The organism is Bradyrhizobium sp. (assembly GCF_016213215.1).
In the GTDB taxonomy this organism is placed as follows: Bacteria; Pseudomonadota; Alphaproteobacteria; order Rhizobiales; family Xanthobacteraceae; genus Bradyrhizobium.
Genome location: NZ_JACRAW010000041.1, coordinates 1 through 44,062, shown reverse-complemented (window position 1 = coordinate 44,062; position 44,062 = coordinate 1). Strand labels below are relative to the sequence as shown.

Genomic DNA, 44,062 nt, shown 5'->3' with positions numbered 1-44,062 from the left:
GTCTTGAGATGAGGGGTTCGCAACCTTCACTCAAAACAGGAGCATCCCCATGACCGACGAGGCAGTGAGCCCGCTGCGCCGGCGCATGATCGAAGACATGACGATCCGCAAGTTCGCGCCGAAGACCCAACATGACTACGTGCAAAGAATCAAGAACTTCGCTGCGTTCCTTGGGCGATCGCCGGATACAGCGAGTTTCGAAGACGTGCGCCGCTACCAGTTGCATCTGGCGGCCAGCGGCGTCGGCGTGCCGACCATCAACCAGACCGTCTCGACGTTGCGGTTCTTCTTCCGGGTCACGCTCAGGCGCCACGAGATCGTCGAGCATACCCACGTCATCCACGAGCCGCGCAGGCTGCCGGTGGTGCTGAGCGTCGAGGAAGTAGCGCGATTGCTCGATGCCGCATCCGGGCTCAAGTACAAGGCTGCACTGAGCGTAGCCTACGGCGCCGGCCTGCGCGCCACCGAGGTGGTCTCGCTCAAGGTCTGCGACATCGACAGCAAGCGCATGATCATCCGCGTCGAGCAGGGCAAGGGCGGCAAGGACCGTAACGTCATGCTGTCGCCAAGCCTGCTCGATCTGCTGCGGACCTGGTGGAAAGCGGCGCGCCCGCAAGGTTGGCTGTTCCCGGGCCGCGATCCGGCGCAGCCGATGACCACGCGCCAGCTCAACCGCGCCTGTCACGCCGCCGCCCAGATGGCGGAGATCAACAAGCGCGTCTCGCTGCACACCTTGCGGCACAGCTTTGCCACTCACCTGCTCGAGCAGAACATCGACGTCCGCGTCATCCAGGTGCTGCTCGGTCACGCCAAGCTCGACACCACGGCGCTCTATACCCGGGTCGCCACCAAGACGATCAGCCAGGTCATGAGCCCGCTGGAGCACATCGCGCTCAAGCTCAAGGAGATCCGGCCGCCCGGCTGACGCCAACGCGCGCGTGTCGCGCCCAGCCTTGGCGGTTGCGGATATCTTCCGCAGCCATGGCCGAGCATGGCGCAAAGCCAATGCCGGCCATGTCAGCCTCGACCAGATGAAGGTGATGTCGGCGATCGAGCGCTGCCGCACAGCGGCGCTCGGCGGCCATGTCGCGCGCTGCGAAGACTGCGCCTATACCACCATCGCCTACAACTCCTGCCGCAACCGGCACTGCCCGAAGTGCCAGGGCGCTGCCGCGAAGGAATGGCTTGCCGACCGCGAGGCCGACCTGTTGCCGGTGCCGTACTATCACGTCGTGTTCACGCTGCCTGCGGCCATCGCCGACATCGCCTACCAGAACAAGGCGGTGATCTACGATCTCCTGTTCAAGGTCTCGGCCGTGACCATGCTGACGATCGCCGCCGACCCGAAGCATTTGGGGGCCAGGATCGGCATCACTTCCGTGCTGCACACCTGGGGCTCGGCGCTCACCCATCACCCGCATGTGCACATGATCGTGCCGGGCGGCGGCATCTCGCCCGACGCCAGCGCTGGGTGTCCTGCCGGCCCGGCTTCTTCCTCCCCGTGCGCGTACTCTCCCGCCTGTTCCGCCGACTGTTCCTGGAGAAGCTCATCGCCGCGCACCAAGCCGGCCGCCTCAGCTTCTTCGGCGAGAACATCCATCTGGCCGATGCGCGATCCTTCGCGGCCTATCTCGCCCCGCTGCGCAAGGCCGAGTGGGTCGTCTACTCAAAGCGCCCGTTCGGCGGACCCGAAGCGGTGCTGGCCTATCTGTCGCGCTACACCCACCGCGTTGCGATCGCCAATAGTCGTCTGATCTCGGTCGATGATGCCGCTGTGACGTTCAAATGGAAGGATTACCGCGCCAAGCAGCGCGAACGGCAGAAGACCATGACACTCGCGGTTGACGAGTTCATCCGCCGCTTCCTCATCCACGTGCTGCCACGCGGCTTCCACCGCATCCGCCACTGCGGCCTGTTCGCCAAAAGCTCCTGCGCCGACAACATCGCCCGTGCGCGTGAGCTGCTCGCCGTTGCAAAACCAGAAGACCAGCCAACCGCTGCCGCCGTCGATCCCAGCAAGCCGAGCTGTCCATGCTGCGGCGGTCGCATGATCATCATCGAGGTGTTCGCGCGCAGTGCAACGCCGCGGCATCGGCCGACAGCTCCAACGATCGTCATCAGGCTCGACACCTCATGACCGCGCCGCAATCCCGCAAATCTGCCCATCGCGCTCGCTGGCTCTGGACCGGCCACGGCAGAGCGCGCCCAGCTATCCAGCTCTCGCCTCAAATCGTCCGACAACTCACAGCGTTTGACGCGACCCGCCGCTCACTCAGAAGCCGTTTCGCCGTCGGCCAACTTGCTGGATCGGATCGATCCCAATCAACCGGCTCGCCCGCGGCACTCAAATCCCCATAGCGACTGCGGCACGGCGTTACGTTCCCTTAAGCGCGGTTTCCTCCCTTGGAGGCTTTCGGACGCCGGCCGCCGAACACGCGGCGCCGTCCCTCAAGCGGCCGGCATCCGAAACCCTTCACAGAAGCGGACCTGACTGATCTAAAGTCCGACGGCTAGGCGCTTTGCCAGGATCCGCCGCCACCCGGTTACTCCTCTCCGGGCATAAGCTTGCGCCGTGGAATTTGGATTTCAGGTATTAGTCCCTCAAATACAGGCTTGCCATCCCCAATAAAATATTTGCATCCCGTAGAATGCTTGACGATGCGGTCCATGAATGGACCCTTCCTTCCTTAATCGCTCGCGCAAACGAGGTTGGGGGTACCAAGCGAGCGAACGGTCCTACGAATTTGGTCTTAGGTCTTTCCTTCAAGATGTGCGCTTCGCAGTCTTTGGCGATAGCAGCAGGAACTGAGCTTTGGGGCGGTGCACCCGTTTGGGAATTAGCAATACTAGCCGAGCTTCCTGTCAGCACAGCTGACAAGGCGACGGCAAAGCATATCCTACGCACGAATTTCCTCCCCTGCTCTAAGCGGCGGCACGATTACGACCTTTCGACTTGTAATTGCAAGCAGGTCCGGTTCGGGTCAAACGCGTCGTTGTGGCCGCTGGCCAAGCACTTCCGGTCTAACCCGACAGGCAAACAACGTTAGAGCTGGTCCGGTCTTCGCTATTGGGCCACAAGCGGAATTGCGAGAACCACAGCTGTTGGCGCAAACCGGACGGCCCAGGCGAATTTAGCCCCGAGCTTTAATATGATCTGCCAGTCTTTGCGCATCCTCGCCCACTCCCGACAACAGCGAAGACCGTACGGTCGACAACCATTGCAGGCCCACAAAGTAGAAACCGGGCAGGTCCGTTATGCCCATCCGATGGATCGGCCGGCTCCGCTGATCCAACACGAGTGGCGCATCGATCCATCCGAAGTCGTAGGCGTAACCTGTAGCCGAAATGATTGTGCTTATGCCTTCGGTCCTAAGATCGAGCCGCTTAGTGGCCGTGGCCAGATTTGGTGGATCAGGTAACATCTCGCGAGCTGAAGGCTCGTCCGGCGCGAGCATATTGTGGCAGTTGATGTGAGCGTCGACCATATCTAGGAACATCATCAGGGACATGTCCCCGTCCGCGATGTTCTTGGCAAGGTCCGGCGCAAACTCGAAGACCCGTCCGCTGACCGAGACGAGACGGCCCAGCAAGATGACGCCCATCGCCGCGAATTGGCGGAAGTCAATCGTGTTGCCCCCGAATGCGCCAGAAATCAGCGGCAGCGAGTTGTGCTCTCCGCGGTTTTCGGCCGGAACACGGTCGAGGCCCAAGGCGGACATCCACCAGATAAGATCGCGTCCCCTGTACCGCCGCGGCAACCTGCGATGCTTGCCGATTGAGAGGTAAACCGTTCGTCCTGCGTGCACGAGCTCTTCCGCAATCTGTGCGCCCGAGGCGCCCCCGCCGATGATCAGCACCGCGCCGGAAGGAAGCTGCGCCGGATTACGATAGCTGCTCGCATGGATTTGAAGAAGGTCGACTTTTTCCGGCAGGAAGGAGGGTTGCGATGGGCGCTGGTATGGACCCGTTGCGACGACGACATTCCTCGCCGCTATTTCTCCCTGGGAGGTTTTCGCGACAAATCCCGCCGACGCGTCCCGACAGCGCAGGCGCTGAACGTTCACGCCGCAGCGAATAGGTGGCATGACAAAACGCGCATAAGCCCCAATGAAATCCGCAATCTCGCGAGCCGAGGCGTAAGCGTGCGGCTCGGCAGACTGAAAAGGGAAGTTGGGAAGGGTGACCGACCAATTTGGAAACTGAAAGCGCAATCCGTCCCAGCGTTCGCTCCGCCAGCGCTCGGCTATTCTATGACGCTCCAGGACGAGGTGCTCGCATCCGCGCTCCTTGAGCATGTGGCTCATTGCAAGCCCAGCCTGGCCTCCTCCCACAACGAGCGTTTGTATCTGTTCAGTAGCCATGAACTGATTGAAAGCGTCGCATAGTCACAGGATGCGGTGACGCCAAAGTCTAGGCCAAAAGCCACAGTTCGCAACGATTTAAGTACGTTGCAGCGAGCTCCGTAACCGCTAAGTCAATGCGCCTTTCGGCAGGTGCTTCTGCAAGACATCGATCTGGCCCTTGGCATCCTCACCAGCCGCGTCGGTCTGCTTTGCCTGTTTAATGGTCGGCGACGATATGCCAGGCGAAATCATTGTTGTAATCAGCCTTTTGCTTGAATTTCGGTCCGTCCAGCGGGTCATTCCATGGACTTTGCTGCACATGCCCTTCCTCCTCGCAGCATGGCATTCGTTGCGATCACTTGTGCGACCACCATAGGAGGATGCCGCTGATCGCAATCGGGCCTAGGCCAGCAGCCAGCACGGCCCAGAAGGCCGGCTCATAGATGATGTCAGAACCCGCGATCATGGACGACAAGGATACCTTTGGTTGCAACTTCAGTCCATCACGCGATCCATCGCCGGATGCTTGCGGTTCTTACCTGGCCCAGTCTTTACGCCCGGCCACGCCGAGGGGCCGATTCCGGCTCCTTCACTATTCCAGTCCGCCCTGGCCGAGACTGCTTGCGCCGAGGATTCCGCTGGGAGCGGCGGTCTACATTTTTGCAGCACCGATGCTTCATGAAGGGGAGACTTCCATTCCTTCTGACGAGATCCAAGTGACTTGCCGGAGCGCGGCGGCGTTCGATTCCAGCCCTCGTCCTGTCAGCGTGAGGGAATGCATATGGTCTCAGCATCCTTCGGAGCCGTCGGGGGGAACCGTCGATCATGCAATACGTTTGTTTCTTTCACGATAAGGAGATTACTATGCTCAATGTTACCCTCGCCCTTTTCATTTTGCTGGCCGACACATCGTTGTTGTTGGCACAGGGTCATATGGGCACGCCACAAGAGCAGCAGGCCTGCAGACGAGACGCGCAGCGGTTTTGCCGACAGCAATTGGGTGATGATGGAGCTGTTCAGCGATGTTTGCAGCAGAATAGAACCAGGCTGAGCAAGAGCTGCCAGAAGGTATTTGAGAGTCACGGCATGTGAGGATTTTGGTTCTTGCTCTGTCTCTGACGGCGGCTCCAAGTGCTTTGCACGGGTTGCCAGAACTTGCAGCTTTCATCAATCCACCGGAGGAACACGGCGCATTTGCAGGAGGCATTGCCTCCTCTGAGAAACCATTCGGGCAGTAACGGCCACGGACTGTCTGAAGCAATCACGGACTTGTAAGGTTCGATCCTCAACTCGCGGCTTGCGCTCTCCAACAGCAGTAGCTCACTCGATAAAGATGCGTTCGACCAACCAGTAGGTGCCGATGACGGCTACCGCCAGTGAGGCGATGCGCGGGGTCAGCCGAGTGCCGCGACCACGTGCAAGCCACGTCAGCATCGGCAGGAACGCGGCGACGATAATTAGTTGCCCGATCTCGACTCCAACATTGAAGCCGACGAGCCCGCGCACCAGGGCCGCCCCATTCAAGCCGAGCTCGCCGAGAACCGAGGCAAACCCGAAGCCGTGCACTAGGCCGAAACCGAAGCTCCACATCCAACGCATGCGATCTGGATCGACCGCGAAGAGATTTTCCAGCGCGACCCAGACGATCGTCGCCGCAATCAGCGGCTCAATGATGCGGTCAGGTAACGTCACAATGCCTAGCGCCGAAATGGACAACGTCACGCTGTGAGCTAGCGTGAAGGCCGTGACGATGCGCACCACCGACCATGCGCCTCTCGCAGTGGCGAGCAGCGCCACGAGGAACAGCAGATGGTCATAGCCGGTCAGGATGTGCTTGATGCCGAGCTTGACGAAGTCAAACCAACCCGTCGCCAAGGTGCGATCGATGTCCACAGTAACGGACCTCGATTCCTCGCCGAAGATCACCTGGCGCTCGCCGCTCGGCGTACGGAGAGTGCCGATGGTCTGGTAGTGCTCGCCCAGAAAGGCGCGCCAGTCCTCAGTGATGGCGAGGCGGCCATGCGAAGCGTCGCAGCCGAAGTCGATCTCGACCGTCGCGCGCGTCTCGTTGGTGCCCGCACCACCAATGCGTACCCGTCCGGTCCGGCAGCGTCCGTCCTCGAGGTCGACCGTGACGCTCCTTCGCGCCGCCTCAGCCACCAACTCCGCCGCTGCGCGGTCGCCATTGGCGGCGGCAGTGAGGATCATCACCGAGGCGGCCGGCAGTTCAGGCAAGGCGACCGAGAGCGCGTAAAGCATGCGCCCGCCTGTGAATTCGATGCGCAATAGTCCGCTCGCGGTCACATGGGCAAGCGCGCCGCCGCAACCAATAAGCATTAGCCAGAGTGGGGCCCATCCCGCGAGCCTCGTTGTCACGGAGTTCCTCCCATCCGCTCCCATTCCTCGGCCACGAATGCGGGCAGAAGCGCGATCTCCCGACTGCCCTCCAGCCTCGCATAGTGCGACAGGCCTATCGGATTGGTGGTGCCGAATGAGATGGTGAACACGGAAGCGCCGGACCCGCTGACGATGATGCGGAGCCGGGGCGGTGCGAGGCCAAACTGCGCCGCGCCAGCTTGGTTGACTTCCGCCTCGGTCAAAACGCGGTCTGGCCCCGAATTGCGCAGGAGCCGAAGTGCGCTGTCCAGGCGCGTCTCGAAACCTGTGGTGGTTGCCCCTATCGTGGCGCGCCAGCCGTCCTGGGTGCGCATGAAGTGCCAATGGCCGTTCGAGGCTGTGACATCAACCTCGCGCACGTCCTCGACCGGGATCGTCATCAAACCCCTCGGCCTAAACGGCTCAAGCCCGGGACCGCCGCGACCGCCGGTAAACGCCAGCCCCGCGAGGAAGGCTGTGGCCCCGAGCGCGGCCGCTGCCCAGACCAGCCGGCTCATCGCCGCCACCACCACATCGCGCTGCCGGCGAATGCGATCAGCCCGGGGATCAACAAAACCGTGACGAAAAAGATGCCGCGCATCTGATCGCCGGTGAGCGACACCGTGGGCAGCACCTCGACCGGCGGTTTCATCGCTGGCGCCCGTTCCTCACGCGTCAGCCAAGAGATTCCGGCCAGCACGGCGTCGGAGTTGGCCAAATAGGGAAAGAAGGAATTGGAAGCAAAATCGGCGTCGCCCGCGACAATCAATCGGAAGGTCGTTGCCGATCCATTCAACCGTCCCTCGGCGGCGAGCTCGATGATCTGTGATGCGCGCGGGCCGGACTTGGCCTTTGTCTGATCCTCCAGACGATTTGCGATCACGTAGCTGTCGGCGCTGCTGACAGCCAGTGGCGTTGCTCTCACACCCGGCACCGGCACGACCTCTAACGGCCGCGCACCGGGATAGAACGACAGTGCCAGTCCCCGTGTGACAGGGTGGGAACCGTAGCGCGATACGGCGATCATCTGCTCATCGGTGAAATAGTGCTCAGTCGGATCGACGATCACGCCCTCGCGCACCGCAATTCCAGCGCCAGCAAGCAAGGCCGCGATGCTCTCGTCGAGGGCATAGTCCGGCTCGATCAGGAACATCGCAGAGCCACCGCGCTCCAGATAGCGGCGCATCGCGTCGGCTTCGCCGGGGCTGTACCGGGTCCGCGGATTTGCTTCGATCATCGCGGCGCAATCATCCGGTATCGGCTCGCCCGTAGCGAAGGAGATCTTGCGGGCGGTCAGGCCAAGCTTCTCGATGGCGCGCCTCAGGCGGCCAAGACCATGCTGTTCCATCAGCACCACACCGGTGCCGGAGGCGTGGTGGCTGTGGTTGTGGGCGCCTTCGAAATGCGTGTGAAACTCGAAATTGTCGATGTCGTATTCACCATGCCCCGACGCGAAGCAGATCACGACCTCGCGTATGCGTAGCAGCCGCAACACACCGAGCGCGATCTCGCGGTCGTCGGTGGTGATCACTTCGACGCGGCGCTCACCGAGCCGTAGCAGCGCCGAATTGTAGGTTCGCACGCCTTGGCTACTGGCCAGCGCTGGATTCTGGTCGGCGTCTATCAGCTGCACGCGAAAATTCCCGTTCTCCCGCTCGAGCTGCCGCAGCATGGCACCCAGCGCGCGAGCAGCCTGATTCTGCTTCTGGTAGAAATAAGCCACCTCGATGGGTTCGCTGAGCGTGCGCACGATCCCGCGCGCCTCTGCCGACGGGGTGAAGGCTTTTTCGTGGGTAAGGTCGAGATGAGCGTCGTGGCGGAACAGCGCCACATTGGCGAGGATCGTGACTGCCCCGGCGACGGCGAGGACGAGAGTGGCGGATGCAATGCGGCTGGCGAAGGCGAGCCGCACCGGCAACTTCAGCCCGGCCGCAAACAGTACCGCCAGAGCGAAGATCACTCCCGCAAACCAGCCGAGATTGACCCAGTCAAGCGATTGCAGCGGCTGAAGGAGGTGTTGAAGAAAAGTCGCGTCCTCGGCCGGCAGGTTTGTGGGACCTTGCTGGTCGCTCATCTCTGGGCAAGCCCCCAGGCGGTGAGGAAAAGCGCAAGCATGCTCGCGGTGACGAAATAACCGATGTCCGACAGGAACACCGAGCCGCTGACCATCGGTTTGAAATGGCCGATCAAGGAAAGGTTTATGGCAAAGCTGTCAAACGGCGGCGGCAGTAGATAGGATACTGAGTCGGCGAACCAGAGCATCAGGAACGCGCCGATCGACAACGCCGCGGCGACCACCTGGTTCTCGGTAATGCTCGACATCAATAGGCCGACCGCCACCAGCAGCGAGGCGTGGAGCGCCAGCGCAAGATAGCCTGCGTAGATCGGTCCCCAGTCCGGTTCGCCGTAGCGGTCGAGGATGAGAGCGTAGATAAGCGTCAGCGCGAAAATGCCGATCACGAGCGTCAACGTAGCGGCATACTTCGCCAGGACGACGGAAAGTTCCCGAATGGGCGCAGTGAGCAGCAGTTCCAGCGTTTCAGACCGCCGCTCCTCGGCGAACGTGCGCATGGTCAGCACGGGCACCAGCAGGATCGACAGGACGTACATTTGGTGAAAAATATACTGGAGGTTCGCGACCTTGGTAACGAACAGCGTCAGGCTGAACGTATAGCCGAGCACGAGAAGGAACACGGCTGCAACCGTGTAGCCGATCGGCGAAGTCAGGGTCGCGTTCAGCTCCTTAGCGAAGAGGATGCGCAGCGTTCTCATGTTAGCGACAAGAACCAGCTTTCGAGATCGGGGGTGTCGGCGATCGCCCGGATCCCCAGCAAGCGGCCGTTGAGCATAACCGCCACGCGGTCCGAAGTCTTCTCCACCTCGCTCAGGATATGCGAACTCATAAGCACGGTATGGCGCCCGGCAAGCGAGCGGATCAGCTCCCTCATTTCAATGATCTGCCGCGGATCAAGCCCGTTGGTCGGCTCGTCGAGGATAAGAATGTCTGGATCGTGGATCAACGCCTGGGCAAGTGCAGTCCGCTGGCGATAGCCGCGCGACAGGGCCCGGGTGGGTTTGTCGACGACGGCGCCCAACGCCAGCCGGTCGACCACACGCTCTACGGCGGCCGCGACAGCCCGCTCCGGCAGCCCGCGAAGCCGCGCCATGAATGCAAGGAACTCGCCCACCCGCATCTGCCGGTAGAGAGGCGCCGATTCCGGCACATAGCCGATCCGTTGTCTCACCGCGATCGATTCGCGCACTGTGTCTAGCCCCGCCACCGTGAGCCGCCCCGCGGAGGGCAGCAAATAGCCGGCGAGCAGCCGCATGAACGTGGTTTTGCCGGAGCCGTTCGGTCCCAACAAACCGAACACCTCACCGCGGCGAATGTCTAGCGTGAACCGGTCGAGCGCCATGACCGAGCCGTAGCGCTTGCTGACGCTGAGCGCCGAAATGGCTGGAGTATCCGTCGCTCGGGCCGGCGCATCGTCCCGCGGCGTCGCGTCAATCGACAAGAAGGTCATGCAGCGTCCCGAAATGCAGACAAGCTTGTTGCCGCGCGGCATTGGGCTCGCCTGGAGGTCTGGTGCGGGCCCTCCAACCGGAAAGCCTGCACCGGTTGAGATCTCAATCGTAGAATTCGGGCGCTTTCTTCGTTGCCTTGAAAATTTCCGGATCGTGTCCGTAGAAAATCTGCGCGTTATTGGCGTCGCGCACGAGCCGAATGCGTTGATAACTGCGGTAGGCATCGCCGGGATTCTGTGTGCCCGGGATCGGTGGGATTAGGTTCTTGTCGAGGTTCTCCTTGAGGTAGACCACATCGCTTGTGAGGATGACGGAGCCGGTCTTGGGTAGCTTGACTGTCACAAACTGGCTGCCAGGGGTGTGACCGGGACCCCGCATGATGCGCACCGAACCGTCATCGAACAGGTCCAAGTCGCCGTTAAGCCGGATGATGTTCATTTTCTTGGTGTCGGCGAAATCGCCCGGGATGTAATAGACGGAAAATCCGACATCCGGCCACCAGGCCGCCTTCAGTTCGTCTTCTTGGACGATAAGAGTCGAGTTGGGGAACTGGCCTACGTTTCCGCCGTGATCGAGATGCAGGTGACCGACCACCACGTATTTGATGTCGTCGGTCTTGAGGCCAATTTTGGCAAGCTGCGCCGGAATAGCGTCATCCTTAGTCATCTTAAGGCCGAAGCCCTTGGCCAGCGGCCCCCACCATCCCTCGGGATCGGTGATTGTTTTGTCGTTGTTTCCAGTATCGATGATGACGTTGCCTTTGGGATGCTTGAGCACGTAGAAGCTCACCGGTGCCCAGTCGATATTGCCTTGCCCGCCCATCTGTAGCGCCGCCTTCGGAAAGCCACCCAACGAACCGGATGTGAAGACGTAGAGTTTCGGCCCTTCTTGTGCGGGGGCCGGCGCGGCCAGTGCCGCAAGGCCGAGCGCGATAGCCAGACTCAAGGCAACATGCTTCGTCATAGCGTGTCCTCCTTTGCCGTCGTTTTACAGGCTGTCTATGCAGCCACAAGGCGTCGCCCCGACCCGGTCGAGGCCAGCCAACCGAGAATAGATTGAGCACTCCACCAAAAGCAAGTTGGGAATGCCATTTGAAAATAGGCCATCCTCGGTCAACGCCCTTCTTGCCGGCGTTTTCTTGGCCTTCGCCCAGATCCAATCTGCCTCTGCTGCGCCCGCAACTTGATCAACGGTTCTTCAACAAGATCAAGCAATGTCGCGGATTGCCCGCCCGCTACGAAAAACTCATTGCATGCCAATCCGCATTGGTTGCGTATTACTGAGTCCGCGACCTGGGATGAGCGTTGATGCGCTCGTTGCCCCAAGACCAAAACTGCAGAGTTAAATACGGAAGTGAAACTGCAAGGGCGAGGCGAATTGGATCGGAGCTTTGGATAGATCAGCTGCCCGACATAGCGCGGTCGATGAACAGGCTCCCGTTGGTGACGATCTGTTCGCCGGGCTTCAAATTGCCACTGACCTCGACGAGGTCGCCATTGATGAGACCGGTCTTGATCTGCCGCAGTTCGATCGACTTGTCCTCGTGCGCGACCCATACGCGGACCATGTCGCCTTCGTAGATCAGAGCCTGCTTCGGCACGCCGACCGACGGCTGATCGCCGGACGCATAGATCGTCACGGTGGCGAACATTTCCGGCTTCAGTTGGCCGCTGGTATTGTCCACGGTAGCGCGGACGAGCAGCCGTCGGGTGGTGGGATCGACGGCCGCCGCCACATAATTGATGTGCCCGGTTAGAGTACGGTCGGGCAATGCCAGTAGGCTGAAGGTCAGTTCTTGCCCGATCGACACTGCGGAGGCTTCGGTCTCCCGCACGAAGGCAGTAAGCCAGACGGTGGAGAGATCGCCGATCACAAACAGCGGATCGCCAGGACCGGAATTAACATATTGACCGAGTCCCACCTTCCGCTGCACCACAGTGCCTGCGATCGGCGCGAAGATCGTCGTTTCCGGGTTGATGCGGCCCTTTTCCTGGAAGGTCGATATTGCGTCATCGGTCAGGCCAAGGATGCGCAATTTGTTGTGCGCGGCTCCAAGCGCCGTTTGCGCCGAGCGCAGATCGTTCTGCGCCTGGATCAGGGTTGCCTGGCTCTGCTGATAGTCCTTCAGCGGAACGGCCTTGCCATCGAACAGATCCTTGGCACGCTTGTCTTGCTGTTGCGCCAGATTGAGCGCCGACTTGGCCTTGTTCAGAACGGTCATGGCCGCAATGAAGTCGTTCTGCGCCTGCACGTTGTCGGCGGCCTCAATCACGCATAGCGGCTGCCCTTGCGTGACGCTGTCGCCCGGCCGCGCCAGAAACTTGATGACCCGGCCGGCATAGGGCGAAAACACCGGTGTCGAGCGGTCCTCGTCGACTGCGATCTTGCCTTCGGTGACATGCTCGGCGTGGAAGGCTCGTTCGGTTACCGGCTGAATGGTCAGGCTGGCCCATTCGACCTGGGTCGGGGTGTAGCGCTGCAATCTCTTGCGGGATTGGCTCGACACCTCGGTATGATCGCTCGGCGCCTTTCCTGGATAAAGCAGTCCCGCAGCGGCAAACAAAATAGCTATCGAGGCCAGGCCAACGGCCAGCCGCTGACGGCTAATCTGCCGAAATCTGTCGACAACTTCCGTTAGCATTGACCTCGGGGGCTGGCGGCCGGCTCATCCCGAGCGCTTAGCCTTTACAGGAAACACTCGCAACTCATATTTTTAACTCCCATAAGTTGCTTTTGTCACCGGATATGTGTGTAGACGGCCCGCTGCCGCTACCGGCGGCTTGGTGCAGCGCACCAACAAAGCCACGTGAACTGCAGCTGGGATAAGCTCCCTTTCCGAGCTAGTGCTGCGATCGCCGAAGGGGAATTGATGCGTGGACCGGTGGGTGGTTGTAGCTGGTAAATTGGGCCTAGGAATCCGCATTGACCCTAGAAAAATAGTCAGGGAGGGGCACCTGTTCATGGTGGTTTCGATCGCTGCCACACTGTCATTTCGGCGTCTGTCGGCGGTGCTTTTCGCGCTGGTGCTGTCGACGTCTTTTGCGATCGCCGACGGCACAATGAAGGGAGACGATTTTGTCCGCGTCGTCGCCGACCAGATGCACCAGCTCGAGGTCGTTAAGGTTGAGCCCTATGCGTTCCTCGATCAGCGATCGGCGATCGGTCAGATCTCGTTCAATGAGGATGCCAGCACGAGCGTGCTGACGCCGTTCTCCGGCCGTGTTATCCGTCTGATTGCCAAAGTCGGTGATCAGGTCAAGAGCGGCGATCCGCTGCTGGAAATCGACAGCCCCGAGCAGGGGCCGCCGCAGAACGAATTCATTGCCGCCCAGACCGCCAGAAACAAGGCGCGCTCGCAGCTCAATCTGGCGCAGATCGTCGAGAAGCGCACCCGCGATCTATATGAGGGCAAGGCTGCTCCGTTCAAGGATTTGCAGCAGGCTGAGGCGCAGCTTGCCGCTGCGGAGAGCGACATGCGGTCGACTGACACCGCGTTCGAGGCGGCCCGCATCCGTCTGCGGATCCTTGGACGCACCGATGCGGAAATTTCGGAACTCGAGCAGCGCGGCACGATCGCTCGCATCACCGGGATCGCCGCGCCGATCGACGGCACCGTCATCTCGCGCAAGGTCGGCCCGGGCCAATATGTCAAAGCCGATTCCGGCGAGGCGCTGTATGTGATCGCCGACCTTTCGACGATGTGGCTGAAGGCCCAGATCTTCGAACAGGATATCGCGTCTGTGCGGGTTGGCCAGGAGATCGAGGCGAAGGTTGCGGCAGTGCCAAACCGTACGTTCAGGGCGCGTATCGCCAACATCAGCTCGGCTTCGGACCTGACCACGCGCCGAGTCGTGGTGCGCTCGGAGATCGGCAATCCGGACGGCGTGCTCAAGTCCGAGATGTTCGCGAGCTTCAAAATTGGGACCGCAGAACCTTCGACCACACCGGCGGTGCCGACCAACGCGGTGATCCGCGAAGGCGACGCTGCGACGGTGTGGGTCGAAACAGAGCCGATGCTGTTCAAGCGCCGCGTCGTCGACATCGGTATCCAGCAGGACGGGCTGACGCAGATTCGCAGCGGCCTCAATGTCGGCGAACTGGTCGTCGCGCGCGGCGCGATTTTCGTCGATAACGAGTGGCGTCAATGAGCTGGTCGGCCGGAGCCCTTCATGCTGCGTAGTCTGATTGCGTTCTGCCTCTCCCGGCGGCTGCTTGTACTGGTTGCGTTCGCAGCTTTTCTCGGACTCGGCTACACGGCTTTCCTGACGCTGAACATTGAAGCCTATCCCGATCCGGCGCCGCCGATTATCGAGATCATCGCTCAACAAGCGGGCCAGTCCCCCGAGGAAGTCGAGCGTTACATCACTATCCCGATCGAGGTCGCGGTCGCCAGCACGCCAAGTCTGAAGTTCATCCGCTCCAACACCGTCTATGGGCTCGGTTTCGTCCGCCTTCAGTTCGAATATGGCCGCGACTATCATTTCGTGCGTCAGCAGACCATCAACCGGCTGAAGGACGCGGTGCTGCCGGCCGGCGTGACGCCGGTGATCTCGCCAGCCGGAGGCATCAGCGAGATCTTTCGCTACGAGCTGGTGGGCCCCCCCGGCATGGACGTCATGCGGCTGAAGGCGCTGCAGGACTGGGTGGTCGAACGCAAACTGCGCATCGTGCCTGGGGTCGCGGACGTTGCCGTCCTCGGCGGAAAAACTAAGGAATTTCAGGTCGAGATCAATCTCGAGCGCATGATGGCCTATGGGCTCACGCTGCCGCAGATCATGACTGCGATTTCGGCGAGCAATTCCAATGTCGGCGGCCGCACCATCGCGATGGGCGAACAGTCGGTTAACGTCCGCAGCATCGGCGTCATCACCTCGATGGAGGATATCGGCAACATCGTGCTGACCCAGCAGGGCGGCGTGCCGGTGCTGGTTTCGGATGTAGCCAAGGTCCAGATCGGCTTCGCGCCCCGGCTCGGTTTGGCCGGTCGTGACGAGAAGACCGACGTCGTCACCGGCATCGTGCTGATGCAGAAGCTCGAACGCACCATGGATGTTGTCAAGCGCGTGCGGACGGCGGTCGAGCGGATTAACGCCGACGGATCACTGCCGCCGGGCGTCAAGATCGTGCCGTTCTACGATCGTGGCGACCTGGTCGCGATCACTGTGCAGACGGTGCTGCACAATCTGCTGTTCGGCATCGCCCTAATCTTCCTGATCCAGTGGGTGTTCCTCGGCGATCTGCGCTGCGCGCTGATCGTCGCGGCGACGATTCCGGTCGCGCTGTTCCTGGCCGTGATGATCACGGTGATGCGCGGGGAGTCTGCGAACCTGCTGTCGGTCGGCGCCATCGATCTCGGCATCATCGTCGACGGCACCGTGATCATGGTCGAGAACATATTCCGTCATATCGCCCATCACACGCCCGGGGTGTCCCAGGAGCGCCCGGCAAGGCTCAGCGACAAGCTCCACCGGGTCCTGACTGGTGCAGTCGAAGTCGACAAGGCGATCTTCTTTTCGGTCATCATCACGATCGCAGCCTTCCTCCCGCTTTTCACGATGCAGGGTGTGGAAGGGCAGATCTTCGGGCCGATGGCGCGGACCTATGCTTATGCACTGCTGGGGGCGGTCATCGCGACCTTCACCGTGACGCCGGTGCTGGCATCGATCCTGCTGCCGTCGCACGTGCAGGAAGTGGAAACCTTTGTGGTCCGTCATCTCCGCAGCGTCTACCAGGCCGTTCTGGTGCGCGCGGTTCGCAACTATCGCCCCTCGGCGGCCATCGCGTCGGTATTTCTGGTGCTGTGTCTCAGTCTCGGGCTGAGGCTCGGTACCGAATTCCTGCCCAAGCTGGAAGAGGGTAATCTCTGGATCCGAGCCGTAATGCCGCCGACCATCACGCTGGAGGCCGGGATGGATACGGTAACGAGGATCCGAGCTATCATTTCGAGCTATGCGCCGGTCCAAACCGTGTTTTCCGAGCAGGGACGCGGCGATGAAGGCACCGATCCCGACGGTTCGTTTCTTGCCGAGTTCTTTGTTCCGCTCAAGCCATTCGACAAATGGCCGGCGGGACTGACCAAGGAGCAGATGGTCAAGCATATGAGCGAGCGGCTCAACCGCGAATTCGTCGGCGTCGATTTCAATTTCTCGCAATACATCCAGGACAATATGGAGGAAGCCGTTTCCGGCGTGAAGGGCGAGAACTCGATCAAGATCTTCGGCAAGGACCTCAATGAGCTGGAACGGCTGTCCAAATCGGTGAAGACCGAACTCTCGGGCGTCCGCGGCGTCGCCGACCCCGCGAGTTTCAATCTGCTTGGCCAGCCCAACCTGATCGTACGGATCGATCGCGCCAAGGCCGCGCGCTACGGCTTCTCTACCGCGGACATCAATTCCGTGGTCCAGGCCGCCATCGGTGGTCAGGAAGTTTCCAAAGTGTATGAAGGCGAGATGATTTTCGCGCTGACCGTGCGTCTGGCGACGGAATTCCGCAAAGACGTCGAAGCCATTCGCGCCATCCCAGTAGCGTTGCCGAATTCGGATTCAAAGACGCCGACCGCGTATATCCGGCTCGGCGATCTCGGCGAGATCAAGCTCGTCAGCGGCGCGGCCTATATCTATCGCGAGAACAGCCAGCGCTTCATTCCGCTAAAATACAGCGTCCGCGATCGGGATCTTGGTTCGACCGTGGCCGAGGCCCAGGACCGGATCCAGAAGAATGTTCCGCTTCCCCAAGGCTATTCGATGGAGTGGTCGGGTGAGTACGGCGCTCTGCTGGATGCCAAGAAGCGGCTCGCGGTGATCGTACCATTGAGCCTGCTTCTGATCCTGATGCTGTTGTACAGCCTGTTCAATTCGATACGGGACAGCCTGCTGGCGCTGTCGGGTATTCCGTTCGCGGTGGCCGGCGGAATTCTCGGGCTCTACATCGGAGGCCTGAACTTCAGCGTATCGGCCGCGGTCGGGTTCATCTCGCTGTTCGGTGTCTCAGCTATGGATGGCATCCTGCTGATGTCCTATATCCGCCGCGACATCGACGAAGGCATGGGGACGGAAGATGCGATCATCCGCGCGTCCGAAACGCGGATGCGGCAGATCTTCATGACCGGACTGTCGGCTTGCATCGGACTGGTCCCGGCGGCCATCTCGACCGGAATCGGCTCGCAGGTGCAGCAGCCGCTGGCCTGCGTCATCGTCGGCGGCATGCTGCTGTCTCCGATCTGCAGCCTGCTGGTGATCCCTGTGTTGGCAAGGTTGTGGATGCCGGCAATCAAGAAGACCGGCATGGTCAGAGAGGTTGTGAATCACTAATTCTTCCGAACGTTTGCTTTCGCCCCGCTCCCACGCTCCCTGTTCCAATTTCAATAGATTGGCAAGAGGCCGAGAACGGAATCACCTAAAGAGCCAGCGCCGCTGCTACAACGAAGGTATACCTGAGCACACCTCGCATTTTCGCTTTGCGATCGCTGCAGGTACTCCGCATTAGGCCGTTGTTTTAGGGGCTACGCGAAAGGAACCGCACTGGATCATCAAGCGGTACGGAACTGAGGTAAAGCTCGGTCGCGTTCGGCAGCTTCGACACAAGCGTGTCGATAACAAGCAGCAAACGGAGGGACAAGCACCGGCCGGTCAGGCTGCGTGCCGATCCAATCGTCGCGCCGCCAGCGACTTGCCCAAGTAACTCCCGACGAAGTGATTGGCTCTTTGCTCGCCGATACCGCGCGAACCGGCCGACCTCCTCACGCCAGAGTAGGCAAGTCAGTCCTGGAACCTGTCCAGCGCGAGCACAGTTAAGACCTGTCAGTCTTTCTGTCAGAGGCCGACATGCTTGATGACTTGCTCGTGCTCGCTCAACCGGGCGCCGTATTAGCCACTGTACTGGTGCTACTACTCATGGCTTTGGGCGACGCCGCCATCGCGGTTGCCACCAAGGGTTGGCCGTTTTGATTGGCTGCCCCTTATCAAAGAATGCTCAAGCGGATCTTGCTCAAGGCGGGAGCCGTTGCCGCGCGCCATCACCTCCACCATGCCGCCCCTTTGTTTTGCTGCGGATCGGCGGCCAGCGGACGCGCCTGCCGAGGAACTCCGAGTTCAGTCCTCCCTGGTGCGGAATTCCGCTAGGAACCTTTGAACCGCCGTGATGTTCCGAACGAGAGCTGAACCTCACCGGTGTTTGGATGTATCATTGGCAACGATCTGGTCTCATGCTGGCTGGGAGTTTGCCACTCGCTGCATGCGCGGGATCGCAGTCTGCGCTCGATACTCATGCTTACCAATCCGAAGCGATACTGCAGATTTTCCTTGCCTTCCTCGCTGTGTCTGCTGTGGTTTGGCTCGCCGTCGTGACCGTTCTGGTCGTAGCGCTGTTGCGCCAAAAGCGAGCGCCCGGGCAACCGCTCGACCTGCATCAGCCCTTTGAAGACCGCGCAGGTCGCATCGTCCTCGGCCTTGGCGTCGCGACCACCGTGTTCGTGCTTGCGCTCTCGATTATCAGCTATGCCGGGCAACGCACCGTGTTCGCCAAGGGAGCCAACCCGCTGACCCTGAAGATCATCGGCCACCAATGGTGGTGGGAAGTCCGCTACGAGGCCGACAGTCCGCATCTCAGCTTCGTCACGGCCAACGAGATCCGTGTGCCAGTCGGCCGGTCCGTCAACGTAGAATTGGAATCGGCCGACGTGATCCACAGCTTCTGGGTGCCGAGCCTCACCGGCAAAATGGACCTCGTCACCGGTCAGCAGAACGCCATGGGCCTCACCTGGAGGGCATCGTGATCAGAGAAGAGTTTTACCAGACGCTGGCGTCCCCGTGGCTGTGGGGCATCCTCGCGGTGAGCGCCCTCACGCCGCTCGCGCTGACCAGCTATCACGTCCATATCCTGACGATCGCGCTCGTCTATGTTGCGCTCGCTTCAGCGTGGAATATCGTCGGCGGCATGGGTGGACAGATTTCGCTGGCGCACAGCCTGTTCATCGGGACCGGTGCTATGCTTTCCACTGCGCTGCTGGCGAAGCTCGGTATCAATATGTCGGGGGTCTGGTGATCTCGGCCATGATTTCGGGCATTCTTGGCGCGATAATCGCGTGGATTGATTTTCGCTTCCAGCTTGGCCATCTCTCGTTCGTGCTGATCACCCTGGCTTTCGCGGAGATGGCGGGCATTGTGGTCGAGGGCTGGGATTTTCTCGGCGGTGCCTCAGGCTTGTTGCTGCCGCGCGATACCGGCGACGTGCTGGCGTTTCAATTCGGCGGCGGCCGCGGCGCTTTCTGGGTCATGCTCGGACTTGCAACGTTCACGGTTCTGGTGAACGTCGCAATTCTCAACTCGCCGCTTGGTTACTATCTGCGTACGATCCGGGATAATGAGAAGGCCGCGCAGGCAATCGGCGTCAACGTTCTGCGTCACAAGGCGACCGCGATGGTCATCTCGGCAGTTCTCACGTCGATGATCGGGACCGCCTACGTGCGGTATTTGACGTTCGCCGATCCATATCTGCTGGCGTCGCCGGTTATCACGATCGAAATTGTGCTGTTCGCGACAGTCGGTGGACTCGGCCGCGCATACGGGCCCGCGCTTGGCGCGCTGCTTCTGGTGCCGCTCGGGGAAGTATTGCGTGGCAAACTGGGTGGTATGCTGCCAGGACTGCACTATTTCATTTACGGCGTGGTCGTGATCGTAGTCATTCTCGGCACGCCACGCGGCCTATTGCCACTATTCGAGGGTGTCTGGTCCGGCCGGCGAGCAAGTCGAAAGTGAAAGGCGTGAGCCGAGCACGCGAGCGTGGATGGAGGCTCTTCTATCTGAGAGCTACGAGAGAATGGCGCGGCAGACGCGGTTGACGTTTCATGCCATGGCCGATCGCGTTCGACGTGGCGCGGACGGGGCCGTCGGCCTGCTTAGAGGGCCGGACTGCTAGGCTTTCGATGCGAGTTGAGACTTTCAGCGGCAAACCAGCGGACGGCATGAAAGAAGCCTGATTGTCTCAGATCACAGGTCAAGATCGCCTGCTAGCAATCGCTGGGTAATCATCCGGGTCAATATTTCGTTTGTGCCGTCGGCTATGTTCACGATCCGAAGGTCCTGCCATGCATGAACGAGGCCAAGCTCATTGGTAAGCCCCATGCCGCCATGCGTTTGTATTGCGCGATCTACTGCGCGAAATCCGGCTTGGACCGAATACGCTTTAGCCATCGAAAGCTCTTTTAGCGCCTTGTCGCCGCGGTCGAGCAGCATCGCAGCATTAAGTCCCATCAGATGCGCAGCATGAAGTTCCGTCGCCGCCTCGGCCAATGGAAATGAAACCCCTTGGTATTCAGCGATCTTGGCGCCGAACGCCTCTCGTTGCTTCGAATAGTTGACCGCCATCTCCAGTGCCCATCGTCCCTGTCCGACTGCTCGCGCCGCATTGTAGATCCGGCCAAGAGATACCCCATAGAGTGCTATCTTGAATCCCTGGTCGAGTTCTCCTACCAGCTGCCAAGGCTGAACGTCGACGTCCTCGAGCACGAGCGCCCCCTCGTGACCACCGGCGTGGCCAAACAACCGAACGACGCTGTCTACACAGAATCCTGGCGCATCGGTCGGAACAAGAAATGCACTGATGCCCCCGGCCTTGCGCGCCGCCTTCTCAGCGTCGGTAATGGCGAAGACGATGCACCATTCCGCGGTGGGAGCATTCGTTGTCCAGAGCTTGCGGCCGGAGAGTTTCCAGCCAGTGGAAGATTTGACGGCGCGGGTCTTGATCATGCTCGCGTCCGAGCCGGCTCCCGGCTCAGAAAGACCGAAGCACATCGATGTTTCGCCAGTCATCATTCCCGCAAGACATCGCTCCCGGGCTTCAGCGGTGACCTGCGTCAGCAATCGGCTGGGACCAAATGCCCAATGCGCAATCACCCATGGAATGATGACGCCCCGTGCACCGAGCCGGCGATATATTGCCTCTCACGCCACGTAGTACGTGAGATGTCCGAGGTTGCCTCCGCCGATTTCGGCCGGTGCGCACATCGTATAAAAGCCCGCGTGAGCCGAAAGCATCCTGATGTCTCGAATCAGCTTTCGTACTTCAGACGAGTAGCGTCCGTTTTCATCATATAGACGCCGTTGGTCTTCGAGCAGCGCGCGGTTCCGTTCGATCCGCGGAACGACTTGCGCTTCAACGAAGCGCAACACGCCATCGCGTACATCCGCAACGTCCGAAGGCAGTTCAAACGCTACACCACCCATCCGCAATTTCCCCCGTGTCAACGATCCGTGCATCGCACGGCAGATGCGGGATTGTCAAAACATGAACTCGCCACCGTTGAGGTGGGATTCCTGACCGTTCACGAACTCTCCCGTGGTGCACAGATAGAGAACCGCTTCCGCGATATCGTCGACGCGGCCGAATCGCCGGACAGGGATTGTCTGCTTGACGGTCTCGTAGGTCTGAGAGCTGGTCACGATCGCCACCTATCCTTCCAGTGCACGCGTCATCTTTCCCTTTCTGGCCACGCTGTCTGGTTCTGTTCCGGCGGCTCATGCACGTTCTTGCACGTGGCTACATGCCGATCCTATCGGCGCGCTCCACGATGTCGTTGAGGATCCGGATCGAGGCATCGCCCTGGCGCGAGTCACCTCGCCGGGAGTGGGTGAGAACACCTCCTGTGCGATCTCCACCTGTGAGGGGTGGATCGCCCATTTGCCGACGCAGCCCAGGATCATCGCGCGCCGCGCTTCCTCGCGATAGCCGTTCGGATTTCTGATGTCGGCGTAGGGACCGTCAGTAGGGTCTATTCCGTTGGACTTGCACGCGATGATCAGCCGGTGCCGTTGGTAGTGCCAGATGTCACCCGGATAGCCGTCACTGGATCCGATCGACTGGATCTGCACGCCCTGGCTGGCCGAATAATCCCCATGCCGAAGATCAGCGCTTCGAGACGCGTGGTAGAGGCGGCGATGCGCTCTATGTTCATCATGCCCTCGACTTCCTCGATCAGGCATTCCAGCCCGATCTTCTTCGTGAGGCCGAGGTCCTTCTCGAGTTGCGTGAGCAGCTTGTCGGCAAAATCCTCAAGACCCGCCACCCCAACTTCCCAAGACAAACCCTGCGCCTTCCAACTAGAGCTGCGTACACTGGCGGGGGTCCTGCCGGCATGCCAGTAACGTTGAACTGGATACTGCTGTGGCGCCCAAGCACTCATTGGGAGAATTGCATCGGACTGTGATCGTGCGACGGATACCCATTTTCGGCCGGATAAGCCCAAGGGTGCAACTGGCAAGTCATTGATTATTCTTGACCCGTGGCTGCCTCTTAATCAGCGGGTCCCAGGTTCGAGCCCTGGTGCGCCCACCAAATCGATCAAGCACTTAGAGATACGCACCGCTTGAGAGAGCCGAACTAAAGCGGTTTTTCAAATGGTGGTTAGCGACCCAACGTCACGACGCCCCGGTATCGCATCTCCGGCCAGAAACGCGGCGTCTTCGGCGCCCTCAAGCGCGAGTTGCGACGCCACTCCGCCAGTTAGCCGCGAACGTGTGTTCAAGGAGATACACCGAAAAGCCTGCGGATCGCCGGCCACCATTCGCCGGTCATCGTAAACTCGAGTCCAACTCGCGCTCCGCAGGCGATCGCAACCATTGTTATCGGGGCAGAGATTGCAAGCGTGGAGAAGGCGGATAGTCCTTGGCCGATGGTGCATCCCATGGACATGATGCCGCCGGTACCCATCAGAACGCCCCCGACCATGTGACGCTTCAGTTCTCGGGCGTCATCGCATGCCTCCCAACGGAAGCCTCGCGCGGAAAGGGCGGCAATGAAAGAACCAAGCACGACGCCTGCAACCGAGCCGATGCCGAAATCGGCCCTGCTGCCCGAGAAGGTCGCAACGTAGAGAATGCTGTTCCCAAGTGGAGCGACAAAGCTCAGGGACGCGACTCGGTCAGGAGCAAAATCGTCGCGTCCGAGCCATCCCGTCGCAAACCAGCCGAAGGCAACGGCAACTCCGGCGGCGAGGCCACCGAGAAGCCAACGTGGTGAACGCATAAGCTGTCCATCAGCGAGCGACCAGGTGAGGAGGGCGATCGCAACAAAGCTGACCACGACTGCGCGTGCATGATTGCCGAACAGGGGCGCGAGCAACGAGTCGAGGTTCTGTGTGGTGCCTTCCGGCAAGGACAACGACAAAGGTTCGATCAGCGTAAGGCGCATCAGGCCGGTCAGACCGCGCATCGCTGCAAGCGCCGATATGCCCAGCACAAGATAGACGACGAAGGCACGGAGGTCGCCCCCACCGATCCGCACGAGCGTGCCAAACCCGCAAGTGCCGACCAGCGCCATTCCAAGGCCGAACATCAATCCCCCGATAACGGCGCCGCCCAGGCCAATCGAGGGAGACAGGTAGATCGAGGCAGACAGGTCGACCAGACCAAGAACCGCCATCAGCTGAGTGAGCAGCAGAGCGACAGTGGCAGCCAATGCAAAGGACCTGAGCCGCCGAGTGTTGGAAGCGTAGAAGGCCTCCTCCAGCATCGCGAGGGTGCAGAAGCGCCCCGCGCGTCCGGCCACTCCGAGCAGGCCTCCGGCGAGCAGGCCGGAAATGAAGCTAACCTGTGAAATTGTAAGCATTCCTCCAGACTTCCTGGGTTGGCTCCAGCCAGTGTGCGCCGGCACCGATCAGGAATCCAGAGCAATTCTTCTCAGCGCCGGCGACGCCGTACCGGCTCGCAATATACGTCGTATATCGCAGTGAGGATTTTGCGAACGTCGTCGCTGGCCAGGCTATAGTAGATTGCCCTGCCATCGCGCCGGGTTGTCACCAGGCCATCAAGGCGCAGGCGGGCGAGCTGTTGCGAAACGGTCGACTGCCGCTCTCCCAGGAATTGCTCGAGTTCCGTGACGGACTTTTCACCTTCGGCAAGGACACAAAGTAATAACAGGCGGGCCTCGTGCGAGAGCGCCTTCAGCATCTCGCTGGCTTCGCGCGCCTTCTCGATCATCTGTTCTAGTTCGGCCGAAGCCTGGATATCTTTCAATTGCGGTAGAGGCATTGATTCAAATCCGAAGATCAGAGTCAGGACCGACCTGATGGCCTCAGGATCCGATCCAGCAGTCCGAAAAAGAATGCATCTCCTGGATAGCCCCGGATACGTCCGATCTCGCGTCCCTGATCTACGACCACAAACGTTGGGGTGAAGACGCCGGGGTCGATGCCGGCGAGATCTGCGGGCAAGGGGCGGTCCAGATCGACGCGACGCAGCGGCGCGGTCCGACTTTCATCAGTCTTGGGGTAGATCAGCGCGATCTCCGCGTCGAAGCGAGCGCACCAGGTACAACCGGCACGCTCGAACATCACCAATTCGGCGGTCGAGCCTGCGTCAGAAGACAACAGCACCACGACCGTCGTTGCGGCGGTGAGCAGTGCGTTGGCGTAGCTCATCACTGGTTTGACCTCTGGACTTCCTTAGTCTCATATATCATGAAATTCGCATACGTGAAAGAGGGGGGCGGCAAACGATGAGCTTGGATGTTACGCTTGGAGCCGCATTGCTTGCTGGCCTTCTGTCGTTTCTCTCTCCCTGTATCCTGCCGCTGGTACCTCCTTTCCTGTGCTACATGGCCGGCATTTCGGTCACGGATCTCTCCGCCGAGGAATCCGGTCCGCGGTGGCGCGTCATGATGTCGGCTCTGTGTTTCGTGGCCGGCTTTTCTCTGGTTTTCGTTGCACTCGGATCGAGCGCCTCGGTGCTAGGCCGATTCATCTCTGCGCACCTTTCGGTTCTTGGCATGCTGGCAGGGGCTCTCATCTTAGTGATGGGTCTGCATTTCCTGGGAGTGTTACGGATTCCGCTGCTGTACCGGAGCGCCACCCTGGAAATGAGAAGCCGGCCTGCGAGCTTTGCGGGTTCATTCGTGATGGGGCTCGCCTTTGCCTTCGGATGGACACCCTGTGCGGGCCCGATCCTCGCCGCCGTTCTGATGATGGCAGGCTCTGAGGATACGGCGGGCCAGGGAGCACTGCTGCTCCTGGCCTATTCAGCGGGGACGGGCATACCGTTCCTGATCGCGGCGGCGTTCACCGGCCACTTCATGGCGGCGCTCGGACGTGCACGCCGGCACCTTGGAACGGTCGAAAAGGCGATGGGGGTGTTTCTCGTTGCAACCGGGGTTGTGTTTCTGACCGGGGCGATGCCGTTGTTGTCGGAGTGGCTGCTCGAGCGCTTCCCAGCCCTGACCAGGATCGGCTGATCTAGCCGAATCGGAAGTCGAGAAGCTGGGCATACGATTGCAGCTCGATCAGGTAGCGGTGGACGAGCGGACGTTCGGCAGCGATTGCAGCACGGGCGATTTCGCCCGAACTTGCGATCGCGCCATCGATTATGCGGCGGAATTCAGCCTGAGTTGAGGTCTCGGGGCTTGCCCAATCATTGCAGCGTTTCAGGCGATCGCGAAACACGCTCGCGGCAGCAACCGTTTCATCAGCGTGTTGGGCCGCGCCTTCGCTGAAACGACCGGCCGCCACACGCAAGGCCTCGATGGCTGGGGCGATCTCCGCAATGCAATCGCTGAGGTCATATAATCCAGAGCTGCGCCGAAGCTTGTGGAAGTCTAGGCGCACGGCCCGCAGTTCACTGCCCGCGGTTACGCCATCTCCGGCGCCAAGCGCGCGATCGGCGGCGGCGAGGCGCTCGCGGCCGGCGGCAAGGAATGTGTCAAACGCCGCCGCCTGATACGGAACTGGAGGCGCACCGGAGAATTTCCGCTGCAATTCGCTCCAGGCCGTCGCGGCTTCGCTTATCTCCATCTCAGCGAGCGCAACGTTGCCGGTCTTTGCATAACTGACTGCCGATCGAAGATTACCCATAATTGGCTTGATGGCGCTCGCAAAATCCGCGGGTGTGTTGCTCTCTGCGGCAACACCAACGCTCGCGGCGCCAAACCAAATGATCAAGCTGATGATGCGCCGCAACATCGGAAGTCCTTGTCACATTCACTTTTGTGAATATCATGGACGAAACGAACAGACTTGCAAGCGGGGGGAATGCGTCATTTTCTGACATCGAAAGGCGGACTTACCCGTCGCAGATTCATGGCGATGTCGCCTGCGCTGTTTGTCCTGCTGGATCGGCCTGCGGCACGCGCCGAGGCGGTACTTGGCGACGATGGACTTTATCACCAGCCCTGGTTTTTGCAGAGCTTTCTCGATCTGCGGGAAGATCTCGAAAACGCAGCATCGAATCGCAAGCGGCTCGCGCTCATGTGGGAGTTGCGCGGCTGTCCGTACTGTCGCGAAACTCACCTCGTGAACTTCGCTGATGAAGCGATCACACGTTATATTCGAGACAATTTTGAAGTGCTGCAACTCAACCTGATCGGCTCGCGAAGGGTCGTCGACTTCGACCGACAGGAGATGACCGAAAAGGATTTGGCGCAGAAATACGGTATTCGTTTCACACCCACTTTTCAGTTCTTTCCCGTCTCGATCGATGGTGTTGAATCGAAGGAGCCGATGGCTCGTGAGGTTGCGCGTGCGCCGGGATACCTGAAGCCGCAGCATTTCCTGGCTATGTTTCGGTTCGTGCGCGAGGAAGGCTACAAGCGCGGAACTTTCCGCGAATTCCTAGAGAGCTCTAAAGGCTAGTCATGAGAATCGGAGCTGCTCATTGAATCCGCTTGACTACGCCAATCACATGCAAATATCATGATACGTGAATTTGATGGACAGGCAGAGTCCGTCACACAAGAAACGAACGCGAGGGATGCCTCGCAAGGGATGGAAACATGCGCCGCCTCAGCTCGGCTGCTTTGGTATTCTTGCTGTCCGCGACCTGCGCTTCGGCGCAGCAACCGATCGGCTTGGAAGTCGTCGACGGAGCCCTTCCCAAGTCATTGACGGGCGCGCCGGGTAATCCTGATGTCGGCAAAAAGGTTTTTCTCACGCGCACGCTCGGGAATTGCCTCGCCTGCCATCAGGTGACCAGCCTGAAATCAGCGGAATTTCATGGCGAGTTCGGCCCCTCGCTGGACGGGGTTGCCGGCCGCTACAGCGAGGCGCAGCTGCGTCTCATCGTCGCCGACCCTAAGCGCATCTTTGCGGAAACCGTGATGCCCGCCTTCTACAAGAACGACAGGCTCAATCGCGTGCGTCCGCAATTCGCCGGCAAGACGATCCTTTCGGCGGCGCAGGTCGAGGACATCGTCGCCTTTCTCGGAACTTTGAAGTGACGCTCAGGAGGAATTGAGATGACAGCCATCAATCGAAGGCAAGCGTTCGCGCTCGGGGGCGGCTTCGTCGCGCTGACGATGATGCCAATGGCTGCGCATGCCCAAGTGAGCAATGACGCGGCGCAGTCGATCGCCAAGTTTACCGGTGGCAAGGAGCCGACGAAAGGCAGGATCGCGCTCGACTTGCCGGAGATCGCCGAGAACGGCAACACGGTCCCGCTGGTGCTCAACGTCGAGAGTCCGATGACGGCTGACTCCTACGTCAAGGAAGTAATGATCGTGGCCGACGGCAATCCGAACTCAGGTGTTGCGACGCTCATGTTTACGCCGCTATCCGGCAAGGCGGAGGCATCGATCCGCATTCGCCTTGCGGCAACCCAGAATGTCATCGCGATCGCCAGGATGAGCGATGGGTCGCTGTTTACGGAACGAAAGACCGTGAAAGTCACGATCGGCGGCTGCGGCGGCTGAGGCAGGGAGAGAAGGATCATGGCAGAAAAACCGCGTATCAAGCTTCCGAAGGAAGCCGCAAAGGGTGAGATCATCCAGATCAAGACCCTCGTATCGCACGTGATGGAGTCGGGCCAGCGCAAGGACGCGCAGGGAAAGCCCATTCCGCGCAAGATTATCAACGGCTTCACCTGCGAGCTCAACGGCAAGCCCGTATTTGCCTGCACATTGGAGCCGGCAATCTCGGCCAATCCTTACATCCAATTTAACGCCAGGATCGAGGAGGCAGGCACGTTCAAGTTCGCCTGGACCGACGACGACGGCTCGGTGATCACGGCCGAGGAGAAAATCGCCCTTAAGGCCTGAGCCGGCCAAAGCGTCAAAGGAGAGCGCGAATGCAGTATCGCTATGTTGGCCTGGTTGCCGCCGCCCTCGCCGCAGTCGCGCTCGGGGGAGTGTGCGCATCGGCACAGGAAGCCGAGCGTAAGGGCATTCCCGCGCCCCGCGGTCACGTCTTCAAGACGATCATTTCCGGCTACGAATTCCGCACCAAGGAAACCCGTGCGCTGCAGGACGATGATCTGGAAAATCCTGGTTTCCTCGCCGTCGAGCGCGCCGCTGATGTTTGGAAGAAGGCCGAGGGCAATGAAGGCAAGTCGTGCATGAGCTGCCACGGCGAGGCGGAAAAGAGCATGAATGGTGTCGGCGCGGCCATGCCGAAATGGGACGACAAGCTCAACAAGCCGGTCAATCTGGAACAGCGAATCAACATTTGCCGCACCGAGAAGATGAAGGCTGAGCCTTGGGCATTCAGGTCCCAGCCGTTGACCGATATGACCGCCTTCGTGCGGTATCAGTCGCGCGGCATGCCGGTCAGCGTGAAGACGGACGGGCCGATTTTGCAATGGTTCGAGCGCGGCAAGCAGATCTACTATACCCGGTACGGCCAGCTCGATCTCGCCTGCGAATCCTGCCACGAGCGGAACAACGGCAAATTTATGCGCGCCGATTTCCTGAGCCAGGGGCAGACCAACGGGTTTCCCACCTATCGGCTCCGTGACCAGCGGCTGGTCCCGCTGCATGAGCGCTTCGAGGGCTGCATGTTCGACGTCCGTGCCGAACCGTTCAAGCCATTGTCGGATGAATTTCTCGCGCTCGAGCTCTACGTGGCCTGGCGCGGCATCGGATTGCCGGTGGAGACCCCTGCGGTCCGCAACTAAACGGCTTTTTTCGATCAGGTAGGAAACGGAACGCATGATTTCGCGCCGCGAATTCATTCAGGTTGCCGCTGCTACGGCTGCGCTTGCCACCGGAACGGGTATTGGCGGGTTGGGCAGGGCAGTAGCCCAGCAGCGGTTGACCCAGAGGGAGCTGCTGGCTTTCGAGGCGGTCGGCAACGTTACCATCGTGCATGTCACGGACATTCATGGTCAGCTGATGCCGCTCCACTTCCGCGAGCCGTCGATCAATCTCGGCGTGGGCGAAGCCAAGGGATTGCCGCCGCATATCACGGGCAAAGATTTCCTCGCGCGTTTCGGCATTCCTCCCGGCTCGTCTGCTGCATACGCGCTCACCTCGGACGATTTCGAAGCGCTGGCCAAGACCTATGGCAAGATCGGCGGTCTGGATCGGGCCGCCACCGTCATCAAGGCCATCCGCGCGGAGCGCGGCGACAAGGTGCTTCTGCTCGACGGCGGCGATACCTGGCAGGGCTCGTGGTCGTCGCTCAAGACGCGTGGCCAGGACATGATCGACTGCATGGCTCTGCTGAAGCCCGATGCGATGACTGGTCACTGGGAGTTCACGTACGGGACCGACCGCGTCAAGCAGGCGATCGAGGGACTCGGTTTCCCCTTCCTCGGGCTCAACATCCGCGACACGGAGTGGAATGAAGCCGCTTTCGAAGCATCGACCACGCTCGAACGCGGTGGCGTGAAGATCGCGGTGCTCGGGCAGGCGTTTCCGTACACGCCGGTCGCCAATCCGCGGTGGATGATTCCGAATTGGTCGTTCGGGGTGCGCGAAGAAGACGTCCAGGCGCAGGTCGACAAGGCGCGCAAGGGTGGCGCGCAGCTCGTGGTGCTGCTTTCGCACAATGGATTCGATGTCGACCGCAAGCTGGCCGGTCACGTCAAGGGGATCGACGTCATCCTGACCGGGCACACCCATGACGCCCTGCCGGAGGCGGTCAAGGTCGGCAAAACGCTGCTGATCGCGTCGGGATCTTCCGGAAAATTCGTATCCCGGCTCGATCTCGACGTTCGGGACGGTGAGGTTAAGGCCTTCCGTTACAAGCTCATTCCATTGTTCTCGGAAGTCATCACACCCGACGCGGAGATGGCCGGGAAGATTGCGGAGGTGCGAAAGCCGTTCGCGAGCGACCTTTCCAAGGTCCTCGGCAAGACCGAATCGCTGCTTTATCGGCGCGGTAATTTCAACGGAACCTTCGACGACCTGATCTGCCAGGCGCTGCTGCAGGAGCGCGATGCGGAGATCGCACTATCGCCGGGCTTTCGTTGGGGCACGAGCGTGCTGCCGGGTGAGGACATCACCTTTGAAGATGTCACCAACGCCACCGCGATCACGTATCCGGCCGTCTACCGCATCGGGATGACGGGTGCCCGGCTCAAGGAGATCATCGAGGACGTGGCCGATAATCTCTTCAACGTTGACCCCTATTATCAGCAGGGCGGCGACATGGTGCGGATCGGCGGACTCTCCTATGCCATCGACGTGGCAAGGCCCCAGGGCCAGCGCATCTCCGACATGCGGCTGGTCAAGAGGGGCGCGCCAATCGATCCTTCCAAGGAATATCAGGTTACGGGCTGGGCCAGCGTCAACGAAGGAACCGAGGGGCCGCCGATCTGGGAGGTCATCTCGAACTATCTGATGCGTCAGAAGACGGTTCGTCTCGAACCCAACAGAGCGGTAAAAGTTACCGGAGCGTGAGATCGATGTCGAAGACGGATAATCCACAGCACTCCAGACGCAGTCTCCTCGCTGCTGGCGCCGGCGCTGCTGCGACGCTCCTTGCATCTCGTGCAGGCGCGGGTGGAAATCCCGCGAACCAGCCCCCGAACGTTCCGGAATGGACGCGTGTTCTCGGCGATGGCGTTGCCGTGCGGCCCTACGGCAAGCCGTCGAAATTCGAAAAGGATGTCATCCGGCGCGACGTCGAATGGCTGACGGCATCGCGCGAGTCCTCGGTCAGCTTCACGCCGCTGCATGAGCTCGAAGGCATTATTACTCCGAACGGCCTGTGCTTCGAGCGGCATCATGGCGGTATTGCGGAGATCGATCCGGCCGATCACCGCCTGATGATCCACGGTTTGGTCGATCGTCCGTTGATCCTGACATTAGAGGAATTGAAACGTTATCCACGCGTCAACCGCATCCATTTCATGGAGTGCGCTGCCAATTCGGGCATGGAGTGGCGGGGCGCCCAGCTCAACGGCTGCCAGTTCACTCATGGCATGATCCACTGCGTTCAGTATACGGGGGTGTCGTTGCGGACGCTGCTCGAAGAGGCGGGCGTCAAGAGCAGCGGAAAATGGTTGTTGGTCGAAGGTGCGGATGCTGCTGCGATGGACCGGAGCCTGCCGATCGAGAAGGCGCTCGATGACTGCATCATTGCATATAAGATGAATGGCGAAGCGCTATACCCCGAGCAGGGTTACCCGATGCGGCTTGTGGTGCCCGGATGGCAGGGTAACCTCTGGGTCAAATGGTTGCGACGGATCAAGGTGGGCGATCGGCCCTGGCACACCCGAGAGGAGACATCTAAGTACACCGACCTGCTGCCGAACGGGAAGGCCCGCCGCTTCAGTTGGGTGATGGACGCCAAGTCGGTGATCACCAGCCCGAGCCCGCAAGCGCCGATCAAGCATGGCAAGGGGTTCACCATCATTTCCGGTCTGGCATGGAGCGGCAACGGCAAACTCAAGCGTGTCGATGTGTCCCTGGACGGCGGACGCAACTGGCGTCCCGCCCGGCTTGACGGTCCCATCCTCGACAAGGCCCTCACGCGTTTCTACTACGAGTTCGACTGGAACGGTGAGCCGCTGTTGCTGCAATCGCGGGTGCAGGACGAAACCGGATACGTGCAGCCAAGCAAGGCCGAACTGCGCAAGATCCGCGGCGTCAATTCAATCTACCACAACAATGGGATCCAGACCTGGCACGTGCAGGCCAATGGTGAGGTTGAGAATGTCGAAGTTGCCTAGGCTGCTTTCCTTGGTCATGCTCGGATTGGCGATCGGTACGCCGGCGCTGGCGCAGAGTAAGGCGGATGCGAAGGTCGGGCCGAAGTACAACATCGGGCGCGCGCCTACTCCGGAGGAGATCCGCGGCTGGGACATCGACGTGAGGCCTGACGGGCAGGGCCTGCCGGAAGGGAAGGGTACTGTCGCGGAGGGCGAAAAGCTGTTCATGGACAATTGCTCCAGCTGCCACGGCGAATTCGGCGAGGGCAATGGCCGTTGGCCGGTCTTGGCGGGCGGCAAGGGATCCCTGACGAGCGACAACCCGGTCAAGACGGTGGGCTCTTACTGGCCATATGCCACGACCGTCTTCGACTATATTCGTCATGCCATGCCGTATGGCAATGCCGAGTCGTTGTCGGCAAACGAATACTATGCGTTGGTGGCCTACGTTCTCTATCTCAACGATATCATCAGCGACCAGAATTTCGAGCTCAACAACAAGAATCTCGCCGCGACCAAAATGCCAAACGAGCAGGGCTTTATCATGGATGACCGCTCGACCGCAGAAAGGTCGTTCTGGCAGACAAATCCGTGCATGAAGGATTGCCTGGGGCCGGTGAAGATCACCAGCCGCGCAATGGCCATCGACGTGACGCCGGACGATTCCAAAGGCGGCAAGTCACGAGGCGTCGAGTGAGCCGAGCAGAACCGAGCCGCCGCGCGTTATTCGTTGCTCTGTCCTCAATTTTGCTCGCGACCATCCTGGCGAGCCCTGTCGGGGCTGCAGACCCGCACCGGCTCGCTCTTCAGATCAGCGACGACGATCCGGCGAAAATGCGCGCGGTGCTGGATATCGCCGCCAACGTGTCCCGCTACTATTCGGGTCGCGGGGAAGAAGTCGATATCGTGGTCGTTGCCTTCAACGGCGGCCTGGATCTGCTGCTTGAGGATCGCTCACCGGTCAGGGAGCGAATGGCGAACTTTGCAAAAGCGATGCCCAATGTGAGCTTTGTCGCCTGCGGCAATACGCTGGATGCGCTCACGGCCAAGGAGGGCAGGCGGCCTCCGTTGATGGCAAAGGCCAGGGTTGTGGAGGCAGGCGTAGCCGCGCTGCTTGAGTTCTCTGAGAAGAAGTGGACGATTGTTCGACCCTGACAGGGATATCTGAATGCGTTGTTTGATCGGACTGACCGTGCTGTTGCTGTCCCTGTTGCCCGTTGGGGCCGCAGAGCAGGAACGCGAGCTGTCGATCGGCGCTCATGCGGTGCTGGCGACGCTGCGCACGCCGGTATCGATGGGGCCCGACACGCCGCTCATCGTGATCACCCACGGCACGCTCGCTCACAAGGACATGGAGACCATACAGGGCCTGGCCAAGGCTTTGGCCGAGCGAGGCATAGGCTCGCTGTCGCACACCTTGTCTCTGGGGCTGGACCGTCGCAAAGGCATGTACGATTGTGCCGTAAGACACGACCACCTGGCGGACGATGCCATTGCTGAAATCGAAGCCTGGGTTGCGGCAGCTAAGAGTCTGTCCCCTCGCGTCTACGTTCTCGGCCATTCGCGGGGAGCCAACCAGGTCGCGCGCTACTTGAAAGCTCGTCCGGATGCGCCGGTTCGGGCGGCCATGATGCTGGCGCCGGCGACGGCATCTGTCGAGGCTGCTTTGCGTGCATCCTACCTCTCGACCTATGGGGCGCCGCTCGATCCGCTGCTCAAGGAGGCTATCGCCAATATTGCGGCAGGGCGCGGCGGAGAGTGGATGTCGGTTCCTGGCTTCATTTACTGCCGCAACTCCGTTGTAACGGCACGCGCCTTCGCCTCATTTTATACCACCGATGCGCGCCAGGACACGGCTGGGCTGGTTGCCGGACTGAAATTGCCCGTTCTGGTGCTCGCAGCCGCGAAGGATACGACCGTGCCTGATGTGGCAGCTTCCTTCGCTCCTCTGGCGCGGAGTGAGAAGGTGCGCCTCGAGACGATCGAGGGGGCAGATCATTTCTTTCTGGATCTCGCGGCAGATGATGTTGCCGATCGCATCGCCGAGTTCATCAAGCAAGTTCCTTAGGAGCAAGTATGGAGCGTCGATCGATACTGCGCGCCGGACTTTCAGGGCTCCTCGGCTTCTTCGCGATTCGGCAGACGGCTGCCGCCGCCCCCCCGAAGCGCCAGCGCGTGGCCTATCACCTCGCCGACCTCGATCGCGTCGTATTCGCGCTCGGTAACATCCAGAACCATGTCGATGGCGTCGGCGGACCTGGGCAGGCCGATATCCGTCTAGTGGTTCATGGACCGGCGTTGCGAGGTTTTCATGCTTTGGCCGCTCAACCCCATATTGTCGCGGCTACGGAACGGCTGACGCAAGCCGGTGTCGCGTTCGAGGCTTGTGCGAACACAATGAAGGCGCAAGGCGTCAAGCTCGAAGATCTCACGTCGGGCTTCATCGCAGCCGAGAAAGGCGGCGTCGTTCGGCTGGCGGAACTGCAACAACAGGGGTACGCCTATTTACGCCCCTGACGTGAACATTAGAGACAGGCCGTGCTGACGCAACTCGTCGATCTCTTGAGTGAAGACCTGATCTCTTGGGTCGGCGGCTTGCTGGTGGGCGGATTGTTCGGGTTCTTTGCCCAGCGCAGCCGTTTTTGCCTCCGCGCTGCCGCGGTCGAATTCTCGCGGCGGGAGGGTGGGGCGCGCCTTGCGGTCTGGCTCCTGACATTTGCAGCCGCTCTGCTCGGCACGCAGGTCTGCGTCGCGCTGGGCTGGCTCGACGTATCGGAGGCACGGCAGCTCGCTCAGCAAGGCAGCATTTCCGGAGCTGTGATAGGCGGCGTGATGTTCGGCTGCGGCATGATCCTGTCACGTGGCTGCGCCAGCCGGCTGCTCGTGCTTTCGGCCAATGGCAATTTGAGGGCTTTGCTATCAGGACTAGTGTTCGCCGTGACGGCGCAAGCCGCCTATCGCGGCTCGTTGTCTCCAGCACGGGAATGGCTGGCCAATCTCTGGCTCGTCGATGGCGGACCGTCGCGCGATATCATGAGCCTCGTTGGCGGTGGGACATCGGAGAAGCTCGCATTCGGGGCGGTCTGGCTGCTGGCCGGATTTGTATTTGCGTTTCGGAGTCGGGTTTCGCCGGTGCTTCTTTGGTCCGCGCTGGCCACCGGCGTGACTGTCGTGGCCGGCTGGATATTCACCTATGAACTGGCGCGGGCTTCCTTCGCGCCGGTGACCCTGAAGAGTCTTACATTCAGCGGCCCTTCCGCAGAGGTGCTGATGGCGGTGCTCAATAGCCCGCAGGTACGGCTCGATTTTGATCTCGGTATCGTGCCGGGGGTCTTTCTCGGATCATTTTTGGCCGCCGCAGGAGCGCGCGAGCTGCGCCTGGAAGGATTTTCCGACGGACTTGGCATGCGCCGCTACCTGGTCGGGGCCGTGCTGATGGGCTTCGGCGCCATGCTCGCCGGCGGCTGCGCCGTAGGCGCTGGAATCACCGGCGCGTCGGTGTTTGCGCTGACGGCCTGGATCGTGTTGGGCGGCATGTGGCTCGGTGCCGGACTGACCGATCTGCTCGTCGACCGCGGGTTCACGCCTCTGTCACGCCGGGCAATCGACACGAGCACAAAGCGTGCTTGAGCAAGCGAACAGGACCTAACATACGTCCGCGCTGCCTCTGTCCAAGATTGGTGCGAGCAGAACCGCACGGGTCCGTTGCTCGAACAGCAAGCCAGTTTGACATCGATACAGGACGGTGCTCCCGTCCCGACGTGCCGCGGGAGGAGAAGGACATTCGCCACCCGACGGCCGAATTATGCGAGCGAAAGGAAAAAGCTCGCGACCGGCTTGACCGGGCGATCCCGATCATATTCACTTATGCGAATTTAATAAACTAATGTCAGGGAGGCGCCAGCGCCGGCGCTCGTCCGCAAGTAGCGAGGCGCGCACGGTGGGAGCGGCATCTTCGCATGGACGGACCCAGTACACTTACGATCCTTGGTGGCGTCGTCGTCGGTCTTACATTCGGCGCTGTCGTGCAACGCACCAACTTCTGCACGATGGGAGCGATATCGGATCTGGTGCTTATGGGCGACGGGCGTCGCTTCCGCGCCTGGTGCCTGGCAATTGCAGTCGCGGTGATTGGCACGCAGGCCCTTCACTTCGGCGGGATCATTGACGTCGACAAGTCGATCTACCTCACGACCAATCTGGGTTGGGTGGGCGCCATTGTGGGTGGCGCGATCTTCGGCCTCGGCATGACGCTGGCGGGCGGTTGTGGCGGCAAGACGCTGGTAAGGCTTGGCAGTGGCAATCTGAAGTCGCTCGTGGTTGCCCTCGTGCTTGGCGTCTTCGCGTATATGACGCTGCGCGGTCTGATTGCAGTGCTGCGGGTGCGACTTGAAGCGGCCACGAACATCGATCTCAAGGCGCATGGTCTCACGAGCCAGAATGTCGGCGAACTGGCGGGGGCCGCCTTCGGCCTGCCGTCAGGGCCGGCGCGCGTGCTCGCGGCGACCGCACTTGCTCTGGGGCTGCTGGTGTTCTGCTTACACAACGCCGAATTCCGGCGTAGCGGCCGCGATCTACTGGCTGGCCTTCTTGTTGGTCTCACCGTGGTTGCGGGCTGGATCGTGACGGGCGTCCTGGGCGCCGATGAGTTCGAGCCCGCACCGCTTGCCTCGATCACCTTCGTCGCGCCAGTTGGCGAAAGCCTGCAATACCTCATGACGTTTACCGGCTCTACCCTTACCTTCGGCATTGCCGTCGTTGCAGGTGTCGTTGCAGGTAGCTTCACGACGGCATTGGCGACGGGAACGTTCCGGGTCGAAAGCTTTGTGGATCGCGGCGATCTGATCCGGCATCTCGTCGGTTCAGCGCTGATGGGCGCCGGCGGAGTCATGGCCCTCGGCTGCACCGTTGGACAAGGCATTACGGGCGTGTCGGCGCTCGCGTTTGGGAGCCTGACCGCGTGGGTTTCCATTCTCGGCGGGGGTTATTTAGGTATCAAACTCCTTGAGCAGGAATCCCTAGGCGGCGCGATCCGAGCCATATTCGCGCGCAGCTAAGGCGCGCGTCGACCGAGCTAGCCGGCGATGACTTGATGAAATCATACGCCTCTTAATCAGCGGCTCTGTCGGATGCCGGGTTGTCTGACAATATCATGCAGCTGCTGTTGAGGAGCGTTTGAATGGCTTCAGTTCAGCGCCTGGGCAAATACCTTGATGATCCCTACAGCAGCCGTACGGTCACTTTGGCTGTGCCGCTGTTGTTTGGATAGAAGGTATCGTAAACCCAAGGTAAGCCAATTACCGCATCATTCACGTACAGAAAGAGTTCACCGCCACGGTCAGCTTTGAAAGTCGCCCTGTAAACCTGAGGTGTCGTATTTGGGACGGGTACCGGATCAAGAAAGTATTCGTCGACGCCGGTTTCGCCGACGCGCGCGATAACGCGGTACCAGGGCCGGAATAGGATACGGCGCAGTAGAATTCCGGAATAGAACTTCCATCGATCGGAGCGAGGAACAGTCGATGTGCGGTACCCGAATGGGGTCGCCGACCGTCCGTCGTCCTCCCATGGTTCGGTCATGGTGATGGCGATTTCATACCTAAACCCGGCGCGTACAGTCAGGCCCGTCGGCGCGCAAATCGCAGACGTCGCAAAATCCTTGCCGTCCTGGGCGATGCCTTTGTCGGCCGCGACAAGCTCCTTCTGAGGTGTGCCTGTGCAGAAGGCTCCCATTGAGTCGGCCACGTTAAACAAGAAGTGGCTTAGCATGTTGCGCCGAGCCAAACCATGCCGAACGCCGAAAAAGCGGAAGGACGTGCCGCTTTCCGGCTCTGATGATGAATTGATAGGCGGCGTTGGTTCGAAATGCGTAGATGGACTCATGCACGACGCCCGACAGCGGCACTGGTCCCGCCCGGTCGTGCCAAATCACGCGCATTGCATCGTTGATGCGCGCGCTCAGCGAGCTGCCGATCCACATCAACATTATCACGGCGATAATGCCGCCCGCGAACCATTCAGGATTGGCGGCATACCAGTCGGTCCACCAATGAAGAGATCTCGGGAGGAACGAGTCGACCAACCGCACGAACTCGGAAACCATCCTGAAGTAGGAATCGTATTCGTGCTCCTGGTGTCGGTCATGGACGAGCGGGAAGGCAGCTAGATGGAGTGACGCGGCGAGGGTTACAAATACGCTATCCGTCGCAGCCAGACGAAATTCCAGAGCTTCTCTTGAGCGGCAAACCGGGCCTTCGCTCCCGCCGGTGTCTCAAATGTTCTTGGACCGAGCGGCGTCAGTTTTCCGTCGATGCGCCAGACCGAGTGATAGCCCTTTGCACGGTAAGCCCTATAAGCCTTCACAGCGCCGTCATGCAATTCTCCTTCCGTATTGGCGACGACCAAGCCTTGCTCGAGAATAAGCGCAGCCAGGACACGGACAGTGAACGCGCCACGGCTAAGTCGCAACTTGAACCGAGTGTCGGCATCGGTGTTTGCGCTTCTGCGATCTAAACTTGCTCGGCAACATTAGAAGAGTAGTTGAAACGACGACGTTTGGCGGACTATCAAAGGCGCCGCTAATAGGCAGTGCAACGAAGCACTATGATCGTGCGACGAATGCCCTTTTTCGGCCGGACAAGCCCAGTGGTGCGACCGACAAGTCATTGATTGTTCTTAACCCGTGGCTGTCTCTTAATCAGCGGGTCCCAGGTTCGAGCCCTGGTGCGCCCACCAAATGAATCAACGACTTAGGCCTCCACAGTCTGTCATTCCGACAAGCGGTCAGCGGCTATTCCGACAAACTGACTGCTTTTGTTCGCTCATCGCGGCGCTTCTTGGTCCCCGAGATCAGCTGCTTACGCGTCCGCTTTGTATAAGTTGGCAATTGACGGGTCGACCGATGACGACCTGCGGCGCGTAGCTCAGCGTCTGTGAGATCGCTGTCGGCGCCTTCGGTGAAGCCTCCGTGGCGGAACGAGGTGAATGAGAGCTCGCTTCGAATCGTAGCGCCTGCGACTATCTTCTTCACGACGCTTCGCAGGTAGCGTAGATCCTTGCGCTCCGTGATCCACGGCAGCGGCGTAGTCGATTTGCGGTGCTCATGGTCGCGCCGCTCAGGACGGATGTTTACGTGAACGCTGGCCCGCCGGAACGATAGGCTTTGCTCTGCGACACCGTCGATCATTGCCGTGTGAGAAAGGCGGCGCCGGGTCTGTCCACTGTACGCGCTCGATCGGGTGACCTGGCAGGATGCTTGACCTTTCAACGGCCCATGAAGTTAGCGTGCTGGTTAGCTCGTCGAGCAGTTCCAGGGACCGCGAGTTTCTGTTCAAGCTGACGTGTTCCTCGCGCATCATGGAACTGGGCAGATCATTATTAGTTGGGCTGGATCAAATGCAATGGAGATAACCCGTGCGGCTAGTAACAATCGTTGCCTGTGTCGCTGCGTGTTCCTGCGGGGGATCGGCGATCGCCCAAACGGATCAACGCAAAGAGAATCCGGCCACTGTCGGCACGGGGCGAAGCGCTCCCGAGGAGAAAGGTCAGTTGCAGCCGCAAGGCTGGACCGGGCCGATCGAGACACGATCGGGTGGCGCGCCCCCCGAGAGTCCCCAAGGACAGAGCCCTCCCGGCATGCAACCCGCGCCGGATGGATCGACCAAGATCGTTGTCGAGCCGAACAAATAGCGCGCTTGTCCCGGCGGCCAATTCAAACACAATGAGATGCTGTCCTTGTCCGGCAGTCCTCACTCGTTGATGAGTTTCATCGTACGCCTCGCACTGCTTTCGTTCATTGCCTTGCCGCTTGCCTTCGCACAGGTGGCTCGCGCCCAGTTGATGGGGCATGGTGGACCGGTGCGGGCGATCGCTGTTTCAGCCGACGGAAAGATCCTTCTCTCTGGTGGCTTCGATGCCGCTGCCATTCGATGGTCACTCGCGAGCGAATCGGCCGAGCAAGTGTTCCGCTTTCACTCCGATGCGGTTAACGCGGTTGGTCTGCTTCCCGATGGGAGGATGGTCACGGCCGGTGCGGACGCGCGCATTGCGATCTGGACGTCGGGTCGGCAGCAGCCGGACCGGGTGCTGGAGGGACATCAGGCGCCGATTGCCGGGATCGCGATCTCGCCCGATGGCTCGATGATCGCCTCTGCATCCTGGGACCACACCGTCCGGCTCTGGTCGTTACGCAACGGTTGGCAGCGGGTGCTGGAAGGCCACTCGCAAAACGTGAACGGGGTTGGTTTCGCGCGCGATGGACGATCGCTCGTCAGCGTGGGCTATGACCTCGCATTGCGGATCTGGCATTTGCCCGATGGTGCACCCGACACCATCACCCTGCCGGTGCCGCTAAATGCGCTTGTCATCGCGGGCGATGGCGAGATCATCGCGGGAGCCGCAGACGGCAGCCTGCGCCTTTCAAGCCCTGAGGGCAGGAAGGTGGGCGAAGTTGTGGCCAGTGCGACGCCTATCGTGGCTCTGGCCATTTCCAATGACGGTGCGTTGATCGCCGCCGCCGCCGTGGGTGGTACTGTCACCATCATCGATCGCAAGGCGCGCACTGTGTTGCGAACGTTGGTCGGACCCGGGTTGCCGGTCTGGTCCGTTGCTTTCCTGCCCGACAACAAGACCTTGCTGACCGGTGGCGCCGACGGAAAAATCCGGCGCTGGGACGCGGGCACCGGCAATCCGATCGGCTCCAATCTGCTCGGCACGCCGGCCGATCCGCTGGCGGCCTATGCGGGTGATCGCGGCGCAGATGTATTTCGTGCGTGCGTTGCCTGTCACACGCTGTCGGCAACGGAGATACAGCGCGCGGGTCCGACGCTTGCGGGATTGTACGGCCGGAAAATCGCGTCGCTGCCCGGCTACCGTTTTTCCGATGCACTCAAGACGATGGATATCGTCTGGACGCCCCAGACGGTCGCAAAACTGTTCGAGATCGGTCCAAATGCTTACACCCCCGGCACGAAGATGCCGGAGCAACGCATCGGCTCGGCGGAAGATCGCCGCGCACTTACGGAGTTTCTGGGGCGCGCTACCGCGAAGTAGTCTCCAGAACGCGTTCGATTGCTCGGCCTTTCGCCACCGCTTTGCAGGCAACCCGCCTCGACCGGCGAGGGCAACATTCAATTCTTGTCTCGCTGCCGCAAATAGTCGTCCGTCGTGCGCGGCGGGGCACGCTCGGGAGCGCCGGCGATCGGATCGAAGTGCCGCTCGCTCATGGTGATGACGCGGCAGTCCGCGCACATGCGTAAGGCCTCCAGCCGCTGATCGCCGGCCGGATACATCCAGTGCCGGCCTTCCAGCTTCGCCGCGATCCGGTCGATCGTGCTCTTAACGCCAAAGGGCTGGCCGCAACGGACGCAAAGCGCGGGCTCTTCTTCCTTGATCACCTGCGCGGGCGCCCTGGCCGCGCGGAAATCGATCTGCGGTTTGAGCGTGATCACTTTTTCGGGACACGTGCTGGCGCACAATCCGCATTGCACGCAGGCATCCTCGACGAATTTGAGGACGGGACGTTCCGGATCGTCACGAAGCGCGCCAGTGGGGCAGACCGAGACGCAGGACAGGCACAACGTACACCCGTCGGTGTTGACACTGATGGTGCCAAATGGCGCATCATCCGGAAGTGGAATCACATCGGTTGGGCTTGGCGCCCGGCGATGCAATTCGCTCAAGGCAAATCGCAGCAGATCGCGCCGCTTGCCGACCGTCCGGAATGTCGCGGGCGGGCTCACTGTCACGAGGGGTTCGATGACTCCGAGCTCTCCGATGAGCACGTCGGGGTCGTCCGTCTCGATCGTTGCGACGCGAGAACCTGAGAATCCCAAGCCGGAGAGAATGGCGTCGGCCATTCCGAGTGTCTGGAAGAGACCGGCGAGATCGTGCAGGGGTCTTGCCCGCAGGAGAAAACGAACATTCGCAGCGCCGTAAGCGAAGGCCGCCACAATCGCTTCCAGCCCGACTTGCGTCACCTCGTTGACGGCGAAGGGAACCACATTCGCCGGTAAACCGTCGCTATGACGCGCCAATGCGTCGATCAGCGGTGTGCCATGTTGGGTGTCATGAAACAGCACGATCGGACGGGTCCCGCCAGCGTCGTGATAGGCGAGGAGCATGGCGCGGAGCTTGTGCAGCTGCGTGTCCGCAGGCGGCAACGAATAGGAGGCCGCGCCGGTGGGGCAGGCGGCGGCGCATTGGCCGCATCCGGCACAGACCTCCGCGTTGACGCTGACATGATCGCCGGCCGGCGTAATCGCCCCCGTGGGGCACAAATCCAGACAACGATGGCAGCCGGTCAGCTTCGAACGCGAATGGGCGCAGAGGTCCGGAGTGAAGTTGACATATTTCGGCTTGTCAAACCTTCCTACGAGATCGCGCGCCTTCAGCACCGCGCGCAGCATCGCGGCCGGATCGCCGGGATCAGCGCGCACATAGCCGTCCCGAAGATCGTGCGCCGGAAACAGCGGGGGCCCGCCCGACAGATCCAGCACGAGATCGCAGCGCGACATTGCGCCGCTACGCGAGGTCTCGAACACAAAGTGATCGCGCGACGAAGGGCGCGGAGGGGCGTAGTCGTCGATCGTGAGCTCGAAGGCGCCAAAATGTCCCTTGGCGTTGCGGATGGTCCCCTTCACGACCGGAAAAGCTGTGGCTGCCGGCGGTGTAACGTCGCCGGGAGTTTTCAGCATTACCGTGACATCGAGGTGATCGGCCAGGAGCCGGCCTGCCTCGATCGCAGCCTCATCGCGTCCGTAAATGAGAATTACGCCGTCGCTGGTCAAACTGACAAACGGGTATGCCGGCGCAGGCACGCCAGCTGCCGCAAGCAGCGCCGCCATTTTTGGACCTGCTTGTGCGCCTTCGCTCGACCAACCCGCCGTCTCGCGCACGTTCACGTATTCGATCGGTTCGGAACGCTCGCCGGCCTCATCCGCAAACAGGGCAGCCTGCTGCGTGCAGGCAACCGTCAGTGCGCGCTCCGCCTTTGCGGCGCTGCGAAATTGATCGAGCTCGGCACCGCAGAGCTGGCGGAAGTCGGCGATTTCGCTGTTGGGGCATCCAAGCCGGATCGAGGCCACATCAAGCCGCATCGTGTCTTCGCACGAGCAGATCAGGATGGTCTTGGTTGGCTGCGCCAGATGACCTCTCCACACGACGGCGCGGGATGCGGACTCGCTCCGCTCCTTCGCCTAGTATAAATATATACATTCTCAATCGGGAAAAAAGGAAACTGGAGGACAAACTGGGCCCGGCCGCAACCACTGTTTCCTCGGTGGAACCGATCAACCTGCCGCCGCCGTTTACGTTGATGCGGTTGCGCGAGAGCGGCGACGCGTTTGCCCACGCATGCCGCATCGCACCGAAGAGTGGCGCTGGCACGCTGGTCTACGTCGGGCGGTTCGACCTCGCGGAGTTCGCCGTGGTGCTCGAGCCGGGCGAGCCACTCCGAAGCGCCCGGCGTGCCTTCTACGCAGGGATGGTTGCGCTAACCGACGCCTTGCGCGCCTATGCGCCGCCGTCCAAGCAGGTCGCGATCAATTGGCCAGATGCAGTCAGAGTCGACGGCGGACTGGTCGGAGGCGGCCGGCTCGGCTGGCCTTCATCGGCAAGCGAGGACGAGCCGCCCCCATGGCTCGTATTTGGCGCCATGATCCGGACAGTCGCGATGACTGACCATGAACCGGGTGTTCATCCGCTCGCTTCCGCGCTGGACCAGGAGGGGTTTGGCGAGGCGGGTGCCATCCAGGTGACGGAAAGCTTTGCCAGGCACCTCATGCGGGCAATCGACGGCTGGCAGATCGACGGCTTTGACAGCGTCGCGCGCGAATATCTGGCCAGGCTGTCACGTGAACGTCAGACCCTGCAACAGATCGGCGACAATGGCGATCTGCTCTCGCGCCGGGTCGGAACCGAGGAGATCAGCCGACGTAAGTTGGTCGAAGCCCTGGCTGTGCCGTCCTG

General features: G+C 60.8%; 46 protein-coding genes, 1 tRNA gene and 1 pseudogene. 26 read left to right on the top strand and 22 right to left on the bottom strand.

Going from position 1 to position 44,062, the window contains the following annotated elements; translation table 11 throughout:
- Positions 1–49: 49 nt before the first annotated feature.
- Both HY852_RS08400 and HY852_RS08395 read left to right on the top strand, forming a co-directional pair.
- Entirely contained in the window at positions 50–925 is an 876-nt protein-coding gene (locus tag HY852_RS08400) for a site-specific integrase (protein ID WP_291603972.1), read from the top strand.
- Between the two features lie 13 nt (positions 926–938).
- Positions 939–2,137: pseudogene (locus tag HY852_RS08395) on the top strand (IS91 family transposase).
- A gap of 994 nt (positions 2,138–3,131) precedes the next feature.
- On the opposite strand, the gene HY852_RS08390 reads toward HY852_RS08395, so the two are convergent.
- Positions 3,132–4,361, bottom strand: coding sequence for an NAD(P)-binding domain-containing protein (locus HY852_RS08390; RefSeq protein WP_291603971.1), 1,230 nt, complete (start codon positions 4,359–4,361; stop codon positions 3,132–3,134).
- Positions 4,362–4,469: 108 nt separating this feature from the next.
- Positions 4,470–4,664, bottom strand: a complete 195-nt coding sequence (locus HY852_RS08385) for a hypothetical protein (RefSeq protein WP_291603970.1) — start codon at positions 4,662–4,664, stop codon at positions 4,470–4,472.
- 543 nt (positions 4,665–5,207) lie between these two features.
- On the opposite strand from HY852_RS08385, the gene HY852_RS08380 reads away from it, so the two are divergent.
- A complete protein-coding gene (locus HY852_RS08380; protein ID WP_291603969.1) occupies positions 5,208–5,435 on the top strand; it encodes a cysteine rich repeat-containing protein in 228 nt (75 codons plus the stop codon).
- Positions 5,436–5,663: 228 nt separating this feature from the next.
- Here HY852_RS08380 and HY852_RS08375 read toward each other — a convergent pair whose 3' ends face one another.
- The 7 genes from HY852_RS08375 to HY852_RS08345 form a co-directional block, all read right to left on the bottom strand.
- Positions 5,664–6,719 carry a HupE/UreJ family protein gene (locus HY852_RS08375; RefSeq protein ID WP_291603968.1) on the bottom strand — a complete coding sequence of 352 codons (1,056 nt, stop codon included), beginning with the start codon at positions 6,717–6,719 and terminating at the stop codon, positions 5,664–5,666.
- Positions 6,716–7,120 carry a DUF4340 domain-containing protein gene (locus HY852_RS08370; protein WP_291603967.1) on the bottom strand — a complete coding sequence of 135 codons (405 nt, stop codon included), beginning with the start codon at positions 7,118–7,120 and terminating at the stop codon, positions 6,716–6,718. Before HY852_RS08370 ends, HY852_RS08375 begins: the two co-directional genes overlap by 4 nt.
- 113 nt (positions 7,121–7,233) lie before the next feature.
- Positions 7,234–8,550, bottom strand: a complete 1,317-nt coding sequence (locus HY852_RS08365; protein ID WP_291603966.1) for a Gldg family protein — start codon at positions 8,548–8,550, stop codon at positions 7,234–7,236.
- 239 nt (positions 8,551–8,789) lie between these two features.
- Positions 8,790–9,491, bottom strand: a complete 702-nt coding sequence (locus HY852_RS08360) for an ABC transporter permease subunit (RefSeq protein WP_291603965.1) — start codon at positions 9,489–9,491, stop codon at positions 8,790–8,792.
- Positions 9,488–10,285, bottom strand: coding sequence for an ABC transporter ATP-binding protein (locus HY852_RS08355; protein ID WP_291603964.1), 798 nt, complete (start codon positions 10,283–10,285; stop codon positions 9,488–9,490). Before HY852_RS08355 ends, HY852_RS08360 begins: the two co-directional genes overlap by 4 nt.
- A 61-nt stretch (positions 10,286–10,346) precedes the next feature.
- The gene (locus HY852_RS08350) at positions 10,347–11,207 is read right to left on the bottom strand and encodes an N-acyl homoserine lactonase family protein (protein WP_291603963.1); all 861 of its coding nucleotides are present in this window, start codon (positions 11,205–11,207) and stop codon (positions 10,347–10,349) included.
- Between the two features lie 436 nt (positions 11,208–11,643).
- Complete coding sequence (locus HY852_RS08345) at positions 11,644–12,885, bottom strand: efflux RND transporter periplasmic adaptor subunit (protein ID WP_291603962.1); 1,242 nt, start codon at positions 12,883–12,885, stop codon at positions 11,644–11,646.
- 319 nt (positions 12,886–13,204) lie between these two features.
- On the opposite strand from HY852_RS08345, the gene HY852_RS08340 reads away from it, so the two are divergent.
- The 6 genes from HY852_RS08340 to HY852_RS08315 all read left to right on the top strand — a co-directional run bounded on the left by HY852_RS08340 (position 13,205) and on the right by HY852_RS08315 (position 19,999).
- Positions 13,205–14,392: an efflux RND transporter periplasmic adaptor subunit gene (locus HY852_RS08340; protein ID WP_291603961.1), complete on the top strand. Its 1,188-nt coding sequence runs from the start codon at positions 13,205–13,207 to the stop codon at positions 14,390–14,392.
- Positions 14,393–14,413: 21 nt separating this feature from the next.
- On the top strand, positions 14,414–17,554 hold the full coding sequence (locus HY852_RS08335; protein ID WP_291603960.1) for a CusA/CzcA family heavy metal efflux RND transporter: 3,141 nt from the start codon (positions 14,414–14,416) through the stop codon (positions 17,552–17,554).
- Between the two features lie 513 nt (positions 17,555–18,067).
- The gene (locus HY852_RS08330) at positions 18,068–18,190 is read left to right on the top strand and encodes a hypothetical protein (protein WP_291603959.1); all 123 of its coding nucleotides are present in this window, start codon (positions 18,068–18,070) and stop codon (positions 18,188–18,190) included.
- Positions 18,191–18,585: 395 nt separating this feature from the next.
- Entirely contained in the window at positions 18,586–19,017 is a 432-nt protein-coding gene (locus HY852_RS08325; protein ID WP_291603958.1) for a hypothetical protein, read from the top strand.
- Positions 19,014–19,286: a hypothetical protein gene (locus HY852_RS08320; protein WP_291603957.1), complete on the top strand. Its 273-nt coding sequence runs from the start codon at positions 19,014–19,016 to the stop codon at positions 19,284–19,286. The genes HY852_RS08325 and HY852_RS08320 overlap by 4 nt, the downstream gene beginning before the upstream one ends.
- Positions 19,283–19,999: a branched-chain amino acid ABC transporter permease gene (locus HY852_RS08315; protein WP_291603956.1), complete on the top strand. Its 717-nt coding sequence runs from the start codon at positions 19,283–19,285 to the stop codon at positions 19,997–19,999. Before HY852_RS08320 ends, HY852_RS08315 begins: the two co-directional genes overlap by 4 nt.
- A gap of 231 nt (positions 20,000–20,230) precedes the next feature.
- Here the strand turns inward: HY852_RS08315 and HY852_RS08310 are convergent, their stop codons facing one another.
- The 4 genes from HY852_RS08310 to HY852_RS08295 form a co-directional block, all read right to left on the bottom strand.
- On the bottom strand, positions 20,231–21,034 hold the full coding sequence (locus HY852_RS08310) for an acyl-CoA dehydrogenase (RefSeq protein ID WP_291603978.1): 804 nt from the start codon (positions 21,032–21,034) through the stop codon (positions 20,231–20,233).
- Between the two features lie 150 nt (positions 21,035–21,184).
- On the bottom strand, positions 21,185–21,466 hold the full coding sequence (locus HY852_RS08305; protein WP_291603954.1) for a hypothetical protein: 282 nt from the start codon (positions 21,464–21,466) through the stop codon (positions 21,185–21,187).
- Between the two features lie 54 nt (positions 21,467–21,520).
- Positions 21,521–21,682 (bottom strand): SDR family oxidoreductase, encoded by a 162-nt coding sequence (locus HY852_RS08300; RefSeq protein ID WP_291603953.1) that lies wholly within the window; start codon positions 21,680–21,682, stop codon positions 21,521–21,523.
- Positions 21,683–22,038: 356 nt separating this feature from the next.
- Entirely contained in the window at positions 22,039–22,305 is a 267-nt protein-coding gene (locus tag HY852_RS08295) for a hypothetical protein (RefSeq protein ID WP_291603952.1), read from the bottom strand.
- A gap of 180 nt (positions 22,306–22,485) precedes the next feature.
- Here HY852_RS08295 and HY852_RS08290 point away from each other — a divergent pair.
- Positions 22,486–22,574 (top strand) — tRNA-Lys (locus HY852_RS08290).
- A 186-nt stretch (positions 22,575–22,760) separates the two neighbouring features.
- Here the strand turns inward: HY852_RS08290 and HY852_RS08285 are convergent.
- The 3 genes from HY852_RS08285 to HY852_RS08275 all read right to left on the bottom strand — a co-directional run bounded on the left by HY852_RS08285 (position 22,761) and on the right by HY852_RS08275 (position 24,657).
- Positions 22,761–23,846, bottom strand: coding sequence for a YeeE/YedE family protein (locus tag HY852_RS08285; RefSeq protein ID WP_291603951.1), 1,086 nt, complete (start codon positions 23,844–23,846; stop codon positions 22,761–22,763).
- Between the two features lie 71 nt (positions 23,847–23,917).
- Positions 23,918–24,268, bottom strand: coding sequence for a helix-turn-helix transcriptional regulator (locus HY852_RS08280; RefSeq protein ID WP_291603950.1), 351 nt, complete (start codon positions 24,266–24,268; stop codon positions 23,918–23,920).
- Positions 24,269–24,291: 23 nt separating this feature from the next.
- A complete protein-coding gene (locus HY852_RS08275) occupies positions 24,292–24,657 on the bottom strand; it encodes a thioredoxin (protein ID WP_291603949.1) in 366 nt (121 codons plus the stop codon).
- Between the two features lie 77 nt (positions 24,658–24,734).
- Here HY852_RS08275 and HY852_RS08270 point away from each other — a divergent pair, with 77 nt between their 5' ends.
- Entirely contained in the window at positions 24,735–25,466 is a 732-nt protein-coding gene (locus HY852_RS08270) for a cytochrome c biogenesis protein CcdA (RefSeq protein ID WP_291603948.1), read from the top strand.
- Between the two features lies 1 nt (position 25,467).
- On the opposite strand, the gene HY852_RS08265 is transcribed toward HY852_RS08270, so the two are convergent.
- Entirely contained in the window at positions 25,468–26,190 is a 723-nt protein-coding gene (locus tag HY852_RS08265; RefSeq protein WP_291603946.1) for a hypothetical protein, read from the bottom strand.
- Between the two features lie 123 nt (positions 26,191–26,313).
- Here HY852_RS08265 and HY852_RS08260 point away from each other — a divergent pair, with 123 nt between their 5' ends.
- The 13 genes from HY852_RS08260 to HY852_RS08200 all read left to right on the top strand — a co-directional run bounded on the left by HY852_RS08260 (position 26,314) and on the right by HY852_RS08200 (position 37,152).
- Positions 26,314–26,859 (top strand): thioredoxin family protein, encoded by a 546-nt coding sequence (locus HY852_RS08260; RefSeq protein WP_291603977.1) that lies wholly within the window; start codon positions 26,314–26,316, stop codon positions 26,857–26,859.
- A 140-nt stretch (positions 26,860–26,999) separates the two neighbouring features.
- Complete coding sequence (gene soxX / locus HY852_RS08255; RefSeq protein WP_291603945.1) at positions 27,000–27,443, top strand: sulfur oxidation c-type cytochrome SoxX; 444 nt, start codon at positions 27,000–27,002, stop codon at positions 27,441–27,443.
- Positions 27,444–27,461: 18 nt separating this feature from the next.
- Positions 27,462–27,914: a thiosulfate oxidation carrier protein SoxY gene (soxY, locus tag HY852_RS08250; protein ID WP_291603944.1), complete on the top strand. Its 453-nt coding sequence runs from the start codon at positions 27,462–27,464 to the stop codon at positions 27,912–27,914.
- 18 nt (positions 27,915–27,932) lie between these two features.
- Positions 27,933–28,259: a thiosulfate oxidation carrier complex protein SoxZ gene (gene soxZ, locus HY852_RS08245; RefSeq protein ID WP_291603943.1), complete on the top strand. Its 327-nt coding sequence runs from the start codon at positions 27,933–27,935 to the stop codon at positions 28,257–28,259.
- Between the two features lie 29 nt (positions 28,260–28,288).
- On the top strand, positions 28,289–29,113 hold the full coding sequence (soxA, locus tag HY852_RS08240) for a sulfur oxidation c-type cytochrome SoxA (protein ID WP_291603942.1): 825 nt from the start codon (positions 28,289–28,291) through the stop codon (positions 29,111–29,113).
- Between the two features lie 34 nt (positions 29,114–29,147).
- On the top strand, positions 29,148–30,842 hold the full coding sequence (soxB, locus tag HY852_RS08235) for a thiosulfohydrolase SoxB (protein WP_291603941.1): 1,695 nt from the start codon (positions 29,148–29,150) through the stop codon (positions 30,840–30,842).
- Between the two features lie 5 nt (positions 30,843–30,847).
- The gene (soxC, locus tag HY852_RS08230; protein WP_291603940.1) at positions 30,848–32,116 is read left to right on the top strand and encodes a sulfite dehydrogenase; all 1,269 of its coding nucleotides are present in this window, start codon (positions 30,848–30,850) and stop codon (positions 32,114–32,116) included.
- Positions 32,085–32,792 (top strand): cytochrome c, encoded by a 708-nt coding sequence (locus tag HY852_RS08225; protein WP_291603939.1) that lies wholly within the window; start codon positions 32,085–32,087, stop codon positions 32,790–32,792. The genes soxC and HY852_RS08225 overlap by 32 nt, the downstream gene beginning before the upstream one ends.
- Before the next feature lie 38 nt (positions 32,793–32,830).
- On the top strand, positions 32,831–33,250 hold the full coding sequence (locus HY852_RS08220; RefSeq protein ID WP_291603975.1) for a hypothetical protein: 420 nt from the start codon (positions 32,831–32,833) through the stop codon (positions 33,248–33,250).
- 13 nt (positions 33,251–33,263) lie between these two features.
- Entirely contained in the window at positions 33,264–34,163 is a 900-nt protein-coding gene (locus tag HY852_RS08215) for an alpha/beta fold hydrolase (RefSeq protein WP_291603938.1), read from the top strand.
- 8 nt (positions 34,164–34,171) lie between these two features.
- Positions 34,172–34,612 carry a DsrE family protein gene (locus HY852_RS08210; protein ID WP_291603937.1) on the top strand — a complete coding sequence of 147 codons (441 nt, stop codon included), beginning with the start codon at positions 34,172–34,174 and terminating at the stop codon, positions 34,610–34,612.
- Between the two features lie 21 nt (positions 34,613–34,633).
- Entirely contained in the window at positions 34,634–35,725 is a 1,092-nt protein-coding gene (locus HY852_RS08205) for a YeeE/YedE family protein (protein ID WP_291603936.1), read from the top strand.
- A 329-nt stretch (positions 35,726–36,054) separates the two neighbouring features.
- Positions 36,055–37,152, top strand: a complete 1,098-nt coding sequence (locus tag HY852_RS08200; protein WP_291603935.1) for a YeeE/YedE family protein — start codon at positions 36,055–36,057, stop codon at positions 37,150–37,152.
- Positions 37,153–37,315: 163 nt separating this feature from the next.
- Here HY852_RS08200 and HY852_RS08195 read toward each other — a convergent pair whose 3' ends face one another.
- From HY852_RS08195 to HY852_RS08180, 4 genes are all read right to left on the bottom strand, one after another.
- A complete protein-coding gene (locus tag HY852_RS08195) occupies positions 37,316–37,864 on the bottom strand; it encodes a hypothetical protein (RefSeq protein ID WP_291603934.1) in 549 nt (182 codons plus the stop codon).
- Positions 37,842–38,198: a hypothetical protein gene (locus tag HY852_RS08190; protein ID WP_291603932.1), complete on the bottom strand. Its 357-nt coding sequence runs from the start codon at positions 38,196–38,198 to the stop codon at positions 37,842–37,844. Before HY852_RS08190 ends, HY852_RS08195 begins: the two co-directional genes overlap by 23 nt.
- Before the next feature lie 83 nt (positions 38,199–38,281).
- On the bottom strand, positions 38,282–38,500 hold the full coding sequence (locus HY852_RS08185; protein WP_367116351.1) for a hypothetical protein: 219 nt from the start codon (positions 38,498–38,500) through the stop codon (positions 38,282–38,284).
- Positions 38,501–38,885: 385 nt separating this feature from the next.
- Positions 38,886–39,281, bottom strand: a complete 396-nt coding sequence (locus tag HY852_RS08180; protein ID WP_291603929.1) for a hypothetical protein — start codon at positions 39,279–39,281, stop codon at positions 38,886–38,888.
- 572 nt (positions 39,282–39,853) lie between these two features.
- On the opposite strand from HY852_RS08180, the gene HY852_RS08175 reads away from it, so the two are divergent.
- Positions 39,854–41,146 (top strand): c-type cytochrome, encoded by a 1,293-nt coding sequence (locus tag HY852_RS08175; protein WP_291603974.1) that lies wholly within the window; start codon positions 39,854–39,856, stop codon positions 41,144–41,146.
- A gap of 77 nt (positions 41,147–41,223) precedes the next feature.
- Here the strand turns inward: HY852_RS08175 and HY852_RS08170 are convergent, their stop codons facing one another.
- Positions 41,224–43,191 (bottom strand): 4Fe-4S binding protein, encoded by a 1,968-nt coding sequence (locus HY852_RS08170; protein ID WP_291603928.1) that lies wholly within the window; start codon positions 43,189–43,191, stop codon positions 41,224–41,226.
- 218 nt (positions 43,192–43,409) lie between these two features.
- Here HY852_RS08170 and HY852_RS08165 point away from each other — a divergent pair.
- A partial coding sequence (locus HY852_RS08165; protein WP_291603973.1) for a biotin/lipoate--protein ligase family protein occupies positions 43,410–44,062 on the top strand: 653 nt, incomplete at its 3' end.

What these genes read in the sequence shown, in the direction of transcription:
- HY852_RS08400 (WP_291603972.1), top strand. Translation starts at nt 50, where the DNA reads ATGACCGACGAGGCAGTGAGCCCGCTGCGCCGGCGCATGATCGAAGAC.
- HY852_RS08390 (WP_291603971.1), bottom strand. Translation starts at nt 4,361, where the DNA reads ATGGCTACTGAACAGATACAAACGCTCGTTGTGGGAGGAGGCCAGGCT.
- HY852_RS08385 (WP_291603970.1), bottom strand. Translation starts at nt 4,664, where the DNA reads ATGTGCAGCAAAGTCCATGGAATGACCCGCTGGACGGACCGAAATTCA.
- HY852_RS08380 (WP_291603969.1), top strand. Translation starts at nt 5,208, where the DNA reads ATGCTCAATGTTACCCTCGCCCTTTTCATTTTGCTGGCCGACACATCG.
- HY852_RS08370 (WP_291603967.1), bottom strand. Translation starts at nt 7,120, where the DNA reads ATGACGATCCCGGTCGAGGACGTGCGCGAGGTTGATGTCACAGCCTCG.
- HY852_RS08360 (WP_291603965.1), bottom strand. Translation starts at nt 9,491, where the DNA reads ATGAGAACGCTGCGCATCCTCTTCGCTAAGGAGCTGAACGCGACCCTG.
- HY852_RS08355 (WP_291603964.1), bottom strand. Translation starts at nt 10,285, where the DNA reads ATGCCGCGCGGCAACAAGCTTGTCTGCATTTCGGGACGCTGCATGACC.
- HY852_RS08350 (WP_291603963.1), bottom strand. Translation starts at nt 11,207, where the DNA reads ATGACGAAGCATGTTGCCTTGAGTCTGGCTATCGCGCTCGGCCTTGCG.
- HY852_RS08345 (WP_291603962.1), bottom strand. Translation starts at nt 12,885, where the DNA reads ATGCTAACGGAAGTTGTCGACAGATTTCGGCAGATTAGCCGTCAGCGG.
- HY852_RS08340 (WP_291603961.1), top strand. Translation starts at nt 13,205, where the DNA reads ATGGTGGTTTCGATCGCTGCCACACTGTCATTTCGGCGTCTGTCGGCG.
- HY852_RS08335 (WP_291603960.1), top strand. Translation starts at nt 14,414, where the DNA reads ATGCTGCGTAGTCTGATTGCGTTCTGCCTCTCCCGGCGGCTGCTTGTA.
- HY852_RS08330 (WP_291603959.1), top strand. Translation starts at nt 18,068, where the DNA reads ATGCTTGATGACTTGCTCGTGCTCGCTCAACCGGGCGCCGTATTAGCC.
- HY852_RS08310 (WP_291603978.1), bottom strand. Translation starts at nt 21,034, where the DNA reads ATGTGCTTCGGTCTTTCTGAGCCGGGAGCCGGCTCGGACGCGAGCATG.
- HY852_RS08305 (WP_291603954.1), bottom strand. Translation starts at nt 21,466, where the DNA reads ATGGGTGGTGTAGCGTTTGAACTGCCTTCGGACGTTGCGGATGTACGC.
- HY852_RS08285 (WP_291603951.1), bottom strand. Translation starts at nt 23,846, where the DNA reads ATGCTTACAATTTCACAGGTTAGCTTCATTTCCGGCCTGCTCGCCGGA.
- HY852_RS08280 (WP_291603950.1), bottom strand. Translation starts at nt 24,268, where the DNA reads ATGCCTCTACCGCAATTGAAAGATATCCAGGCTTCGGCCGAACTAGAA.
- HY852_RS08275 (WP_291603949.1), bottom strand. Translation starts at nt 24,657, where the DNA reads ATGAGCTACGCCAACGCACTGCTCACCGCCGCAACGACGGTCGTGGTG.
- HY852_RS08270 (WP_291603948.1), top strand. Translation starts at nt 24,735, where the DNA reads ATGAGCTTGGATGTTACGCTTGGAGCCGCATTGCTTGCTGGCCTTCTG.
- HY852_RS08265 (WP_291603946.1), bottom strand. Translation starts at nt 26,190, where the DNA reads ATGTTGCGGCGCATCATCAGCTTGATCATTTGGTTTGGCGCCGCGAGC.
- HY852_RS08260 (WP_291603977.1), top strand. Translation starts at nt 26,314, where the DNA reads ATGTCGCCTGCGCTGTTTGTCCTGCTGGATCGGCCTGCGGCACGCGCC.
- soxX (WP_291603945.1), top strand. Translation starts at nt 27,000, where the DNA reads ATGCGCCGCCTCAGCTCGGCTGCTTTGGTATTCTTGCTGTCCGCGACC.
- soxY (WP_291603944.1), top strand. Translation starts at nt 27,462, where the DNA reads ATGACAGCCATCAATCGAAGGCAAGCGTTCGCGCTCGGGGGCGGCTTC.
- soxZ (WP_291603943.1), top strand. Translation starts at nt 27,933, where the DNA reads ATGGCAGAAAAACCGCGTATCAAGCTTCCGAAGGAAGCCGCAAAGGGT.
- soxA (WP_291603942.1), top strand. Translation starts at nt 28,289, where the DNA reads ATGCAGTATCGCTATGTTGGCCTGGTTGCCGCCGCCCTCGCCGCAGTC.
- soxB (WP_291603941.1), top strand. Translation starts at nt 29,148, where the DNA reads ATGATTTCGCGCCGCGAATTCATTCAGGTTGCCGCTGCTACGGCTGCG.
- soxC (WP_291603940.1), top strand. Translation starts at nt 30,848, where the DNA reads ATGTCGAAGACGGATAATCCACAGCACTCCAGACGCAGTCTCCTCGCT.
- HY852_RS08225 (WP_291603939.1), top strand. Translation starts at nt 32,085, where the DNA reads ATGGTGAGGTTGAGAATGTCGAAGTTGCCTAGGCTGCTTTCCTTGGTC.
- HY852_RS08215 (WP_291603938.1), top strand. Translation starts at nt 33,264, where the DNA reads ATGCGTTGTTTGATCGGACTGACCGTGCTGTTGCTGTCCCTGTTGCCC.
- HY852_RS08210 (WP_291603937.1), top strand. Translation starts at nt 34,172, where the DNA reads ATGGAGCGTCGATCGATACTGCGCGCCGGACTTTCAGGGCTCCTCGGC.
- HY852_RS08200 (WP_291603935.1), top strand. Translation starts at nt 36,055, where the DNA reads ATGGACGGACCCAGTACACTTACGATCCTTGGTGGCGTCGTCGTCGGT.
- HY852_RS08195 (WP_291603934.1), bottom strand. Translation starts at nt 37,864, where the DNA reads ATGCTAAGCCACTTCTTGTTTAACGTGGCCGACTCAATGGGAGCCTTC.
- HY852_RS08190 (WP_291603932.1), bottom strand. Translation starts at nt 38,198, where the DNA reads ATGGTTTCCGAGTTCGTGCGGTTGGTCGACTCGTTCCTCCCGAGATCT.
- HY852_RS08180 (WP_291603929.1), bottom strand. Translation starts at nt 39,281, where the DNA reads ATGATCGACGGTGTCGCAGAGCAAAGCCTATCGTTCCGGCGGGCCAGC.
- HY852_RS08175 (WP_291603974.1), top strand. Translation starts at nt 39,854, where the DNA reads ATGAGTTTCATCGTACGCCTCGCACTGCTTTCGTTCATTGCCTTGCCG.
- HY852_RS08170 (WP_291603928.1), bottom strand. Translation starts at nt 43,191, where the DNA reads ATGCGGCTTGATGTGGCCTCGATCCGGCTTGGATGCCCCAACAGCGAA.